The organism is Sulfitobacter brevis, assembly GCF_900112755.1.
GTDB lineage: Bacteria > Pseudomonadota > Alphaproteobacteria > Rhodobacterales > Rhodobacteraceae > Sulfitobacter > Sulfitobacter brevis.
Window position 1 is genome coordinate 173015 of sequence record NZ_FOMW01000007.1, and the last position, 56261, is coordinate 229275.

At 58.7% G+C, this 56261-nt stretch carries 57 protein-coding genes (2 of these 57 running past the window's edge); 28 read left to right on the forward strand and 29 right to left on the reverse strand.

Features of this window, described 5'->3' with window-relative positions; translation table 11 throughout:
* Positions 1 to 1444, reverse strand: the 5' portion of a protein-coding gene (locus tag BM174_RS11320) for a hypothetical protein (RefSeq protein ID WP_177209466.1). The gene continues 17 nt to the left of window position 1, outside the view; the window shows 1444 of its 1461 coding nt (coding positions 1-1444); its start codon is at positions 1442 to 1444; its stop codon lies beyond the left edge, outside the window.
* A gap of 206 nt (positions 1445 to 1650) precedes the next feature.
* Between BM174_RS11320 and BM174_RS11325 the strand changes: the two genes are divergently transcribed.
* Complete coding sequence (locus tag BM174_RS11325; protein WP_093923966.1) at positions 1651 to 2400, forward strand: WecB/TagA/CpsF family glycosyltransferase; 750 nt, start codon at positions 1651 to 1653, stop codon at positions 2398 to 2400.
* Here BM174_RS11325 and BM174_RS11330 read toward each other — a convergent pair whose 3' ends face one another.
* From BM174_RS11330 to BM174_RS11360, 7 genes are all read right to left on the reverse strand, one after another.
* Positions 2401 to 3345: a glycosyltransferase family 2 protein gene (locus BM174_RS11330; protein WP_093923967.1), complete on the reverse strand. Its 945-nt coding sequence runs from the start codon at positions 3343 to 3345 to the stop codon at positions 2401 to 2403.
* Complete coding sequence (locus tag BM174_RS11335) at positions 3342 to 4418, reverse strand: glycosyltransferase family 2 protein (RefSeq protein ID WP_245766341.1); 1077 nt, start codon at positions 4416 to 4418, stop codon at positions 3342 to 3344. The genes BM174_RS11330 and BM174_RS11335 overlap by 4 nt, the downstream gene beginning before the upstream one ends.
* A gap of 152 nt (positions 4419 to 4570) precedes the next feature.
* Positions 4571 to 5599, reverse strand: coding sequence for a diguanylate cyclase domain-containing protein (locus BM174_RS11340; RefSeq protein WP_342742063.1), 1029 nt, complete (start codon positions 5597 to 5599; stop codon positions 4571 to 4573).
* Positions 5600 to 5601: 2 nt separating this feature from the next.
* Entirely contained in the window at positions 5602 to 6189 is a 588-nt protein-coding gene (locus tag BM174_RS11345) for a heme NO-binding domain-containing protein (RefSeq protein WP_093923969.1), read from the reverse strand.
* 155 nt (positions 6190 to 6344) lie between these two features.
* On the reverse strand, positions 6345 to 7904 hold the full coding sequence (locus tag BM174_RS11350) for a trimethylamine methyltransferase family protein (protein ID WP_093923970.1): 1560 nt from the start codon (positions 7902 to 7904) through the stop codon (positions 6345 to 6347).
* A gap of 115 nt (positions 7905 to 8019) precedes the next feature.
* Positions 8020 to 8721 (reverse strand): HAD family hydrolase, encoded by a 702-nt coding sequence (locus tag BM174_RS11355; RefSeq protein ID WP_177209467.1) that lies wholly within the window; start codon positions 8719 to 8721, stop codon positions 8020 to 8022.
* Positions 8718 to 9002, reverse strand: a complete 285-nt coding sequence (locus BM174_RS11360) for a DUF3572 domain-containing protein (RefSeq protein WP_093923972.1) — start codon at positions 9000 to 9002, stop codon at positions 8718 to 8720. The genes BM174_RS11355 and BM174_RS11360 overlap by 4 nt, the downstream gene beginning before the upstream one ends.
* Before the next feature lie 96 nt (positions 9003 to 9098).
* Here BM174_RS11360 and BM174_RS11365 point away from each other — a divergent pair, with 96 nt between their 5' ends.
* Together BM174_RS11365 and BM174_RS11370 are read left to right on the forward strand one after the other, a co-directional pair.
* On the forward strand, positions 9099 to 10502 hold the full coding sequence (locus BM174_RS11365) for a diguanylate cyclase (RefSeq protein WP_093923973.1): 1404 nt from the start codon (positions 9099 to 9101) through the stop codon (positions 10500 to 10502).
* 359 nt (positions 10503 to 10861) lie between these two features.
* Positions 10862 to 11788 (forward strand): DMT family transporter, encoded by a 927-nt coding sequence (locus tag BM174_RS11370; RefSeq protein WP_093923974.1) that lies wholly within the window; start codon positions 10862 to 10864, stop codon positions 11786 to 11788.
* On the opposite strand, the gene BM174_RS11375 is transcribed toward BM174_RS11370, so the two are convergent.
* A complete protein-coding gene (locus BM174_RS11375) occupies positions 11721 to 12413 on the reverse strand; it encodes a thiamine diphosphokinase (protein WP_093923975.1) in 693 nt (230 codons plus the stop codon). The genes BM174_RS11370 and BM174_RS11375 overlap by 68 nt on opposite strands.
* Before the next feature lie 137 nt (positions 12414 to 12550).
* On the opposite strand from BM174_RS11375, the gene BM174_RS11380 reads away from it, so the two are divergent.
* A complete protein-coding gene (locus BM174_RS11380) occupies positions 12551 to 14902 on the forward strand; it encodes a hypothetical protein (protein WP_093923976.1) in 2352 nt (783 codons plus the stop codon).
* Positions 14903 to 15012: 110 nt separating this feature from the next.
* Here BM174_RS11380 and BM174_RS11385 read toward each other — a convergent pair whose 3' ends face one another.
* On the reverse strand, positions 15013 to 15243 hold the full coding sequence (locus BM174_RS11385; RefSeq protein WP_093923977.1) for a DUF2842 domain-containing protein: 231 nt from the start codon (positions 15241 to 15243) through the stop codon (positions 15013 to 15015).
* Positions 15243 to 16535, reverse strand: a complete 1293-nt coding sequence (locus BM174_RS11390) for an adenylosuccinate synthase (protein WP_093923978.1) — start codon at positions 16533 to 16535, stop codon at positions 15243 to 15245. The genes BM174_RS11385 and BM174_RS11390 overlap by 1 nt, the downstream gene beginning before the upstream one ends.
* 187 nt (positions 16536 to 16722) lie before the next feature.
* On the opposite strand from BM174_RS11390, the gene BM174_RS11395 reads away from it, so the two are divergent.
* Positions 16723 to 17118: a DUF6524 family protein gene (locus tag BM174_RS11395; protein WP_093923979.1), complete on the forward strand. Its 396-nt coding sequence runs from the start codon at positions 16723 to 16725 to the stop codon at positions 17116 to 17118.
* Between the two features lie 18 nt (positions 17119 to 17136).
* Here BM174_RS11395 and BM174_RS11400 read toward each other — a convergent pair whose 3' ends face one another.
* The 3 genes from BM174_RS11400 to nthA are packed head-to-tail and all read right to left on the reverse strand — an operon-like array spanning position 17137 to position 18748.
* Entirely contained in the window at positions 17137 to 17460 is a 324-nt protein-coding gene (locus BM174_RS11400) for a nitrile hydratase accessory protein (RefSeq protein ID WP_093923980.1), read from the reverse strand.
* Positions 17457 to 18134: a nitrile hydratase subunit beta gene (nthB, locus tag BM174_RS11405; RefSeq protein ID WP_093923981.1), complete on the reverse strand. Its 678-nt coding sequence runs from the start codon at positions 18132 to 18134 to the stop codon at positions 17457 to 17459. Before nthB ends, BM174_RS11400 begins: the two co-directional genes overlap by 4 nt.
* Positions 18131 to 18748: a nitrile hydratase subunit alpha gene (nthA, locus tag BM174_RS11410; protein WP_093924049.1), complete on the reverse strand. Its 618-nt coding sequence runs from the start codon at positions 18746 to 18748 to the stop codon at positions 18131 to 18133. The genes nthB and nthA overlap by 4 nt, the downstream gene beginning before the upstream one ends.
* Positions 18749 to 19154: 406 nt before the next feature.
* On the opposite strand from nthA, the gene secG reads away from it, so the two are divergent.
* From secG to BM174_RS11485, 15 genes are all read left to right on the forward strand, one after another.
* A complete protein-coding gene (gene secG, locus BM174_RS11415; protein WP_093923982.1) occupies positions 19155 to 19517 on the forward strand; it encodes a preprotein translocase subunit SecG in 363 nt (120 codons plus the stop codon).
* 180 nt (positions 19518 to 19697) lie between these two features.
* Positions 19698 to 21344, forward strand: coding sequence for a CTP synthase (locus tag BM174_RS11420; protein ID WP_093923983.1), 1647 nt, complete (start codon positions 19698 to 19700; stop codon positions 21342 to 21344).
* A gap of 55 nt (positions 21345 to 21399) precedes the next feature.
* A complete protein-coding gene (gene rlmJ, locus BM174_RS11425) occupies positions 21400 to 22176 on the forward strand; it encodes a 23S rRNA (adenine(2030)-N(6))-methyltransferase RlmJ (protein WP_093923984.1) in 777 nt (258 codons plus the stop codon).
* A gap of 17 nt (positions 22177 to 22193) precedes the next feature.
* Positions 22194 to 22487 carry a DUF1330 domain-containing protein gene (locus tag BM174_RS11430; protein WP_093923985.1) on the forward strand — a complete coding sequence of 98 codons (294 nt, stop codon included), beginning with the start codon at positions 22194 to 22196 and terminating at the stop codon, positions 22485 to 22487.
* A gap of 208 nt (positions 22488 to 22695) precedes the next feature.
* Positions 22696 to 23133: a tellurite resistance TerB family protein gene (locus tag BM174_RS11435; protein WP_093923986.1), complete on the forward strand. Its 438-nt coding sequence runs from the start codon at positions 22696 to 22698 to the stop codon at positions 23131 to 23133.
* A gap of 37 nt (positions 23134 to 23170) precedes the next feature.
* A complete protein-coding gene (locus BM174_RS11440) occupies positions 23171 to 23611 on the forward strand; it encodes a tellurite resistance TerB family protein (protein WP_093923987.1) in 441 nt (146 codons plus the stop codon).
* Between the two features lie 107 nt (positions 23612 to 23718).
* On the forward strand, positions 23719 to 24495 hold the full coding sequence (locus tag BM174_RS11445; RefSeq protein ID WP_093923988.1) for an ABC transporter ATP-binding protein: 777 nt from the start codon (positions 23719 to 23721) through the stop codon (positions 24493 to 24495).
* 30 nt (positions 24496 to 24525) lie between these two features.
* Positions 24526 to 25260, forward strand: a complete 735-nt coding sequence (locus BM174_RS11450; RefSeq protein WP_093923989.1) for a transporter substrate-binding domain-containing protein — start codon at positions 24526 to 24528, stop codon at positions 25258 to 25260.
* A gap of 89 nt (positions 25261 to 25349) precedes the next feature.
* Entirely contained in the window at positions 25350 to 26231 is an 882-nt protein-coding gene (locus tag BM174_RS11455) for an ABC transporter permease (protein WP_093923990.1), read from the forward strand.
* Positions 26228 to 27034 carry an ABC transporter permease gene (locus BM174_RS11460; RefSeq protein WP_093923991.1) on the forward strand — a complete coding sequence of 269 codons (807 nt, stop codon included), beginning with the start codon at positions 26228 to 26230 and terminating at the stop codon, positions 27032 to 27034. Before BM174_RS11455 ends, BM174_RS11460 begins: the two co-directional genes overlap by 4 nt.
* Positions 27035 to 27132: 98 nt before the next feature.
* Complete coding sequence (locus BM174_RS11465) at positions 27133 to 28467, forward strand: glutamine synthetase family protein (protein ID WP_093923992.1); 1335 nt, start codon at positions 27133 to 27135, stop codon at positions 28465 to 28467.
* Between the two features lie 13 nt (positions 28468 to 28480).
* Complete coding sequence (locus tag BM174_RS11470) at positions 28481 to 29170, forward strand: type 1 glutamine amidotransferase (RefSeq protein WP_093923993.1); 690 nt, start codon at positions 28481 to 28483, stop codon at positions 29168 to 29170.
* Positions 29170 to 30528, forward strand: coding sequence for a glutamine synthetase family protein (locus BM174_RS11475; protein WP_093923994.1), 1359 nt, complete (start codon positions 29170 to 29172; stop codon positions 30526 to 30528). The genes BM174_RS11470 and BM174_RS11475 overlap by 1 nt, the downstream gene beginning before the upstream one ends.
* 49 nt (positions 30529 to 30577) lie before the next feature.
* Positions 30578 to 31882 (forward strand): NAD(P)/FAD-dependent oxidoreductase, encoded by a 1305-nt coding sequence (locus BM174_RS11480; RefSeq protein WP_093923995.1) that lies wholly within the window; start codon positions 30578 to 30580, stop codon positions 31880 to 31882.
* A 99-nt stretch (positions 31883 to 31981) separates the two neighbouring features.
* Positions 31982 to 33160, forward strand: coding sequence for a DegT/DnrJ/EryC1/StrS family aminotransferase (locus BM174_RS11485; protein ID WP_093923996.1), 1179 nt, complete (start codon positions 31982 to 31984; stop codon positions 33158 to 33160).
* A 115-nt stretch (positions 33161 to 33275) separates the two neighbouring features.
* Here the strand turns inward: BM174_RS11485 and phaR are convergent, their stop codons facing one another.
* The 3 genes from phaR to BM174_RS11500 form a co-directional block, all read right to left on the reverse strand.
* Entirely contained in the window at positions 33276 to 33830 is a 555-nt protein-coding gene (gene phaR / locus BM174_RS11490) for a polyhydroxyalkanoate synthesis repressor PhaR (protein WP_093923997.1), read from the reverse strand.
* Positions 33831 to 34007: 177 nt separating this feature from the next.
* Positions 34008 to 34451, reverse strand: coding sequence for a phasin family protein (locus BM174_RS11495; protein WP_093923998.1), 444 nt, complete (start codon positions 34449 to 34451; stop codon positions 34008 to 34010).
* Positions 34452 to 34594: 143 nt separating this feature from the next.
* Positions 34595 to 36400 (reverse strand): PHA/PHB synthase family protein, encoded by a 1806-nt coding sequence (locus BM174_RS11500; protein ID WP_093923999.1) that lies wholly within the window; start codon positions 36398 to 36400, stop codon positions 34595 to 34597.
* 108 nt (positions 36401 to 36508) lie between these two features.
* Between BM174_RS11500 and phaZ the strand changes: the two genes are divergently transcribed.
* Positions 36509 to 37801 carry a polyhydroxyalkanoate depolymerase gene (gene phaZ / locus BM174_RS11505; protein WP_093924000.1) on the forward strand — a complete coding sequence of 431 codons (1293 nt, stop codon included), beginning with the start codon at positions 36509 to 36511 and terminating at the stop codon, positions 37799 to 37801.
* Between the two features lie 80 nt (positions 37802 to 37881).
* Here the strand turns inward: phaZ and BM174_RS11510 are convergent, their stop codons facing one another.
* The 6 genes from BM174_RS11510 to BM174_RS11535 form a co-directional block, all read right to left on the reverse strand.
* Positions 37882 to 38592: an alpha/beta fold hydrolase gene (locus BM174_RS11510; protein WP_093924001.1), complete on the reverse strand. Its 711-nt coding sequence runs from the start codon at positions 38590 to 38592 to the stop codon at positions 37882 to 37884.
* A gap of 62 nt (positions 38593 to 38654) precedes the next feature.
* Complete coding sequence (locus BM174_RS11515) at positions 38655 to 39296, reverse strand: hypothetical protein (protein WP_093924002.1); 642 nt, start codon at positions 39294 to 39296, stop codon at positions 38655 to 38657.
* Positions 39297 to 39313: 17 nt separating this feature from the next.
* The gene (locus BM174_RS11520) at positions 39314 to 40294 is read right to left on the reverse strand and encodes an alpha/beta hydrolase (protein ID WP_093924003.1); all 981 of its coding nucleotides are present in this window, start codon (positions 40292 to 40294) and stop codon (positions 39314 to 39316) included.
* On the reverse strand, positions 40291 to 41043 hold the full coding sequence (locus tag BM174_RS11525; RefSeq protein ID WP_093924004.1) for an alpha/beta hydrolase: 753 nt from the start codon (positions 41041 to 41043) through the stop codon (positions 40291 to 40293). Before BM174_RS11525 ends, BM174_RS11520 begins: the two co-directional genes overlap by 4 nt.
* 106 nt (positions 41044 to 41149) lie before the next feature.
* Positions 41150 to 41383: a hypothetical protein gene (locus tag BM174_RS11530; protein WP_093924005.1), complete on the reverse strand. Its 234-nt coding sequence runs from the start codon at positions 41381 to 41383 to the stop codon at positions 41150 to 41152.
* Positions 41384 to 41438: 55 nt separating this feature from the next.
* A complete protein-coding gene (locus BM174_RS11535; RefSeq protein WP_093924006.1) occupies positions 41439 to 42719 on the reverse strand; it encodes an MFS transporter in 1281 nt (426 codons plus the stop codon).
* A gap of 162 nt (positions 42720 to 42881) precedes the next feature.
* On the opposite strand from BM174_RS11535, the gene thrS reads away from it, so the two are divergent.
* The 5 genes from thrS (at position 42882) to BM174_RS11560 (ending at position 47553) form a co-directional block, all read left to right on the forward strand.
* Complete coding sequence (gene thrS, locus BM174_RS11540; RefSeq protein ID WP_093924007.1) at positions 42882 to 44828, forward strand: threonine--tRNA ligase; 1947 nt, start codon at positions 42882 to 42884, stop codon at positions 44826 to 44828.
* A gap of 226 nt (positions 44829 to 45054) precedes the next feature.
* Positions 45055 to 45357 (forward strand): BufA1 family periplasmic bufferin-type metallophore, encoded by a 303-nt coding sequence (locus tag BM174_RS11545; protein WP_093924008.1) that lies wholly within the window; start codon positions 45055 to 45057, stop codon positions 45355 to 45357.
* A 59-nt stretch (positions 45358 to 45416) separates the two neighbouring features.
* Positions 45417 to 46265 (forward strand): MNIO family bufferin maturase, encoded by an 849-nt coding sequence (bufB, locus tag BM174_RS11550; protein WP_093924009.1) that lies wholly within the window; start codon positions 45417 to 45419, stop codon positions 46263 to 46265.
* Positions 46262 to 47020 carry an HvfC/BufC N-terminal domain-containing protein gene (locus BM174_RS11555; RefSeq protein ID WP_093924010.1) on the forward strand — a complete coding sequence of 253 codons (759 nt, stop codon included), beginning with the start codon at positions 46262 to 46264 and terminating at the stop codon, positions 47018 to 47020. Before bufB ends, BM174_RS11555 begins: the two co-directional genes overlap by 4 nt.
* Complete coding sequence (locus tag BM174_RS11560; RefSeq protein ID WP_093924011.1) at positions 47017 to 47553, forward strand: DoxX family membrane protein; 537 nt, start codon at positions 47017 to 47019, stop codon at positions 47551 to 47553. The genes BM174_RS11555 and BM174_RS11560 overlap by 4 nt, the downstream gene beginning before the upstream one ends.
* Positions 47554 to 47568: 15 nt before the next feature.
* Here the strand turns inward: BM174_RS11560 and BM174_RS11565 are convergent, their stop codons facing one another.
* Complete coding sequence (locus BM174_RS11565) at positions 47569 to 47892, reverse strand: arsenate reductase family protein (RefSeq protein WP_093924050.1); 324 nt, start codon at positions 47890 to 47892, stop codon at positions 47569 to 47571.
* A 201-nt stretch (positions 47893 to 48093) separates the two neighbouring features.
* Here BM174_RS11565 and BM174_RS11570 point away from each other — a divergent pair, with 201 nt between their 5' ends.
* Positions 48094 to 48300, forward strand: coding sequence for a cold-shock protein (locus BM174_RS11570; RefSeq protein ID WP_093924012.1), 207 nt, complete (start codon positions 48094 to 48096; stop codon positions 48298 to 48300).
* A 58-nt stretch (positions 48301 to 48358) separates the two neighbouring features.
* Here BM174_RS11570 and BM174_RS21080 read toward each other — a convergent pair whose 3' ends face one another.
* The 5 genes from BM174_RS21080 to thyX form a co-directional block, all read right to left on the reverse strand.
* Positions 48359 to 48676 (reverse strand): hypothetical protein, encoded by a 318-nt coding sequence (locus tag BM174_RS21080; protein WP_177209468.1) that lies wholly within the window; start codon positions 48674 to 48676, stop codon positions 48359 to 48361.
* Positions 48677 to 48787: 111 nt separating this feature from the next.
* A complete protein-coding gene (locus BM174_RS11580) occupies positions 48788 to 49972 on the reverse strand; it encodes a cytochrome P450 (RefSeq protein ID WP_093924013.1) in 1185 nt (394 codons plus the stop codon).
* A gap of 130 nt (positions 49973 to 50102) precedes the next feature.
* Positions 50103 to 53510, reverse strand: a complete 3408-nt coding sequence (locus BM174_RS11585; RefSeq protein WP_093924014.1) for an AAA family ATPase — start codon at positions 53508 to 53510, stop codon at positions 50103 to 50105.
* Positions 53507 to 54685 carry a metallophosphoesterase family protein gene (locus tag BM174_RS11590; RefSeq protein WP_093924015.1) on the reverse strand — a complete coding sequence of 393 codons (1179 nt, stop codon included), beginning with the start codon at positions 54683 to 54685 and terminating at the stop codon, positions 53507 to 53509. Before BM174_RS11590 ends, BM174_RS11585 begins: the two co-directional genes overlap by 4 nt.
* Before the next feature lie 81 nt (positions 54686 to 54766).
* Positions 54767 to 55687, reverse strand: a complete 921-nt coding sequence (thyX, locus tag BM174_RS11595; protein WP_093924016.1) for an FAD-dependent thymidylate synthase — start codon at positions 55685 to 55687, stop codon at positions 54767 to 54769.
* A 204-nt stretch (positions 55688 to 55891) separates the two neighbouring features.
* On the opposite strand from thyX, the gene BM174_RS11600 reads away from it, so the two are divergent.
* Positions 55892 to 56261 carry the start of a hypothetical protein gene (locus tag BM174_RS11600; RefSeq protein WP_093924017.1) on the forward strand. 683 nt of this gene lie beyond the right edge of the window, so 370 of the gene's 1053 nt are visible here — the first part of the coding sequence; it begins with the start codon at positions 55892 to 55894; its stop codon lies beyond the right edge, outside the window.

A 56261-nucleotide genomic window follows, 5' to 3' on the forward strand; every position in this document is an offset into this window, starting at 1 on the left:
TCCCGGTAGATTTCGGCCCAGACGTCATCACCGCCGAGGTGCGCAGCGCATGGCGCGGCGCGGTAGACACGCGCGGCATCAGCTTTTCCGCATGGCCCAATATTGCCCCCGCAACGAGCCATGTCAGCGGCGTTAATGTTGCATTCAGCAACATATCGATCATGGTGATGCCCAAGATCAGCACCAACGGCCCGACCATTGGCGACAATGCTGCATCGCTGTGGCGCTGGACGTAGCGCGCCATCAGGAAGATCGGCAGCGCTAAAAGCCCGAATTCGCAGATATACCCCAACCAGCCGAATGTACCGAAAACGATGATCCAGCGCCCGTCAGGAACCGACATGATCTGACCTGTTTCGCTATTTCGGATTAAACTACGGCCCCAGCCTCCCCAGCCAAACCAAGGTTTTTCGGCAGCCCGAACCAACAACTGTTCTTCGTTATTAAAGCGATACGCCAGAGATTCTGCACGTTCCACGCTGATCGCCTCGGCCTGAGCGAGAATGGCATCAAGCGGGACCAATCCTGCATTGCGCAACATCGGATAGCCCACAGCCACCACAGCAAAGACCAGCCCCAACCGGATTTGCCAGCGGGCCGGAACCAGCAAAACGACCGGCGTCAGCACCACCCCGTAGGCTAGCGAAGCAAGGCTTTTGCACAGCACCAGCAAGAGCGCGAGGTAGGCCATCACCACGGCCATCTTCCAACGATCCAAGGGCGCTGCCATGCGGGTCAGCGCCGTTGCCGACAGCAATGCGGTACAGACAAACAACGCCAGCCACAGCCCGTGCGGCAGGAACACAATGGGGCGAAACCCGCCATCGCGCATCATTTGCTCGAAAGAATGTTGGAAAAACCCGTAAACCCAGACGTTTATCTGCGGACTGAACCTGATCTCGATCAGCGACGGCACTGAATAGATCAATCCCCCCACCATGAGAGCCAGCAAAATCTCCCGCAGCCCGTCCTCGGAAGACAGGAACTGCCGTGCGAGCAGGAAGGGCACCAATGTGAGCAATTGCGCAAGCAGAACCGAGCCGACGTCGCGCACCGACTGCCCCGGCAGTTGATCGACAAAAAACAAAATCGGGTCGGCATTCTCCAGTACTTCAAAAATGATCGGATCGCCGTTGGTCATGACGGTCGGGATCGCGGACAGCACCAGACCTGTCACCAATAGCCGAGCACTTCGGGCTTCGGGCCAGAGCTGAACCTTTTGCTTCACTGAGAACATCAGGATTATAAGTACACTGAGGTTCGGAATTGAGACCTTGTCCAAGGCGGGCACCAGCGGCAAGTTAAACTCGGTCAGGGGCGGCAAAAACAGATACCCGCCAAGCAAAGACCAAATCAGCGCCCGCTCCAGCCGGAGCGTGCGAAACAGGACCAATGAGACCATCGGCCAGATCAGCAGCATCAAATAGGCGATCCCGTTGGGCATTACGATCCTGCGTTGAAATGGGGACTTAGGGTCTTTAGCGGCAGGAAATACCATCTGGCGGCGGCGGTGTCATCCCGCTAGGTTCGACTTAGGCAAGGCAATAGCGGATGCGAAATGACTTCTAAAGTCTTATATACTTGGCAGTTTATCTGCTGTGCGGGGAATACCTCAAGCTGCATCTATCGCTTCGGTTCTAGGAACAGCGTGTGAAATTTGGCACGGCGCAGGGCACAATTGCGATCAATACCCCCTCCCGCACCCAATTGTTTCGCACGCTCGCTGAGCGCTTTTCGGCGGGCGACGGTTTTGCATTGGCGACGCTGAACCTTGACCATCTGACCAAACTGCCGCTCGACGCCGAATTTGCCGCCGCATATCAAGCCCATGATTTGATTGTCGCGGATGGTCGCCCGGTGGTCTGGCTTACGCGGTTATCGGGGCAGCAGTCGGTTGAGCTGGTACCCGGCTCCGATCTGATCCTGCCCCTATGCGACTTGGCGGCAAAGCATGGTGTATCCGTGGCTTTGGTGGGCAGTAGCGAGGCAGCCCTGGCAGGCGCTGCCGCCGCTTTGCAAACGCGTGTGCCCGATTTGCGTATCGACTATGTGAAATCTCCGCCGCTGGGCTTTGATCCTTCAGGTGCCGAGGCCGCGTCAATCCTGGCCGAGGTCGCAGCCAGCGGAGCCAGGCTGTGTCTGATCGCTCTCGGGGCACCAAAGCAAGAGTTGTTTGCAGCCCGCGGTCGCACCCTTGCTCCTACTGTCGGATTTGCGAGCATCGGCGCAGGGCTGGATTTTCTCTCAGGCCATCAGACGCGCGCGCCTGCATTCATGCGCAAACTGCCGCTAGAATGGCTATGGCGGATTTTTCAAAGCCCCGCGCGGATGGTGCCGCGCTATGCTAAATGTTTCGCGATATTGCCAGCGCTCACTCTGCAAGCGTGGCGGCAGCGCTAGCTACTTATATTCAATGATCCGGAAGTTGCCGCCGCGCAATCGGCGAAGATGATACTCGATCACGCCCAGCGCTTCGGGGAATTTCCCCAGCACCGTAAAAATTCCCCACGTCCAGCCCATTTTGGTGGCGAGCCGTACAGCCTGCAGCGGATAGATTAATAATACAATCAGCGCCCAAGGTGAAATTACGATTGCTGCCACCATGAGGCTGACCGGCAGAATGCCCCCCCACAAAATCGCGCGCTGCGTTTCACGCACCCAGTGATGTTCGGGCGCGGCACCGTGCAGTGCCGCCCCTTCGGCAAAGGCGTGCCCCGCCCGCCTGCTGCGCCGCCACCACTGCGAAAAGCGGGTAATCTGCGCATCATGCCACGTCATTTCCGCATCCAGCCGCCAGATTTTCCACCCTAGCTGGCGCAGCCGCAAACAAAGCTCCGGCTCCTCTCCGGCGATGAGGTTCTCGCGGTAGCCGCCCGCCTGCCGAAAAGCATCGGCGCGGATTAAAGCATCGCCGCCACACGCCTTTGTTTCACCGATGGCAGTGTCCCATTCACGGTCAACCAACCCGTTATAAACGCTGGCCTCAGGCGCGCGTTCGCGGCGACGCCCGCAGACTACAGCGACCTGCGGATTGTCGGCCAAAAAGCGACGCGCCGAGACAATCCAGCCAGCCCGCAGCGTGCAATCACCATCCAAGAACTGGATCATCTCGACTTCCGCAGGCAACATCGCGGCACCGGCATTGCGCGCCCGTGCGGCGGTGAAAGGCTTATCCATCGGAAGGGAAATTACGTCCGCGCCCGCCGCTTTTGCCACAGAAACCGAACCGTCTGTCGAGCCTGAATCCACATAGATGATCGTAGCAGTCTCGGTTGCCAATGAGGCAAGGCATGCCTCAAGCCGTGCCCCCTCGTTGCGACCTATGACAACCGCAGCGAGGGTCATTTATGCGCCTCGACGAAGGCAGAGTAGGCATCGGACCGCACCAGAAATCCGGCACGATAAAGCAGCTCCACCCTGTTCCAGCGCCGTGCGTCCAATGAGAACAACGACAGATCGGGGTCCTGGGACATCAGCTGCGCCCGCGCTGCATCTTCGCCATGGGCCAAGTCCCCGTTCGCAAGCGTCGCTGCATCCCGCGCGCCACTATCACCGGCAAATTTGTAGTGCTTGATCACACCCGTTACATCAGCGACTTGGACCCCCATCGACAGATGCGGATGCGGCGCGGGCGTGACACCGGGGCCGTTGAACACCAGTGGATGTTTGGTGAGGCAACAGGTCTCGCCAAAGACCTTGCCGCGCACGCCATCAAAGAAAAACTCGACGTTTCGGTTGCTCAGGGAATTGCCCTGCAAGAGAGCCGTGAACGGAATTTCCGGGCTATGGTAGGCCAGCTTTCGCACCGCAGTGATGTCGAAGTACAGAAACTCGAGGAGGGCTTGTTTGTACGGTTTTTGGGCCGCCTCGATCAGGGGGCCTTTGGGGAACATCTCTAACATCTGGGCGACCATCGCCGTGTCGCCGCGACCCTGCAGATAGTTGACCAAGCCTTTGATACCGATAGAGGTGCGCCCCTCAAAATCGAATATTTCGTCCATATCGACGTAAAGACACCAGCGATTCTTGCCGTAAGTCTGTGCGGGGTACTGGCGGATCAGATCTTCGTAGCGTGCCAGTGGCAATTTGCACTGGTCGATGACGGTGCCTTTCTCGCGCTTGATACGTTCTATCGTGCCATCGCTTGAGCCGTTATCGATGAACACAAAGTGCCGAATGCCCATGGCACGATAATGGCGAAAGAACGCATCGAGATAGTAAGTGCCGTCGCGCACCAGCGCAATTAACACTACATCGTCCACCTCAGTATCAAGCGCCTTTGGTCCATGCAGATGCTGTAACGCAGCCGCAAACCGCGCGCCGCGACGCGCCTCTGCGATATGATGCCAAGCGCGGCGGAAAATGTGCAATGGACCCTTCATAGCAGCCTGATACGGCAGCTTCGCTGCGGGGTCCACTCTCGGGATTGCTTCTTAGCGTCCGTAGTTAAAAAGTGAGGGTAAAACTGCGCAAGGTCAGGCTTTTATCGGAGGTAGCTTACTGGCATTTCTAAACCTGATCGCCTAGCGCCACTTAAAATTAGGAACTGACAGTGACCCGCGCCCCTAAACTATACGGGTTGACGCCCCCGATCATTCTTAGCTTCCCCTGTTTCAAAGGTGCGACGCAGATCGGGGGTGTAAAATGTGTGCCGGGCACGACCGGCGTGCTTGGAGGCATATAAGGCGAGGTCAGCGTCGGAAAGCAGATCTTGCGCCGAACGGCTTTGGTCGGCGTGCACGCGTACGGTGCCGATACTTGCGGAGATATGACAGGCATGGCCTTGAAAATAGACCGGCTCCTGCAGCCGCTCGATGATGCGATTGCCGATCCGGCGCAGTGTATCGTCATCGCGCACGCCAGGCAGGATAAGGGTAAACTCGTCCCCCCCTACCCGCGCCACGGTATCCGTTTCGCGGGTTTCTTCGACCATCACGCGTGCGACTGTCTGCAAAACCATATCACCCGCAGCATGGCCTAAGGTGTCGTTGACGGCTTTGAAGTAATCCAGATCAACATGCATAACGGCAAAGGATGCATCCTTACTAATGAGCCGCATCAAAGCCACGTCCATCGCACGACGGTTGCTTAGCCCGGTTAGTGTATCGGTAAACGCTTGCTTTTCTGCAGTAACCTTGGCGTTCTGCAGACGCAGGTTCAGCCGGCGCGATGCCTCCATCGCAGCGGTCTTGGCCTCGATCAGATAAAGCATTTCAATCGCTAGATCAGTGGCCGCGAAATCTGCATTTGTCAGATGGTAATCGCGCACCCCGTCCAGAATCGAGATGCCGAATGACAGATTGAGGATCAGATCATCCTGAGCAGAACCGAGCGGCGTCATGATACCTTTAAGTGCGGTTTTCGGCGGGTCGCGCATTTCCAGATGCAGCTTAACGTTCGTGGCCCGCCTCAGATCAGAGACGCTCATCATCGTGTGCGGGCGGTTGATGGTGAAGACGTCCAAAAATCGCTGCCCCGTGATCGCGCGCGCCCTGCGCAGCTTCTGGATCGTCGGTCCGGCGTGGGTGATCTGCCCGCTCGGACCGATCAGCAAATGCATCGGACATAGAATATCCAGAGCTTCTGGTGTTATCTGCATGTTCATCCCGCCTGCGCCCCGAGGCGGAAATCGCGGCCCTGTGCATAGGAGGCTTCGACAACACGGATCGAGAGCGATTCGATGCCGTGGCCGCAACCGGAGGATTCCAGCATCGCAAGTGTGCCGTAGTCATCCGCCATCACGCGCAGAACCCCCATCACCACATGGGAATAGCCCGCAATTGACGGCTCACAGATCAGGCTAAACTGCCCTTTAGCGTGTTTGCGCAATTCCAGATGGGGCAAAATCAAATCGGAGACCGCCAACCGCGCACGGTCTGGCAGATCGTCCAGCGAATGCAGAAAATCCTCAAAATCGACGCCGCCAAACCGCAGCAAACGGCGTGCAGGTTCAAAATCGGGATGAGACACTAGATAGGTGCCTAAATCCTCCATAATCTCGGAACGCGGGCGTTCCAGAACCTGCGCGATACCGTCGAGAATACGCGGGGTGAGTTCGTCCTCATATGTTAGCATTGCTTCGAAATCAGCGGTTTCCAAACCTGCCGCCCGCGCAGCCGACATCCAAACCTCCGCCCCATAGCAGTCGCATACATAACTTTGAATGCTGCGATTGATTAGCCCGTGCATAGCTGCCACTTTCTCATTTATTGCACGCAACAATGGGGCTGAGCGGGTTAATAAATGCCGAATAAACTCAATTGTAAGGATTTCTGAGCAAAAAAAATGTCGTCTCGCGGGCGCAATCGCGACGGGTTGGCGAATTTAAATTGGATCAATGGGTGTCAAAAATCGGTTGGGGCACCGCCTTCGGATTTGCGGCGCGCCACATAATCAGCCAGCTCGTCACGGATCGCGATATCCATCTCCGGCGACTCGAATGAGCCGACGATTTGTTTGAACATGTGATGCGCGCGCTCTGCGGTCCAGATACCGCCGGCGACCTCCCAACCCTCGTAGTTCTTCCAGTCCGACAGGAAGGGCTGGTAAAATGCGGTAGTATAGCGGTCTTGGGTGTGTTGGATACCAAAGAAATGCCCCGTGCTGCCCACGGATTTAATCGCATCCAAGGCGATCTCGTCGGGGCCTGTCGCGCAAATCTCGGGCTCCATATAGCGTTGGATTTGCTGTAGAACCTCGCAGTCCATAATGAACTTTTCGGGGCTGGCAATCAGCCCACCCTCCAGCCAGCCTGCCGCGTGATAGACCATATTGGTGCCCGACTGCACCGCCGCCCAAAGCGAATTGGAGGTTTCCCACATCGCTTGGCCGTCCGGCACGTTCGCGGCACAGACCCCGGAAGACCGCAGCGGAAGGTTATAGAACCGCGCCAACTGCCCCGTCATCTGCGTGGCGCGCATATACTCGGGCGTGCCAAAGGCGGGTGCGCCGGTTTTCATATCAACGTTCGAGGTAAATGTGCCGATCGCACAGGGACAGCCGGGGCGGATGATCTGCGCCAGCACCACCGCACAGAGTGCTTCGGCCAAAGACTGCGCCACGGCGCCCGACATGGTAACAGGCGCCATCGCACCGGCCAGCGTGAACGGCGTGACCACCAGCCCCTGCCCACGCCGCGCCAGCCGCATCCAGCCATCCATCATCGGGAAGTCATGTTTTAGCGGCGAGGTAGAGTTGATGTTGGTGTACATGCGCGGGCTCGCGTCAAATTCCTCATGGGTGAGCCCCCCCGCGATGCGGACCATCTCCATCACATCTTCGACCCGCTCGCGGCCCAGCGAATAGGCATGCATTACCTTGTCGGTGAGCGTCAGCTTGTCATAAAGCACGTCAAGATGCCGGACGCTGGCATGAATATCGCAAGGCTCGACCGGATAGCCGCCGGCAAAATGGATGCAGTTGAAGTACTGGGTCAGCCGCAGCAGATCCTTGCACATCTCGCGGGTGCCGGGGACCTTCCTACCGATCGCCATATCCCAATAGTTGGGCGGAGAGGAGACATTGCCAAACAGCAGGTTCTTACCGCCAACGGTAATCTTTCGGTCAAGATTGCGCGGGGTCAGGGTGAACTCGGACGGGGCTTTGGCGATCATCTCCATGACAAAATCGCGCCCCATGCGGACGTTCTCACCATCCACAGTACAGCCTGCCTTGCGCAGGATATCCAGCGCCTCGGGGTTCAGGAATTCGATGCCGATCTCTTCAAGTATCCGCATCGCGCCATCATGGATCGCTTCGACGCCTGCCTCGTCCAGCGGCTCGGTCGGGCGATCGATATTGACGGGGGGCTTCCACGGCATTTGCTCGATCACCGAGGTGCCACGGCGATCCTTGGCACCGGCGCGGCCGCCATGGCGGGTTCTGCGAAGGGGGACATCGGTCATGTGACTCTCCTGAAGCTTGGCTCTCAGGAGGCCTCAACTCAGCGAGGCTGGCCTTTCCATTCGCGACGAGATCTGTCGCTTTCCGTGCACCTGACGGTTTTGCCCGCAGCGACGCCTAGCGCCCGAGCGAGTCGAGCCACTGCGGCAGATGGCCAATGTCTGGTAGGACGACATCGGCATGCGGGGCGAGATCATCGTGACCCGCGAGGCCGGTCAGCACAGCAATCGCCGTCATTCCCGCGGCGCGTCCGGCGTGCAAGTCATGGGTGCTGTCCCCGACCATGGCGATGGTTGAGGGCTCAAGCCCCGTCTGTGCGGCAAATGCCAGCATCTGCCCGGGCGAAGGTTTGCCCCCATGTCCAGAATCCGATCCGGCAATGAAATCGAAGAGTTCGGTCACCCCAGCTGCCGCCAGATGGGCGCGTGCAGGGGCCTCTGCATCATTGGTCGCAACCCCGAGCTTGAGCCCGCGATCTCGCAATCCGCTCAAGAGTGCGGTCAGCGGCACCGCTTCGCGTTGTGGTGCGGCGGCGGCTTCGGCGTTCAGCACTGCCATGAGCGCCGGCTTTGAAATATTCGGAAAATGCGGCATCAGTACCGCAGCGATTTGATCAGGTGTGCCCGCAATCACAATGCTGTCGCGCGCAAATTTTCCGGTGGTCAGATTAAATCCGATCAACGCGCCAGTCTGTGTGGCTTTTACGCGGTCGCCGTCAGCAAGGCGCAGTAAGAACGCCTGCGCCCAAGCCTCCCAAGTCGCGGCGAAATCGAAAAGCGTGCCGTCCTTGTCGAAGAGAAGGCCCTTGATTTGGGTCATGTCCAATTCACCTGCTCGCCGCCCGGCAACGCCGTGCGTGCAACCATGATCCGGTCGTAGGGAACCTTGATATCATCGCAAAACGCCATCAGCCATGCGTCATCCATCATCAAAAAATCTAGCACCGCACCGAGAAACACTGGATCCCCGATCCGCGCCCGCAGATCATCTTCGGACGCACCGGTGGCATTCAGGAACACAGGCAGGAGATCATCGTTTCCGGCAAGCCAGCCCAGCGCTTGCAAGGCCAATGTTTCAGCGGATTCTTGCGTAGAGCGCATTTTGGAGGTCCATCACCACAGGCGTCGAAACACTTTGTTAACCAATAGCGACAAAACTACGGCGTAGAAGAAAGTATCCTTTAAAAAGGTGTCGTCGTGCAAGGCAAAATCCTGATCGTAGATGGGATCACCACAAACCGGATTGCGCTCAAGGTCAAACTGGCCTGCGCTTATTATTCGGTCATCCAAGCCACCTCCTTGGCGGAGGCGGTTACTTCTGCGCGCAAATCCCCCCCCGACTTGATCATCACATCGCTTACCTTGCCTGACGGCTCTGCCGCCGATCTATGCCGCCGATTGTCAGCCTCTATTAAAACCGCGAGCCTGCCGGTGCTGGCTATCGGTCCAGACCCCAGTGAGGAGACCAGAATTGCGACGCTCGCCGCCGGCGCGGAAGACGTCATGCACACCCCGATTGACGATTTGCTATTGCTGGGTCGAATACGCAGCCTGATCAGGGCGCATAACACTGCGCTGGAATGGCACATGCGCGATGATACAAGCCGCGCCCTGGGGCTGTCGGAACCTGCCGCCGAGTTTGGTCCGGCGGGCAGTTGTTGTTTGATCGGCCCTGATCTGGGCAAGCTCAAAGCCTGGGCGATCACCTTGCGGCCCTTGATTCATTTGAAACTGACGCAGGCCTTGCCCGAACACGCGGGCAAGCGGAGCGACGCCAGCACGCCACCGGACATCTATGTTTTGGTGGTGCCGGGAGAGCCTGAGAAAGATGCTGCTACCTTGCGGCTGATCTCCGCACTGCGGGCCAGTCCGCACACGCGCCATGCGGGGATACTGGTATTACAGACCAAAACGGACCCCGCATTGGCCGCGAATGCACTGGATCTCGGAGCCGATGATCTGATGACCGACGGTTTTGCCCCGGCTGAGTTGGCACTACGGCTCAAAGCGATGTTGCGGCGCAAGCGCATGGGCGAGCAATTGCGGGCCACGGTTCGGACAGGTTTGAGGGCAGCCATTTCGGATCCACTGACCGGACTGCACAACCGGCGCTATGCGATGCCGCATCTGGCCCGGATTGCTGAGCACGCACAAACCACCGGTCGCCCCTATGCCGTGATGGTTGCGGATCTGGATCACTTTAAACGGATTAATGATGACTACGGGCACGCTGCCGGAGATGCTGTTTTGATAGAGGTAGCAGCGCGGTTGCGCGGCGCGCTGAGGGCGGTCGATATGGTCGCCCGCATTGGCGGCGAGGAATTTATGATTGTAATGCCGGGCACCACGCCTAAAACCGCGCAGACCATCGCGATCAGGCTCTGCAATTCCATCGGTCATGATGCCTTCAAGCTTCCGGGGCGCATCGGAGCCATCAATGTTACGGTAAGCATTGGCATGGCTATTAGCCACCAACTCACGACCGCGCGGCACGCGCATGATCTTTCAGGTGTGACGCTGCTGGCGGAGGCCGATAAAGCGCTTTATTCCGCGAAGGTGCATGGGCGCAATCGGGTAACCTTCGGCCGCCCTGCTGCCTAAGGCGCGGTGCGCGGTTTAAATCGCGGTTTGTGGACCAAAGCCTGTCACCGCGCGATGCTGCGCCGACCATTAACAACCTTCGTTCTTTATATACGTTTTGGAGCTTAACTCCTTAGCTTAACGAGAAACAACCCAAGGTTGACTGCACTAAATCCTTGTGAAACTGTGTGACTACAATTTCTTCGACTGTCTTGCGGACACCGTAGACATTCATCATGGTTAACTATTCGTTCTGCCCACAGAATCCTCCGCGCAGCTTGCCAATGGCAATCGCTTGCTTTGCCTAACCTTGCCGTCCACATCTGATTAAACCCAACCGACATGCCTAAACGAAGCCGTCTCAGAGGACAGTTGTTTCCATGATTTCCGATCGCCCACTCCTAGGTATCACCCTTATGATGGGCTTTTGTATTGTCGCTCCGATGGGGGATGCGGTGGCAAAGATGCTGGGTGCGTCGATCCCTTTGGGCGAAGTGATCTTTGTCCGTTTTGCAGTTCAGGTCCTCATTCTGGCACCGCTGGTCTGGCGTTCAAACCGCGTGTGGAGAATGAGCGGGCGGGTGCTGGCGCTGACATGGTTCCGCACCGTTCTGCATATCATCGGCATCGCGGCAATGTTTACCGCGCTCAAATATCTACCCTTGGCCGACGCGGTGGCGATTGTTTTTGTCATGCCGTTTTTCATGCTGATCCTCGGGCATTACGTCTTGCACGAAGAGGTCGGGTATCGCCGCATGATCGGCTGCCTTGTCGGGTTTATCGGCACGCTTCTGGTCGTCCAGCCGAGCTTTTCCGAGGTCGGCTGGCCCGCGCTCTTGCCCGTGTTGGTCGCGGCGAACTTCTCTGTTTTTATGTTGGTCACCCGCAAGATCGCGCGAGAGACCGATCCGATTGGCCTGCAGGCGGTCAGCGGCGTTATGGCGCTGGCCTTGGTCGTGCCCGCGCTGTGGATCGGCAACGGGCTCGACCTTGCGCCCTTGCAGATTATCCAGCCGAATGCAGCAGAATGGGGGCTCTTGATTGCCATCGGCGCCCTCGGCTCGATCGCACATCTTTTGATGACATGGTCGTTGCGCTATGCGCCCAGTGCCACGCTGGCCCCGATGCAGTACCTCGAAATTCCTATCGCCACATTGATCGGCTTTGTTGTGTTTCAGGACCTGCCCAACGGGCTTGCGGCCCTTGGCATCGTGATCACGATGGGGGCTGGCCTCTATATCATACTGCGCGAGCGGGCCATTGCGCGCGGCCTGACAGTGTCAGCTGCGCAGCAAGCGGCCGAATAAACCGTCGCGAGACGATCAATAGCATTCCAGCCCGCTCCATCCGCAGGGTCACCGGCCCGGTGGCGCGATTTGAGGTGCCCACAAACGTCCCCGCCGCAAAATCCAGCCCGTCGATCGGCCACTCCAAACCTGTGCTGGCGCCTTGCGTCTGCACCAAGGGAAACAGCGAGACCACGTCCCCTACAACGCAGGGGATGGTGATCCGGGGGGGGGCCAGCAGGACAATCTCGTGATCCGCGAGCAAGATGCAGGGCTGCTGCGCCTGCGCCAGTAAACTGTGGAACGCCGCAAGCTGGTGATCCACCCGTCCCCCCGTAAAGCCGACGCCGATCACAAGTGGCGCGTCGATCCGCGTCAGCGCCTTTTCAAAGTCGGTTGTTGCCTGCTCTGCCACCCGATGCTGGCGTTCTGCAGGGATTCGCGCGAGAATGTCCTGCGGAATCGAGTCGAAGTCACCGATTACAGCAACAGGGTCGATCCCCGCTGCCAAAGCCAGTGCCACACCGCCGTCCGCCGCGACACATTGTGGGGCAAACCCTACTATTTCTTGAAGATCGGCAGATGTCGCCTGCCCCCCGCCAACGAGAGTAACTGGATCCGTGCTGTGAACAATCTTATGAGACATCGACAATTACCGTCATTTTGAGAAACAGATCACAATCTCGCCTTGAAATGATACCCTTGCTGGCACAGTTTCGGACCGCTTTGGACTTGGACAACGTGGTAAACGGTTAGGTGCAAACCGCAGAGGACGAGCATCCGATGATGAGTAATAACAAAATCCTGACGGTCTCCTATGGCACGTTCTCGTGTACGCTGGAAGGCTTTGACGATTCCTTCGGGACCATGAAAGCGATTGCGGAGTATTTCCGCGATCTGGCTTCCGATGACCGATATTTTGGCGCAGAGCCGCCGCAACCCGACGCAGAAATGCTGGCAAGGATTGCACAGAAAGAAATTTCGCGGCGCGTCGAGGCGCGCCACCACGATGGAAAAATCCACCTGAGTGCGATGGATGATGGTCCCCGAGCAGCGCAGTCTTCACCTGTTGCACTTGAACAAGGCACGCTCGCGGCACCGACAGCCGCTGCAGTCGCTCCTCAGGTTTCCGAGGATGTGGCGCAAGCGCCCGTTGCCTCCCCCGCCGAAACAGCACCGGCCCCAGTCGCCGAGGTTGCACCAAAGGCCGAAGAGCAAGCCGACGACGCCGCCGTCCTTATGGATGTGCCCGAAGCTGCTGCGACCCCTGACGCCGCATTCGTGGCTGAGGCCCCGGCGCAACCTGTCGAAGCTAAACTCGCCGAAGCCGTAGTTGCAGAAGAGATCGCCGAAGCGCCCGAAGTTGAAGGTGATGCATTCTTTGCAGCCTCCACCGCAGCCGCGACCGTCGATGAAGAAATCGAAGATGACATTGAAGACGATGTGCCTGTCGCTGACGCAGTCTCCGAGGCTGCAATCGACGAACCAGCCCCTGTCGCAGCGCCTAAAGACGACAGCATTGCCGCCAAGCTTCAGCGCATCCGCGCCGTTGTCGCCCAGCATGACGCTGTCGAAGATGACAGCGGTTATGACGAAGATGAGCATGCCCAGGCCGATGACGTACCAGCAGCGGTATCAGATGCAGTCACCGAAGCGCGCGCCGACATCGAAGACGCAATGGAAGCGGATGATGCCGCCGATATGTGGATCGACGATGGTGATGACGCAGAAAATGGCGAAGACGATATTGCCGCGATCCTTGGCCGCCTTGAAGCGGGCAACGATGCTGACGAAAGCGAAGATCTGAATGCTGAAGCGGGCGATTCCGAAGCTGATGTTGCTGAAGTTGACGGGGCCGACGCAGAAGAAAACGATGCCGACGACAGTGCAGATGAACTGGCTGATCTTATCGCCGCGACATCGGACAACATGTTTGAAGATAAAGCCGACGTCAGTGACAGCCCCGAGGTCGCCTCTGCTGATGAGACTGTTTCGAAGGTAGCGACGGCCAGCGACGATCTGCAAATCACGCCGCGTGCCCGCGTTATCAAGGTAAAGCGCGTTGACCTGCAAGCGGCCATCGCAAGTGGCAATCTGGAAGAGTATGACGACACGGCCACTGCAGAAGAAAAGCCCGAGGCACCTGCGCCCCAGTCCTCTGGCCGCAACCGTCCGTCGACGCTGTCTGCGGAGCAGGAAGCTGATCTGGCCCGCGATCTGGCAGCACTCGAAGCCGAGTTAGGCGATTTCGAAGACGAAGCGGAAGATGTGATGATCTCCGGCGAAGATTCGATCTTTGCCGAAAACGAGAATGACGCTGCTCTGTTCGCTTCGGACGAAGAAGAAGCCGAGGTCGAAGATCAGATTGAGATGGAAGATGCAGCCGTTGAGGCGGATGAAGTTGCAGCGCAAAGCGCCGAAGCTTCGGACGACGAGACGCCGGCCCGCAGTATTCTGCCTTCAATCGACGACGAGCAAAGCACAGCGGTAACCCGTTTGATGGCCGAAAGTGACCACCAGATGGACGAGCCTGAAAGTGCAACCCGCCGGAATGCGTTTGCGCATCTGCGTGCCGCTGTTGCCGCGAAGAAGGCCGACGTGGCCATGGGGGCTCCTGCCGAAGATGGCAAAGGCGACGACGACTACCGCAGCGATCTGGCCGATGTGGTGCGTCCGCGCCGCCCTGTCAGCTCCGTCAGCCGTACCGAGCGTCCCGCCGACAAACGCCCTGCCCCGCTCAAGCTGGTTGCGGCACAACGCATCGACGTGGACCACCCGCGCAATGCAGGACCGATCCGCCCGCGCCGTGTAGCCGCTGTGCAAGATGTGGCCCCGACAATCGAGGGCGAAAGCTTTGCGGATTTCGCAGCCGAAATGGGCGCGACAAAGTTGCCCGAGCTTCTTGAAGCCGCCGCCGCCTATATGTCGTTTGTTGAAGGTCGTGAGCAGTTTTCACGCCCGCAGCTGATGTCGAAAGTCCGTCAGGCCGGACCGGATGAAGGTTTTAGCCGTGAAGACGGTCTGCGTTCGTTCGGTCAGCTTTTGCGGGCTGGCAAGATCGAGAAAATCAAAGGCGGTCGGTTCACTGTGTCCGAGGATATCGGATTTCGTCCGGATCACCGCGCTGCGGGCTGATCTCATCCATTTTGGATAGAAACAAAAACGGCGGCACCTGAAAGTGCCGCCGTTTTTATATGTGCCGCGCTGAGAAAGGCGCGCGCCATACGATCGCGCCTTAGTCGGCTTTAGATATCATCGCGCGGCGCGTCAGGATCGGCCTGACCGATACCGCGAAAGATGAATTTGAACGGGACCGCCCAAACAATCCCCAGCACGACAAAAATGCCAAGCTGGAGAAGGAAAGAAGGCCGTTCAAACAGTTCGATCACCGTCACAACAGCAACGATATAGACCGGCAGGCCGACCAGCAGGATGAACAGCGCCCACCGACGGCGGGCCTTGTAGCTAAGCGCCATCAGTCGGCAAAGGGGTCGGTCACCAGAATGGTATCCTCCCGCTCCGGCGAGGTGGACAACAAGGCAACCGGGCAATCGATCAGCTCTTCGACGCGGCGCACATATTTGATCGCCTCGGCAGGAAGATCAGCCCAAGAGCGCGCGCCTTCGGTCGATTGTGACCAGCCTGGCATCTCTTCATAGATCGGCTTGCAACGGGCTTGGCTGTTGGCAGCTGTCGGCAAGTAATCGAGCCGCTTGCCATCCAGTTCGTAGCCTACGCAGATTTTCAGCGTCTCGAAACCGTCCAGCACATCGAGCTTGGTGAAGGCGATACCTTTCACGCCGCTGGTGGCGCAGGTCTGGCGGACCAGAACCGCATCGAACCAGCCGCAACGCCGCTTGCGCCCAGTGACCGTGCCAAACTCATGGCCCCGCTCACCCAGGCGCTGACCATCGGCATCATGAAGCTCGGCCGGAAACGGGCCTTCGCCGACGCGGGTGGTATAGGCTTTGACGATCCCGAGCACGAAGTCGATTGCGTTGGGGCCAACGCCTGTACCGGTCGCGGCCTGACCTGCGATGACGTTGGAGGATGTCACATAAGGATAGGTCCCGAAGTCGATATCGAGCAGCGCGCCTTGGGCGCCCTCGAACAAGATACGCTTGCCCGCGCGGCGCTGTTCGGCCAGCACTTTCCAGACCGGCGCGGCATACTCCAGCACCGATGGTGCAATGGCGCGCAGCGAGGCCAACAGCGCATCACGGTCAATGGGCTCAAGGCCCAAGCCACGGCGCAGGGCGTCATGGTGAACCAGTGCGCGGTCAACCCGCAGCTCCAAGGTGGCGTCATCGGCCAGATCGGCAACCCGCACAGAACGGCGGCCAACCTTGTCTTCGTAGGCCGGACCGATGCCGCGACCTGTGGTGCCGATTTTTGCGACCTCGCTTTGCGCTTCGCGGGCCCGGTCAAGCTCGCCGTGGATCGGCAGGATCAGCGGGGTATTTTCCGCGATCATCAGCGTTTCGGGGGTGATGGTCACGCCCTGACCGCGCAGGCCAGCGATCTCCTTTTGCAGGTGCCACGGGTCAAGGACGACACCGTTTCCGATCACGCTAAGCTTGCCGCCCCGCACGATTCCGCTGGGCAGCAGCGACAATTTGAACACCTCGCCATCAATGACCAGCGTGTGGCCGGCGTTATGCCCGCCCTGAAAGCGCGCGATGACATCAGCGCGTTCGCTGAGCCAATCGACTATCTTGCCTTTTCCTTCGTCGCCCCACTGGGCGCCGACAACGACGACGTTGGCCATGATGATTTCCTATTCCAGACAACCCGCGCCCGTATAGCGAGGCAGGGCCGCAGACGAAACTGCAAAAACCCCCCGCAGGCAGAAATGATGCAATAAACCGCGTGCGGTGTCGCTGTGGGCTAAGGAATATGGACTTTAGGCCTCCGGCGGGGATATTTCCTGTCGAAAAGAGAGAGGAAGATTTGCGATGGGATTCATTTGGCGCTGGGTGTTTGCGTTCTTCCTGTTGGCGGCGACCTTCAATCCGACGGAATTTAACTATGTGACATGGGTGCGCAGCTATGGCGGCAGCAACCTCTCGATTGCTGTGCTGTTGGGGCTGATCCTGTTTATCGGCTACATCATTTACATGCGTGCCAGCCTACGGTCGATCGGTGGCTTCGGGATGTTTCTGGTGCTTGCGGTGGTCGCGGCGGGGCTTTGGGTTTTGTATGATCTGGGCGTGCTGCAACTGGGCAATTCAGACTTTAACGTCTGGTTGGCGCTGATAGCTTTGAGCTTTGTTCTAGGAATCGGGCTGAGCTGGAGCCATGTCCGGCGGGCGCTGTCCGGTCAGGCAGATATGGATGATGTCGACGAATAGAGAAGTGCCGCGCAGCAGTTAGTCAGCGCGGGCGTCAAGCGTCACAGGCGCGCCGTGGGGTGTGTTGAGATACGCCGCCTCCCACGCATGGCGCAGTGTTTCAAGCTGGGCGGGATCGGCAACCGAGGTATCGCCGAGCAATGTTTCAAGCGTTTCAAGCCACGCGGCGAAGTAGTCGCTGCCGCCGTTGAGCCTGGTGTGGTGGCCGTGGCGCTTGAGGGTCGCGCCGAAGCGCTCAGCCCACTGCTGCCAAGTGAAGAGGCCGGTTTCATTGAGATGTACCGTGATGGCGAAAACCTGTGCGTGCCATGGCTCTTCGAACACCGGTTCGGGGCGGGTCATGGGGCTGCGTCCAGATAGCTTTGCCACAGATCAAGCACGACTTCGTCTTTCGGGTGTTCGGGGTGTGCCCAGAGCTCCGATGCGGGGAAGGCAACGGCGTAGAGCGGCTCGGCTGCCTCGCCAAGCCCATGCGCATTGCTGTCCGGCAGGACATGGCTGCCATGGCGGCGCAGAATACGGCCCCGGGCACCTGCGGCATAGGACGGCAGGCGGGTATGACCGCCGTTCACGAGGACACTTTCCGCGATCGGCCGCGTGATCACCGCATCCCCCTCGGCATAAAGCGCTTGAATACCGGACTGCCGGTCGGCAGGGCCGCCTTTGGCCAGCATGGCGGCGACGCGCTCCTTGGGCAATTTCTTATCAGTCAGCGGGCTCAGCGCTGGTGCAGCTTGCCCTGTTAGCTCGGCAGGGGTGACCATGTCTTTGGCAACCAACAGGTCGGCGAGGGCAGCGAGCCATTTCTCATAGTATGAGAACCCTGCATAATCGCGCGGCGCCAGAGCTTCGCGGGCATGGCGCGAGGTGTCGATATTCCATTGGCCCAGAGCGCCTGCAGCCAAAGTCAGGGCCAAAGCGCGCGGATGCCAGTCGGCGTGGAATTTGATGTCTTCAGCTTCGGGCTCAATCGCTCCATCACCAAAACGGCCGCCCATGTCATGTGGTCGGGTCATGGCTGGCGCGCCAGTCCGGTGCCGATCATGCTGTCACGCGTGACCAGATCCATGAGAGCGGCTTCATCCAGCGTCTCGGTATTCGGGGGGCGCTGGGGGATAACCAGATAGCGTACTTCGGCGGTCGAATCCCACACGCGCACGGCGGTCTCAGCAGGCAGTGTTACGCCGAACTCGGCCAGAACCGCGCGGGGTTCGCGGACCACGCGGGCGCGGTAGGCATCGGATTTGTACCAGCCCGGCGGAATGCCGAGCAGCGGCCACGGATAGCAACTGCACAGGGTACAGACGACAATATTATGCACCGCATCGGTGTTTTCGACCGCGACCATGTGTTCGCCTTGCCGCCCATAGAAGCCCATCTGCGTTACCACAGCGGTGGCATCTTCAAACAGCGCCTCGCGAAACGCCGGATCGCTCCATGCCCTTGCGACCACCTGCGCCCCATTGCGCGGGCCGATGCGGTTCTCATAGGTGTCGATAATCTCGTCCAGCGCTGCGGGATCAATCAGCCCCTTTTGCGTCAGCAAGGTTTCCAGCGCCTTGACCCGCAGGGCGGGATCGGAAGGCAACAGGGTGTGCGGGTGTGAGTGGTCGGCATGATCATGGGGCATAAGCGGGATCGTGACGCAGGCTTGAAGCCATGTCCAGCGCTGCAAGCGGCAAACCCTTGCCACAGCGCGAAATATTTTATGACCCAGAAGGCCAAAACTATGCTATGATAGGGGTACGAAGCGAGTCTGATCCACTTCAATTCCAGGATAGCCCTCTTACACGGTGTGGTAGAGTACCGCTTCAAAAAAGATCGTCGCCCCAAGCGGCGATCTTTTTGTGAGCGCCGTTGAATTGCGCGTCTGCCCTGCTGTTGCGAATTTGCGTGATCCGGATTGACCTGAAGGGCGCCGCAGCTAGATTTATTCAGATGTTTCCGCGTCAGGCCGGTTTAGCCGCGATCCTCCCTTGCCCCCATCGGCAAAGACGCCTAGATACCCCCAAGCCAAAATCGAAAGCTCTTCGCGCATGGAAAATGTCGTCCTGATCATTCATCTTATTCTAGCCCTCGGCTTAATCGCTGTTGTGCTGATGCAACGGTCCGAAGGCGGCGGCTTGGGCGTCGGCGGCGGCGGTGGTGCAGTCTCTGGCAGATCAGCCGCGACGGCGCTGGGTAAAATGACCTGGATCCTTGCGATTGGCTTTATCGCTACATCGATTACTTTGACCATCATCGCGGCTGAAAAGTCCGCCGGATCGTCGGTAATTGACCGGTTGAGCGCGACACCACCGGCCCTGAACGAGCAAGGCGCACCAGCCCTGCCCGAGGGCAACGGCCTGTTGCCACCGACCAGCGACAGCTCGGCGCCTTTGGTCCCCGCAGCGGACTAAACAGCCAAACACAACACGTTGAGGCACTGCTATTTTCTGCAACATCATGTTGCGGGCGGCCTTGCCTTAAACCTGCGAATCCTGCTAGGCTTAACTCCCGTGGTGCTGCGGTTTTTCCGTTGCGCGTCAGGTCGGTTATTGCCGCACATGAACGAAAAATACACCGGGGGGCCTCAACCTATGGCACGTTATATTTTTATCACCGGTGGGGTGGTTTCCAGTCTTGGCAAAGGTCTGGCCTCTGCCGCACTTGGCGCGCTTTTGCAGGCGCGAGGGTTTTCGGTGCGGCTACGTAAGCTTGATCCCTACCTGAACGTCGATCCCGGCACGATGTCGCCCTTCGAGCATGGCGAAGTCTTCGTCACCGATGACGGCGCCGAGACCGATCTTGATCTGGGCCATTACGAGCGTTTCACCGGCGTCGCGGCACGGCAAACGGACTCGATCTCCTCAGGTCGGGTCTACTCGACCGTTCTGGAGAAAGAGCGCCGTGGCGATTACCTCGGCAAAACCATTCAGGTGATCCCGCACGTAACCAATGAAATCAAAGACTTCCTTGCCATTGGCGAAGATGAGGTCGACTTCATGCTCTGCGAGATTGGCGGCACCGTGGGTGACATCGAAGGTCTGCCCTTCTTTGAAGCGATCCGCCAGTTCAGCCATGACAAACCGCGCGGCCAGTGCATTTTCATGCACCTGACGCTGCTGCCCTATCTGGCGGCCAGTGGCGAACTCAAAACCAAACCGACCCAACACTCGGTCAAAGAATTGCAGTCCATCGGGATTGCACCCGACATTCTGGTCTGCCGCTCCGAGCATCCGATCCCCGAGAAAGAGCGTGAGAAGATCGCGCTGTTCTGTAACGTCCGCAAGGAAGCCGTTGTTGCGGCCTACGATCTGAAATCAATCTATGAAGCGCCACTGGCCTATCATGCGCAAGGGCTTGATCAGGCAGTGCTTGATGCCTTTGATATCTCGCCCGCGCCGCGCCCCGATCTGTCCGTCTGGCATGACGTATACGACCGTATTCACAACCCCGAAGGCGAAGTGACCGTGGCCATCGTTGGCAAGTACACCCAGCTTGGCGATGCGTATAAATCCATCGCCGAAGCGTTGACGCACGGTGGCATGGCCAACCGCGTCAAGGTGCGGATCGAATGGGTTGATGCCGAAGTTTTCGACAAGGCCAGCGACGTCGGTTCACACCTCGAAGGCTTTCACGCGATTCTGGTGCCGGGCGGCTTTGGCGAGCGCGGTACCGAGGGCAAGATTAAAGCCGCGCAATATGCCCGCGAGCACAAAGTCCCCTATCTGGGCATCTGTCTGGGCATGCAAATGGCAGTGATCGAAGCGGCGCGTAACGTGGCGGGTCTGAAAACCGCCGGATCGGAAGAGTTCGATCACGAGTCCGGTAAGAAACGTTTTGAGCCGGTTGTTTATCACCTGAAGGAATGGGTGCAGGGCAATCACAAGGTCGAGCGCAAGGTCGGTGACGACAAGGGCGGCACCATGCGTCTGGGCGCTTATGATGCGACCCTCAAGCCGGGATCCCGCGTGGCCGAGGCCTACGGCACCACCACCATCGATGAGCGTCACCGTCACCGCTATGAAGTTGATATCGCGTACAAAGAGCAACTTGAAAAAGTCGGCCTGACCTTCTCCGGCATGTCGCCTGATGGCAAGTTGCCCGAGATTGTTGAATGGTCGGATCATCCGTGGTTCATCGGCGTCCAGTTCCACCCCGAGCTTAAATCAAAGCCCTTTGCGCCGCATCCGCTGTTCAAGGACTTTGTTCGCGCCGCCAAAGAAATGTCGCGGCTGGTATGAGCCTTTGGCGGGATAGGCCTTTGCGCTCCTCCCGCCATCCGCTACACCCGACATCATGCTGAGTTACCAACATATTTACCACGCCGGAAACCTGGCTGATGTTCACAAGCACAGCTTGCTGGCGTGGACGCTTGACTATCTGACCCGCAAGGACAAACCGCTGAGCTTCATGGAAACCCATGCGGGCCGTGCGCTGTATGATTTGTCCGATGTCGCCGCGCTCAAGACCGGTGAAGCCAAGCAGGGTATTGAAAGGGTCGCCAAATGGTTCGCGCCAGATCATCCTTTTGCCCGTGTATTGGCGGAAGTGCGCGCCGCCCACGGCGCAAACGCCTATCCCGGATCGCCGCTCATCGCCGCCCATTTGCTGCGCCCGACCGACCAGATCCATCTCGCCGAATTGCACCCCGCCGAACACGCAGCCCTTGATTGGGCGATGTCGCCCTACCCCGTGCGCTGCCACTTGCGCGACGGCTTCGAGATGGCCTTTGCGCAGACCCCGCCAACGCCGCGCCGTGGCATGTTGTTGATCGACCCCAGCTATGAGATCAAAACCGACTATGTCGATATTCCGCGCCACATCACCAAGCTTGCACGGGCATGGAATGTGGGCGTAATTGCACTTTGGTATCCGATCCTCACCAACGCCGCGCATCGCCCGATGATCGACGCGCTCAATGATGCGCATCCGGATGCCTTGAGCCATGAGGTCCGCTTTGCGCCAGCGCGGCCCGGCCATGGTATGGTGGGCTCGGGAATGTTTGTGATAAACCCGCCCTATGGATTGGCCGACGAGGCAAAACGCCTCGGCGGTAAGTTTGCAACGCTTTAAAAACGTAAGGATAAATCATGGCTAAAGGCTATTGGATCGGAAACATGGACGTCAAAGATGCGGCCGTCTATGACACGTATCGCGCGGCAAATGCGCAACCGTTCAAAGAATACGGCGCGAAGTTTCTGGTCCGGGGTGGCAAGCAGGAAACCCGCGAAGGCGCCCTGCACAGCCGTACTGTGGTCATTGAATTTGCCAGCTATGCCGACGCCGTTGCCTGCTATGACAGCGATGCCTATCAGGCCGCCAAGGCCATCCGCTTGCCTGTCGCTGAGGGTAATTTGATGATCGTCGAAGGCTACGACGGATAACAGCTTCAGGGGCACCGCGCTCTGGTGCCCCTCGCTCGCCTAGCGCGCATAAATAGCCTCACCTGACAGGAATAAATGGCGGCAGTTGCGCTGATTTTGGGCGCGTGCGTGACATTGCGGGCATGGTTTGCAAAGTTTTCACGGCGCAGGCCCCAAAAAACCTACTTTGTACTTTGGCAATCCGCGAAAGCTGAGCTAGATGAACTGCATGTTAAATCGTCTGTTCCCGCGCCGCAAACCCGCGCCCAAGCCCTTGCCGCAACCAAATGCCCAGCTTGCCCTTGGGGCGCTGCTGGTCAGGGTGGCTTTTGCCGATCAAAATTACCGTGCTGCCGAAGTTGGCCAGATCGACAGGATCCTTTCCCGGACCTTCGGCCTGAAGCCGCTGGACGCCGCGAAACTACGCGCCACCTGCGAAGCGCTGGAACGCGATGCCCCCGGCACGCCGGAATTCACCCGCATCATGCGAGAAGAGGTCGCCTATGCCGATCGCAAAGCGCTTGGCGATGCGATGTGGTCGGTAGCGTTGGCCGATGGTGCCCGCGACGACCAAGAAGAAATTCAGCTGATGGCGATCGAAATGGCTCTGGGTCTGACCGACGAAGACATGGCCGCCGCCCGCGAGAATGCACTGAAAAGGCTTTGAAATTGGCCTCGGCACCGGACAGGATATTATCACCGCTATGTTTGCAGATTTCATCAAACGGCTGACCCAGCCCGACCCCGCCCCGATGCACGATCTTGATGCCCGCCTCGCGTTGACCGCGCTTTTGGTGCGTATCGCGCGGTCCGACAACGATTATTCCGCCACCGAGGTGCAGCGGATCGACCAGATCATCATGGGCCGCTACGCCATCGATGAAACCGAGGCCCGCAAGCTGCGCCAGGACGCAGAAGCGCTCGAATCGCAGGCGCCAGATACAGTCAAATTCACCCGCGCGATCAAAGATGCCGTTCCGTATGAGGAGCGTTTGGGCGTGATCGAGGCGCTATGGAAGATTGTGTTGGTCGATGGCGAGCGTGCCGCCGAAGAAGATGCGCTTTTGCGACTGGTTGTCGGCTTGCTCGGCATTTCTGACACCGACAGCGCGATGGCGCGACAGCGGGTCGCCAGCGCCGGTTAATCCACCCCAGCGTGTGACTGTAGTATTTGCGGCCAAACTGGGCGTTGCATTCGTGCGCGGATTGCCGCTCTATACCTCATTGAAACGAAAAAAGAGACACCGCCCTCGTGAACGCTGAAACTCCGGTCATTCAGATCAACGACCTGCACAAAGCCTATGGATCGCTCGAAGTCCTCAAGGGCGTCAGCCTTTCTGCGCCGCGCGGTCACGTCACCTCGTTGATCGGTTCGTCCGGCTCTGGCAAGTCAACGCTGTTGCGGTGCTGTAACCTGCTGGAAGACAGCCAGCAGGGCGATGTTATCTTCAAGGGCGAACCGGTTAAGTGGAAGGGCACGGGACACCACCGCCGCCCCGCCGACGCCAAGCAGGTGCTGCGCATTCGCACCAACCTGTCGATGGTATTCCAGCAGTTCAATCTGTGGGCGCATATGTCGATTCTGCAGAATGTGATGGAAGCCCCGCTTACAGTTCTGGGCCGTGATCGCGCCGAGGTTGAAAAGGCCGCGCGCGGATATCTGGAGAAGGTCGGTATTGGCGATAAATGCGATGCCTACCCCGCCCAGCTTTCCGGTGGCCAACAGCAGCGTGCCGCCATTGCACGCGCTTTGTGCATGGAGCCCGAAGCCTTGTTGTTCGACGAACCGACAAGCGCGCTCGACCCCGAGCTGGAGCAGGAAGTTGTGCGCGTCATCAAGGATTTGGCCGGCGAAGGCCGCACGATGATGATCGTTACACATGATATGAAATTGGCCGCTGATGTATCGGATCACGTCGTGTTCCTGCATCAAGGGCTGATCGAAGAACAAGGGCCGCCAGAGACGCTGTTTGGCGCGCCCGAGTCAGAACGTCTGCAAGGGTTTCTTTCCGCTACCCAAGCTGCGTAAATAAAAAAACCAATAAACGGGAGACGACCAATGAAAAAGATTCTACTCGCCACAGCGGCGCTGACATTTTCCGCAGGCTTTGCCATGGCAGACGCCCACGGCAAAACAATCCGCATGGGAACAGAAGGCGCATACCCTCCCTACAACTTCATCAACGACAAAGGCGAAGTTGACGGGTTCGAGCGTGAGTTGGGCGATGAGCTGTGCAAACGCGCTGAACTGACCTGCGAATGGGTCAAGAACGACTGGGACAGCATCATCCCCAACCTCGTTTCCGGCAACTATGACACCATCATGGCAGGCATGAGCATCACTGACGAGCGTGATGAAGTCATCGACTTCACCCAGAACTATTACCCGCCCACTGCCTCGGCCTATGCCGCTGCATCCGACGGCGTTGACCTAAAAGGCGGCGTTGTTGCGGCGCAGACGTCGACCATTCAGGCGGGCTACATCGCTGAAAGCGGCGCAACGCTGGTTGAATTCGCAACACCCGAAGAGACCGTCGCCGCTGTGCGCAATGGCGAAGCCGACGCAGTGTTTGCCGACAAAGATTACCTCGTGCCACTCGTCGAGGAATCAGCGGGCGAGCTGATGTTCGTTGGCGATGATGTGCCACTGGGCGGTGGCATTGGCCTTGGCCTGCGTGAAAGCGACACCGAGCTGAAAGAAAAGTTCGACACCGCGATTACTGCGATGAAAGAAGACGGCTCGCTCAACACGATGCTGAAAAAGTGGTTTGGCGAAGAAACCAAAACCTACTGATCCTATCGGATTGCCTTGGGCGGGGGGGCAGATATGCCTTCCCGTTCAATTCGTGTTAACCTCCCCTACAGCCTGAAAAGAGCCTCGCTATTTTCGAGTTCTGCACAGATCCCTCGACCTTGGACGACTGGCACTGGTTCGCCTGCTACCTGACCACAGGTGTGCATATGTCGTTCTACCTGTCGTTCCTTAAGGTCTTGTTGCTGCTCGCAGTGACAGCGCCCGTCGCGCTGGCCTTCGGCTTTGCAGGAGCGATGGCCGCGCGGGCGCATTTCGCGCCGGTATCGTGGCTCGGCAAAGCCTATATCGCGCTGGTGCGGGGCGTGCCCGACATCGCGTTTTTCCTGTTTTTCGTAATCGCGCTGGATCAGGCGATTGAATATGCGCGCCACAAAGTGCTCTGCCCCGATTGGGACCTGCCGGTGCGGCAAGGCAATGATTTCGTGGTCTGTCAGGCCGCCAAGATGCCTTTGGGAAATTCGGCGCAATGGGTGCACGAATCCTACGGCTTCGCGCTTGCCGTCGTGACATTTGCCATCGTTTTCGGCGCTTTCGGGGCCAATGTACTTTTTGGCGCCATGCGTGCTGTGCCCCGTGCCCAATTGGAAACCGCCGAAGCCTACGGCATGTCGCGCCGTCAGACCTTCTGGCGTGTGATGGTGCCGCAGATGTGGGTCTACGCCCTGCCCGGCCTGTCAAATCTGTGGATGATTTTGATCAAAGCCACACCGCTGCTGTTCTTGCTTGGCGTTGAGGATATCGTCTATTGGGCCCGCGAACTGGGCGGCACGAAAACCCCCCGCTTCACCGATTATCCGCACCCTGACTGGCGCATGTGGTATTTTTTGGCGCTCTTGGTGTTCTACCTTTGCTTCACGCGCGCGTCCGAAGTGGCGCTGGCGCGGCTGATGAACCGTCTGACCCGCGGTCAGGCCACCACCGGCGGCGAAGCGCAAAGGAAAGCGGCATGAGCTGCCTTCAAACCATTCAGGACTACGGCCTGCGCTCGCTCGGCATTGGCGAACGGTTGCTGCCTAAAGACAATTTCACGCTATGCGAACAGTTTACCCTGATCGGCTCCGGCATGATCTGGAACATCTACTTTGGCATTGTCGCCCTGGTGACCGGATTTGCCTTTGCGACAGCGCTCGGGCTTGGCAAGGCCAGCAGCAATATCTGGCTGCGCAAACCCTCGGAATGGTTCATCTTTTTGTTCCGTGGCTCGCCGCTGTTCATTCAGTTCTTCTTTGGCTACTTCTTGTTTCTCAGCCTGAAATCGCAATACGCATTCTTCGCCCCTTTTACGGCGGCATGGTTGGGTGCGCTGATTGTGCTTTTCTTCAACACAGCCGCCTATTCCGCCGAAATATTTTACGGCGCGCTGCAATCCATCCCCAAGGGCGATGTAGAGGCGGCGGATGCCTACGGGCTTTCAGGCTGGCACCGTTTCCGGCGGGTGATCTGGCCCACCTCGCTGCGGCTGGCGTGGCCCGCCTATACCAACGAGGCGATCTTCCTGTTCCACGCCACGACACTAGTGTTTTTCAGCGGTTTCCCCGCATGGCAACAGCGCGGCGATGCGCTCTATTACGCCAGCTATTTTGCTGACAAAACCTTCAACCCCTTTGTGCCCTATCCGATCCTTGCTGGATATTTCATCATCCTGACTGTTATCGTGATTTCGGTCTTCGGAATGATCAATGCGCGGCTCAACCGGCACCTGCCTCAGGAAAATCGTCGCAAAATTCGCTTGCGCATTAATCTGATCCGGTAGTATCCAACATTTGATCAAATTATTTGGCGCGTGGGCGTCAATACACTTTGCCACTCTGGCCAAGCCGATTTCGTGCCCACTGCCCTGTCAGGTGAGTTATGAATAATTGGCTACGCAAACACCCTTCTGTCCGCACCATCCGCGTTGCAGCGGCTGACCTGAACGGTCAGGCCCGTGGCAAACGGATCCCTGTCCGCTTTGCCGACAAGGTGACAACCGAAGGCACGCGCTTTCCGATGTCCGTGCTCAACCTCGACATCTGGGGCGAAGACATCGACGACAGCCCGCTGGTGTTTGATTCCGGCGATGCCGATGGCGTGCTGAAACCGACCGAGCGGGGCTTCATGCCGATGCCCTGGCTTGAGGCGCCCTCCGCCCTGCTGCCGATCTGGATGTTCCATGAGGACGGGCGCCCCTATGGCGGTGATCCGCGCCACGCCCTGCGTGCGGTGCTGGACCGTTTTAAGGCGCGTGGGCTGACACCGGTCTGCGCGGTCGAGCTTGAGTTCTTTCTGATCGACGATTCGGGCCGCAAGTTGCAGGTGCCGATCTCGCCGCGCTCTGGCAAGCGCCGCAAAGCCGCCGAGACTCTGTCGATCCGTGCGCTTGACCAGTTCGATGAATTCTTCACCGATCTTTATGACGCCTGCGAAGAGATGGACATTCCCGCCGATACCGCGATTTCCGAAGCCGGTCTGGGCCAGTTCGAGATTAACCTGATGCATTGCGATGATGCCCTGCGCGCCGCCGATGATGCATGGTTGTTCAAGATGCTGGTCAAGGGTCTGGCGCGGCGGCATGGCTTTGCCGCCTCGTTTATGGCCAAGCCCTACGAGGATTATGCCGGCTCCGGTCTGCACACCCACTTCTCGGTTCTGGACAAGAACGGCGACAACGTCTTTGACAATGGCGGCCCCGAAGGCACCGATGTGATGCGCCACGCGGTTGCAGGCTGCATTGACGCCATGCCCGGCTCGGCGCTGGTGTTCTGCCCGCATGCGAACAGTTTTGACCGCATGGTGCCCGGCGCACACGCGCCCACAGGCATCTCATGGGCCTATGAAAACCGCACCTCCTCGATCCGCATTCCTTCGGGCAGCCACAAGGCCCGCCGGATCGAGCATCGCGTTTCAGGGGGTGACGTGAACCCCTATCTGATGCTGGCCGCCGTTCTGGGCGCCGCCATCAACGGTATCGAGGATGGCAAGGAGCCGCCCGCCCCGATCACCGGCAACGCCTATGCTGCCGATCTTCCGCAGATTCCCACCAACTGGACCGAGGCGATCGACAAGTTTGAAACCTGCGAGCACGTCGCACGGATTTTCGCTCCCGAACTGGTGCGCAACTTCGTACTGACGAAGCGTCAGGAAGTGCATTATATGCAGGAGTTGAACCCGCAAGAGCAGGTCGAAATTTACCTCGATACCGTATAAACAGGTGCACCCCATGAAAATTGGCATCCTCCAGACCGGCCACTCGCCCGATGACTTTCGGGAAAGCCTTGGCGATTATGGCCAGATGTTTACCCGCCTTCTGGACGGCCACGGCTTTGAGTTCGAGATATTCTCGGTCGTGGACAACGAGTTTCCGGATAGCATCACTGCGGCGGACGGCTGGTTGATAACGGGGTCCAAACATGGTGCCTATGAGCTTCACGACTGGATCCCGCCGCTGGAGGAGTTCATTCGCGACACCTATGCAGACGGGCGGCCGATGGTTGGCGTGTGTTTCGGCCACCAGATCATCGCCCAAGCGCTCGGCGGTAAGGTCGAGAAATTTGCAGGCGGCTGGTCTGTCGGGCGCACCGAATACGACATGGGCGATCACAAGGTCGCCCTGAACGCTTGGCATCAGGATCAGGTTGTCGAGCGTCCCGAGGGCGCCGAGGTCATCGCCTCGTCGCATTTCTGCGCAAACGCGGGGCTGATTTATGACAACCGCATCTGGACAATCCAGCCGCACCCGGAATTCGGGCATGATTTTATCGATGGCTTGCTGCGCACCCGTGGCAAGGGCGTGGTCCCCGACCACCAGATCGAAGCCGCAACGGCGACGCTGAACGCGCCGCTCGACAACAACGACATCGCCAAAGAGATGGCGGAATTTTTAAAGAAGAACCGGAAAGAGAGGGCCTGATGGCCGACTGGACAGATAGCTTACCTGCAGCAGCAACGGAGTATTTGCAGGGCCGACGGCTCGACGAAGTGGAATGCATTATCCCCGACCTGCCTGGCATTGCGCGCGGCAAGGCGGTTCCAGCCAGCAAATTCGCCCGGCAGGAGTATTTCCACCTCCCCGACAGCATTTTTTACCAAACTATCACCGGCGAATGGGGCGAGGCCGCAGGCGCGGATGGCTTTATCGAAAAAGACATGATCCTGCGCCCGGATATGAGCACGGCAACCGCCGCGCCATGGACCGCCGACTGGACACTACAGATCATCCACGACGCCTATGATCGCGACGGCGAACCGGTGCCCTACTCGCCGCGCAACGTGCTTAAGCGTGTGGTCGACCTCTACCGCGCCCAAGGGTGGGAGCCTGTTGTTGCGCCGGAGATGGAATTTTTCCTCGTCGCCCGTAACCTTGATCCCGCGCATGAGATCAAGCCGATGATGGGCCGCTCGGGCCGCCCCGCCGCCGCACGTCAGGCCTATTCGATGACTGCGGTCGATGAATTCGGCCCCGTCATCGATGACATTTACGATTTCGCCGAGGCGCAAGGCTTCGAGATTGACGGCATCACCCAAGAGGGCGGTGCCGGCCAGTTGGAGATCAACCTGCTGCACGGTGATCCAGTCAAGCTTGCCGACGAGGTCTTCTACTTCAAACGCCTGATCCGCGAAGCCGCTTTGCGCCACGATTGCTATGCTACCTTTATGGCCAAACCGATCGCCACCGAACCCGGCAGTGCAATGCACATTCATCATTCGGTGCTGGACGTGGAGACTGGCAAGAGCATCTTCTCGGACGCACAAGACGGCGAGACCGATGCCTTCTATCACTTCATCGCCGGTTTGCAGAACCACATGCCGAACGCGCTTGCTGTGATCGCACCCTATGTGAACAGCTACCGCCGCTATGTGAAAGACCACGCCGCGCCGATTAACCTCGAATGGGGCCGCGACAACCGCACCACGGGCATCCGTGTACCTTTGAGCAAGCCTGCCTCGCGTCGTGTCGAAAACCGTATCCCTGGCATGGATTGCAACCCCTACCTCGGGATCGCTGCCAGCCTCGCCTGCGGCTATCTGGGGCTGATGGAAGCCAAGCAGCCCAAGGTCGAGTTCCAAGGCGATGCCTATGACGGTGACGGAGATATTCCGCAGGTGCTGGGCGATGCGCTGGAGATGTTCGAGCAGGCCACCGATCTGCATGATATCTTGGGGCCCGAGTTCGCCCGTGTCTATTCGATCGTCAAGCGCGCCGAATATGAGGAGTTCTTGCAGGTTATTTCCCCTTGGGAGCGCGAACATTTGTTGATGAACGTATAAGCCTGACCTTGGGCCCGACCCTGCACTTTTAGCCCTGAAAGGCAGAGCGATGAACCTGCTTTACGCCAACGACCAGCACGGCAAATATCCCGATAGCTGGTATGCCGCGACAGCCACGCCGCTCGCGCCTTTTCCTGCACTTAAAGGCACCGTAAAGGCCGATGTCTGCGTGGTGGGCGGCGGCTATACGGGGCTTTCGGCCGCGCTGCATCTGGCGCAAGCGGGGCGCGACGTGGTGCTGATTGAGGCACAGCGCGTAGGATTTGGCGCGTCAGGCCGCAATGGCGGGCAATTGGGCAGCGGCCAACGGGTAGACCAACAGGGTCTCGAAAAAATGCTCGGCGACGCGGCGGCGCTGCGCCTGTGGGAGATGGGTGAAGAGGCCAAGTCGTTGGTCAAATCTTTGATCGCCGAGCATAAAATAGATTGCCACCTGAAGCCGGGCGTCGCATGGACCGCCTCCAGCAAATCAGAAGTCGCGCATCTGCACGATTACGCCCACCATCTGCAAAGCCGCTATGGCTATGATCAGATCGAAACGCTGGACCATGCCGCGCTGCAATCGGTCTGCCCCTCGCCCGACTACCACGGCGGGGTGCTGGATATGGGCGCGGCACATCTGCACCCATTGAATTATGCGCTCGGGCTTGCCCGTGCCGCCGCCGCTGCGGGGGTGCGCATCTACGAATCCTCCGCCGCCCATGACATTGAAGAAGGCCTCAAAACAACCGTCCATACCGACGCTGGCAAGATCGAGGCGCGCCATGTGGTGCTGGCCTGCAACGGCTACCTCGGTGCGCTGAACCGCAAGGTCGCTGCGCGTGTCATGCCGATCAACAATTTTATCGCCGCGACCGAACCCTTGGGGGATCGCATCGCCGATGTCCTGCCGCGCGATGTCGCTGTGGCTGACGACCGTTTCGTGGTGAATTACTTCCGCCTCAGCCAGGACGGGCGGTTGCTGTTCGGGGGGGGCGAAAGCTATGGCTACCGCTTCCCCGCCGACATTGCCGCCAAGGTTCGTAAGCCGATGTCGGTGGTGTTTCCGAACCTCAAAGACGTCAAGATCGACTATGCATGGGGCGGCACGCTGGCGATCACGATGAAGCGCCTGCCGTTTTTGGCCCGTCTGGGCCCCAATATCCTGTCGGCCTCGGGTTACTCCGGCCACGGGGTCGGCACCGCCACCCACGCCGGTTACCTCATGGCCCGCGCCATCCAGGGCGATGGCGATGGTTTTGACACAATGGCAGCGATCCCCACCCCTGCCTTCCCCGGCGGTGCCGCATTGCGTAACCCGCTGCTGGTTCTAGCTATGAGCTGGTTTTCCCTGCGCGACCGTCTGGGTTTCTAGCCCTTCACAAAAGCTTCACTTGCGAAACCACCGATCCCCCTTGGCGCCCAACATTATTTGTTTTACCTTTCTGAAAATGACTATTTGGAAAGATGAAATATGATACTTCCAAACCTGCATCAGGCCGAACCCATTCCCGAACGTGCGATGGCGGATCTGGCCGCGCTTTTGCAATCGGCTGACCTTTTCCGCTACACTGCCGCGACCGACGCGCCGGTCTCCCTGCTGGAGGCTGAATTCGCCGAAATGATGGGCAGCAAATATGCTCTAGCCGTCTCCTCTTGCTCGGCGGCACTGTTCTTGTCGCTGCTGGCACTTGATCTGCCCCGCGACGCCCGCGTGCTGATCCCCGGCTTCACTTTCGCTGCCGTCCCTTCCGCTGTGATCCACGCAAATTGTACGCCGGTGCTTTGCGAAGTCGGCGAGAATTACCGCATTGATCTGGATGATTTCGCCGCAAAGCTTGGCGACGTGCAGGGCGTGATCATCAGCCACATGCGCGGCCATACCTCCGACATGGACGCCATCACTACTCTTTGTGAAAACGCTGGCATCCCGATGATCGAGGATGCGGCACATTCGCTTGGCACACTGTGGCAGGGCCGCAAAATAGGCACCATCGGGCGGGTCGGTTGCTTTTCCTTCCAGTCCTACAAGATGATCAATGCGGGCGAAGGCGGGATCATGATCACCGATGATCCTGACCTGATCGCGCGCGCGATCATTATGTCCGGGGCCTACGAGCATAACTGGAAGAAGCACCCGGTGCTGCAAGACAGCTTTGCGCGACACCAGAACAAGCTACCGCTGTATAATCTGCGGATGTCGAACCTTGCCGCTGTGGTAATTCGCCCGCAGCTTGCGGAACTTCCACGCCGCGTTGCAAACGGCTTGCGCAACCACGATTACGTTGCCGCAAAGCTCAGCACCTCACCCCACATCGTGGTGCCAGCGCCGCTTGCCGGAGAGGTCCGCGCCCCGGATTCGATCCAGTTCAACCTCACCGGCCTCTCCGACGCCGAGATCCGCGATTTCGCCTTCGCGAGCGATGCAGCGGGCGTCAAGGTACAGGTCTTTGGCCAAAGCACCGACAATGCCCGCGCGTTCTGGAACTGGCAGTTTATCACTGACCTGCCCGAACTGCCACGCACCCGCGCGATGTTGATGAAGGCCTGCGACGTGCGCCTGCCCGTGCAACTGCAGCAAAACGAGTTGGATCAGGTCTGCGCGACCTTGTTGGGCGCTCTCGCCACCGCGACTAAGGCCCACGCGGCCTGATCTGCTCCTAGCTTCATTTGGCTAAGTAAACTCAGAGCCCCGCCTCAGTCGCATGAAACCGCGACTGAGGCAGGGCCTATCTTGCACTCAGAAACTTAAGAAAACGTCGCCAAAGTTATTTGAGCTTGGATAGTTTATCCTGAAGCTCCGCCAATTGCTTTTTGATCGCATCAAGATCTTCGTTCGGCTCCGCTGCCGCTTCGGCAGTTGCAGGTTTCGGCCCTTTGCCGCTGCCCCAGCCGCCGGTCATCGCCTTCATAAAGGCTTCTTGCTGCGCCTGCATGACGCCCAAGCCCGGCATCTTGGCCATCGGGTTGATCGATGACATGTTCTCCATCACCCGCGCCTGACCGTCGCGCAGCATATCAAACGAGCTTTGCAAGAACTGTGGCACAACCGAAACATCGCCCGACATATAGCTGCGCACCAGATCGTTGAGCACGGCCACAGGCAGCACCGATTCACCACGGCTTTCGTGTTCGGCAATGATCTGCAAAAGATACTGGCGCGTCAGATCATCGCCCGACTTCAGGTCGACAATCTGCACTTCACGGCCATCGCGGATAAACCCCGAAATATCCTCCAGCGTCACATAGTCGCTGGTTTCGGTGTTATAGAGGCGTCTGGACGCATAGCGTTTTATTAACAAAGGTTTTGGAGTGTCGGCCACGGTAATCCTCCCCGAAAACGGCTTGCTGCACTGCAGCCTAGGGCAGCATTTCCCAAAAGGAAACACCGCATGACAATGGGGGGCCGTGACAAAGCGCGCCACATGAAAAAGGGCGGGCCCTATTGGACCCGCCCTACCCTACATCCACCAGGGAGGAAATGATGTAAGGTTAGTGCCTTACTTCGACGCGGCTTTTTTAGTCGCGGCGGAAACGTCGTCGGTTGCTTTCTTGACGGCTTTGCTGGCGTCGTCCTGCATGTTTTTACCGGCAGCCATCATCAGTTCAACGGTATCCATTTGAACTTTTTTGGCGATCTCTGCGAAGGCAGACATGTGCTCGGCAGCAACTTCAGCCGATGCCGACGCGAAGTCGGTCATTGCTTTGGCGTAATCTGCAGGCTCTTGCTTGGCTTTCGACATTTCGGACAGCTTGGTCAGCGTGTCTTTGGTCCATTTGCTGGAGATCTCGGCGGACTTCTCAGCGGCTGTCAGGGCAACGCCCGAAAGCTTTTCATTCAGGCTCGCGGCGTTCTTGAAGGAACCTTCCATTGCGGAAGTATCAACCGGGAAAGAGCCCATAACGTCTTTGAACATAGCGGCCATATCAGGTGTCTTTGTCATCTGTCATATCCTTTGTTGCGTTAGGTGCGGGCCAATCCCGCTGTTTTCGCTTCTGAACAGGATATACATGCTGCAGTGCGGCATTTCAAGGTTTTTTTCTGCGCTGCAGCATAAATTTTTCTAGGGCGCAAGAGCCAATGGAATCAAAGCTTTGCCTTCTTGGCCACATAGGAACCGGGTGCATCGCTCAATACTTCGCGCCCGCCATCGCCGGGGAATCGGGCCTCGATCTGCTTGCCGGAGCGTTTTTTCAGCCACTTTTCCCACCGTGGCCACCATGATCCGTCAGTAAAGCTTGCCCCTGACAGCCAGTCGGTGTGGTCGAGATCAAGGTCGGCATTCACGTAGTGGCCATATTTGCCCTTGCTTGGCGGGTTCACAATGCCTGCGATGTGACCTGACTGGGTCATGATGAAGGTTTTGCTCTGCGAGCCCATCTTTTGCACACCGCGGTAACAATCCTTCCACGGTGCGATGTGATCGGTCTCACAGGCAATGGCGCAGATTGGTACGTCAATGTCGCCAAGCTCCAGATGATGGTCCATCAGATCAAAGCCGCCATCGGCCAGTTCATTTTTTTGGCACAGCCCGCGCAAATATTGCATCGCCATTTTGGCAGGCAGGTTCGCCCCGTCGCCGTTCCAGTACAGCAGATCGAACGCAGGCGGGGTCTCTCCCATCATGTAGCTTTTCACCGCAGGCCCATAGACCAGATCGTTGGACCGCAAAAACGAGAACGTACGTGCCATAATTACCGAAGGTAAAACGCCCTTGTCGGCGGTCTCGGCTTCGATCCCGTCGATAAAGTCATCGGTCAGGAACGGCTGGAACTCTCCCTGATCGGAGAAATCTGTAAGCGCGGTAAAGAAGGTCGCCGATTTAATAGAGGTATCGCCGCGCTGTTTGAGCAGCGATAGCGTCAGCGACAGCGTGGTGCCGGCAATACAATAGCCGACCGCATTAACCTGCTTTTCGCCGGTGATCGCTTTGACCTCATTGATCGCGGCCAGATAGCCTTCTTCGATATAATCTTCCATGCCGGTATCGCGGTAGCTGGGATCAGGGTTCACCCAAGACACCATGAACAGCGTATAGCCTTGATCTACGACGTATTTCACAAAGCTGTTCTGGGCTTTCAGGTCGAGAATATAAAACTTGTTGATCCACGGCGGAAACACCAACAGCGGCGTCGCATGCACCTTGTCAGTGCTGGGCGTGTATTGGATCAGCTCGAACATCCGGTTGCGAAATACCACCTTGCCCGGGCTGGTGGCGATATTGCGGCCAAGCTCAAAGGCGCTTTCATCGGCCAGCTTGACGATCAACTCGCCGTTGTTGGCCTCAAGGTCGGAAATCAGATTCTCCAGCCCCTTGATCAGGCTTTCGCCCTCGGTCGCTACCGCCCGCTCCAATGCATCGGGATTGGTAGCGAGGAAATTGGTCGGGCTCATCATCTCGATGATCTGGTGGCTGAAGTATTTGAGCCGGTTCTTTTCCGCATCGTCCATGTCAGTCACGCCATCAACGGCCTGCCGCAGCGCCTCGGCGTTAATCATGTACTGTTGTTTAACAAAATTAAAATAGGGATGACTCTGCCACAACGGATTGGAAAAGCGCCGGTCGGTGCCGGTTTTATCCTCGGGGGCTTTTAGCTCCCCATGTGAAAGCGCCTGCTGGGCCTCCATAAAATGGGTGACCGTCTTGGACCAATAGCCCATCTGGTGTTCCATTAGCTTGGCGGGGTTCTGCATCGCTTCGGCCCAATAGGACTGGGCCGCCTTGGAGAACAGCTCCTGATTCGGGCCGTCCAATGTCTTTTGATGTGTCTGGCGATTGGTCATCACCTGCGTCAACCGGTCGGTCAGCGCTTCGACTTTCTTGAGATTCTGCGCCATCCGCGAGAGTGACGCATCGGCAGGTGGAGCGTTTTCCGTTGTTTCAGTTGTCATCTTAACCTTTAGCTCCTATCTTTGCACTTGCAGCATAACGTCACCCGACTTCAGGGGGGAGGAGTGGCGAGGTGCCCAGCAGAGGGCCTAGAACAAGGAAACCCTATCATGCGCTTTATGGCAAACTACGATTTGATGGAAACCATCCGGAATACTAACCAGTGGCTCGGCGCTTCAGCGCTTGCCATGGCATCCTACCCCGCTTTTTCTATGTTTCCAAACCCTGCGTTGGAATGGATGGGCGCTTGGGGCGAAGTGACGGAACGTACATTTGGCCGCATGGTGGTCAAACCCGATTGGAACATCCCCGCCGTGGTCGGCCCCGATGGTCAGGACCATGTGGTGAACATCACTTGCGCGCTGAAACGCCCCTTTGGCGACCTCATCCATTTCGAGCCTCAGGGCATGGAACAGCCCAAGCGCAAAGTGCTGCTGTTTGCTCCGATGTCCGGTCACTATGCCACGCTGCTGCGTTCGACCGTGATCAGCCTTCTGCCCGATTGTGACGTCTATATAACCGATTGGCACAACGCGCGGGATATCCCTGTCAGCGCCGGTAAATTCGATGTGGAGGACTATACCCTCTATCTGGTCGAGTTCATGCGCCACCTCGGTCCCGACACCCATGTCATCGCCGTGTGCCAGCCTGCACCCCTGGCACTGGCCGCAACCGCCTATCTCGCCGAAGAGCAGCCTGACGCGCAGCCGCGCTCACTGACGCTGATCGGCGGCCCGATCGATCCGGACGCAACGCCGACGGATGTGACCGATTTCGGCCACCGCGTGACGATGGGCCAGCTAGAGCAATCGATGATCCAGCAGGTCGGCTTCAAGTTTGCCGGCGTGGGCCGCAAGGTCTATCCTGGTTTGTTGCAGCTTGCCTCGTTCATCTCGATGAACAGCGACACCCACCGGGATGCATTTGTCGAACAGATCCAGCGGGTCGCCAGTAAATCTTCGCATGAGCATGACAAGCACAACAAATTTTACGACGAGTATCTGGCCGTCATGGACATGCCGGCGGAGTTCTACCTCTCCACTGTCGAGCGCATTTTCAAAGAGCGCGAGATTGCCCGAAATGTCTTCGAAGTGAAGGGCCGTCCAGTCGATATTGGCAAGATCACAACAGTCTCCGTCATGACCGTCGAGGGTTCAAAAGACGATATCTCCGCCCCCGGCCAGTGTATTGCCGCGCTTGATCTGCTTACCGGTCTGCCAGACGCAAAAAAAGCCAGCCACCTCGAAGACGGTGCCGGACACTACGGTATTTTTGCAGGGGGCAGCTGGCGTAATAACATCCGCCCCTTGGTACTCGATTTCATCGACGCGAGCCAGGACGATGCCACTGCGACACCGCGCAGAGGTGCAAAGAAAGCCGCCAACAAGAACGCAGCGGCCTAAAACCACGCGCCGCCCTTCTCTCGGGAATTTCAGGGGGAAGGGCGGGCGATCTCTGCGGCCGATATCGGCGCGCAATTATCCTAGTGCAGCACAAACGGCTGCTTCATCCAATTGCGCAATGCGGCTGTGACGTCTTCGGGCTGCTCCAGCGTTGGCAGATGGCCCGCCTCCTCCATCACTTCCAGATGCGCGCTGGGAATGAGCTCAGCCATAAAGCTGTGCCGTTTGACCGAAAACAGCGGATCATGCGCCCCGCAGAGCACCAGTGTCGGCACTTTGCATTTGCGCAAGGTCGCCTGCTGGTCTTTGCGACGCTGCAACGCACGGCACTGGCGGATATAGACTTCGGGCCCGAGAGCCTGTGCCATGTCGAGCACCAATTCCATCACGCCGCTTCGATGCCCGCCGGGCGCCAAATGAGCCACGTTGACCTCATCGCGCATCACTTCCATCAGCCGCCCCGACCGCGCGCGCACGATCTGCGGTTCGCGGTTGGCAGCACTGGCGGGGGTTTCGGCCAGCGGCGTGGTCGAGATCAGGGCAAGTCGGCTGACCCGATCCGGCGCTCGGCGCAAAATCTCCATCGCAACGATGCCGCCCAAACCAAAGCCTGCCAGCGCAAATCGTTTCGGCAGCAGGTCGAGCAGGCTTGAGGCGATTTCCTCGATCCGTTCGCCTTGTGTGACGGGCGCGACCATGATCGCCATATCGGCAGACAGCTCCGCAATCTGCGGGCCGAACAGCCGCGCGTCGCACATCAAGCCGGGCAAGAGCACCAAAGGTTCAGCCATCGGGGGTCGCCACCGTCATATTCATCGTTTTCGGCCCCCTGCCGCATGTCGTCGCATCCGCTCTATATCATGCCCTTCTCGTGCCGCAACACGGGGCTGCGCAAGCCGCGAAACGGGGGGAAATCCGCGTATCTCGCTTTGCGGACCTCGGCGGTTTCCTCCGGTGTACCGCCCGCCCGCAACAAGGTGCCCCGTGGCGCGATGTAGCTGGAGATTGTGCGCAATGGTGTGGGCCGCCATGCCAGATTAAGCGCTGCCAGTTTCGGAAAAAACCACATTTCGGAATAGGGCAGATGATCGTGGATCCACCACGCCAGATCGCGCCAGTCACGTCCCTGTGCATAGTGGTCCGCGAACCACGGCACCACGATACTGGCCCCCGCAATCGCTTCCGCGCCCTGCCCGCGATCCCAGATATGACATTCCAGCGGATAATCATTGCGCGCGCAGTTAAGGTTATGGGCATTGCCATAGCTGTTGAGCACCGCCGAGCGATAGCCCGAGCGCACCGCCAGCCGCCCGAAGGTCTCCTCCAGCGGGTCGAGTAGCTGGCGGCACAGGGCTTTTCCGTGGGCAATTACCAAATCGGGGTCATCGGGAATGTTCTGCACCCCGTGGAACGCGGTAATCTCTGAGTGGAGAAAATCACGCAGATAGAAATGCGGCGACAGCCGGACCCGCCCCAGCTCCTCCAACCCCCGCATGCTGCCCGGTTTGCGTCTCACAGCCTTTCGGCCCATTCAACGATCATCGCCACGGTTGGCGCTGTCAGGTTTGGCGACAGGATATCGCCCGCAATAACATGGGCGCTGGGATCGTCCTGCGGTCCGGTGATCACAGCGTTGATCTGCGCAGGCCCGCCCCAAGCCGCAGCTACCTCGCGCGTGATGTCAGGGCGCACCACGGCGTCGGCATCCGAGAAGATGAACAGCGCGGGCACCGTGGCTTTAGCAAAATTCAAACCCACGACCTTCTTGACCAGCGCCGCCATCGGTAGCGCGGCAACGCTGGGATATGTCGTCGTCCAGTATTTGCCCTGCGCAGCATTGGCGGGGCTGAAGCTGCGGGTTTCTCCCGCCAGCAAAGGCAGCCAATACCGCGCCGCAGGCCATGTCAGCAAAGGCGCCAGCGGGTTGTTGACGCCAAAATTGGGCGAGACCATCACGATACCCGCGACGTCCTCCATCAACGCCTCATCCAGCGCTGCCGCCGCCGCCAGCGTACCACCTGTCGATGTGGACAGGATCAAGACCTTCGATCCAACCTTGCGCGCCACCGCCAGCGCCTCGGCGACATCATGCATCCATGCCGCGACGGTCGCCTCGGCCATCACCGCACCGGCCCGCCCGTGGCCCTTGAGCCGGGTCAGCACCAGATTGGCCCCCAGCGCTTGCGCGACCGCATCCGGTACCGGACGGATTTCTTGGGCCGTGGCAGAAAACCCGTGCAGATAGACCACCGACCACGGCGCCGCCGACTTGTCCGCCTTGACCCAAACCACCTGCTTCTCGACGCCTGCGGTGATGTCATCAAAACGCGCCTCTTGCGTCGCGAGATAGGTGTCTACGCCTCCCTCCAAGACCGTCTCATCAAATCGCGTTGACAGATCGGCATCTTCATAGGGACCAAAAACCCACAACGCCGCGACCAGCACGGCAAAGATCAGCATCATAAAACCGAGGAGCTTGAGAGAGTGCCTCATCGGCTTGCGTTTAAGACGTCGTTTACCGCTGCCAGGATCAGATCAAGGCAGACCCCGTCGGAAAAACGATGGTCGGCGTCTTTGACCAAATTCAGGCGCATATCGGGTCCGCTGGCATGTTCGAGCAACCGGACAGCCGTGCTCACGCTCACAGCAGTATCGGCAGTGCCTTGCAGAAAGCGCACCGGAAACGGCAGATCAAGCGGGGTGCGCAGCACCAGATTGTTGCGGCCGTCCTCGATCATCCGCTGGGTAATGATGTAGGGCTCCATATAGTCCGACGGCAGCTCAACTTGTCCGGTCTGCGCCAGCGTGGCCTTTTGCGCTTCGGTGAAACTGGCCCAGTAGCCGTCTTCGGTGAAATCGGGGGCCGCGGCGATGGTGACAAGGCCCGCAATGCGTTGGGGTTGGGCGCGGGCCAACAGCAAGGCCTGCCATCCGCCCATGGAAGAGCCAACGGGCATGATCGGCCCTTGGGTCAGCTCTGCGACTGCGGCGGCGGTGTCTTCGGCCCAATCACCAATGCAGCCCTCGGTAAAGCTGCCCGAGGACTCGCCGTGCCCCGAGTAATCAAAGCGCAAAAACGCCCGCCCCTCAGCCCGCGCCCATTCCTCCAGAAACACCGCCTTGGTGCCCATCATATCGGACTTGAGCCCGCCCAGAAACACGATGCAGGGGCCAGCCCCCTCACTCAGGTGATAGGCGAGCCGCCGCCCCTTGGGTGTTTCCAGAAACTTGCTTTGGCTCATCAGAGGCCCCCTGTTTTATCCGATCATCGGAATTTCACGCCGTAAGGGCAACGCCGGAATGACATGACGGAACCTGCGTCCCGCCCTGCGACAAGAAGCGCGCAGCTTAGCCGCTGACGTAAGGTGACTTAACGGGGCGGTAAAAAATCTTTTGATTGTGCAACCGCCCCAGCAGATCATCAATCTGGCGCAGCGGGTCGGAGGCGGCTTTGGCAGGCAACATTGCCGATGTGCCCTCCATCCGCTCCAGCGACAACTCGCGCTTGGTCACGTGCAGAGCAGCCTCGATCAGGTCGATATCGCTGATCGTCAGATCAAAACTCTTGTTATGCTTTGGCATGGGTCTTCTCCTGAAAAGGATGTGTCATGATAGATGCGCGGTCTTTTGGATCATATCAACCGGCATGCTCTACTTCGGGCAAATAATACGCGACGCCACTGGCCGCCAGTGCCATGAGCATAAAGACCACCAAAGTCGCTTGTGGCGAGATTAACGCAGCCCCGCCGCCAATCGCGCCGGCCACCAGCAGCAGCACCCCGATGACGGTATTGGCCACTGCCGCATAGGCGGCGCGTTGGTCCGGTGGGGCCATATCAACCAGATATGTAGAGCGCCCCTGCCGCACCCCGTGATAGGCCACCACCAACACAAAGAGCACCAGCGGCATTGCCCAAAGCGTCGTCGCCAACCCCAACGCCCACAGCGCCAATGCCCCCGCCAGCGCCGCCGCGCCAACCAGCCCCGTCAGGATCAGAACACGTCGGCTGGAGCGGTCCGACAGCCGCCCCCAGACATAAGAGCTGACCAGCGATGAGAGCGACGAGGCCAGCACCAAGGCACCAAGCCGCCCCAAGGTGCCCTCGCCCCCCTGTCCGGCCAGCACTACCAGATAGGGCGGCGCCAGCGCGGTGGAGACCAAAAGCCCGCGGGTCACAATAAACCTCTGCAAAGGTCCGTTGCCTTTCAGGATCGCAAAGCTGGCAGGGCTGCGGCTCTCCGCGCGGCTCGGCTCCTCTTCCAATGTGGAGAAGAGCAGCGCCGCGCCACCCCAAAGGCAGGCGGCCAGAAGCAACGCGATCACAACCACGCCACGGCTTTGCATCATGCCTGACATCAGGATTACCGCAAAGATCAGCACGCCGACCGACCCGACCGAACCCGCCAAGCCGGTAACGGAGCCGCGTCGCGCCTTACCGACGGTCTTGCCCAAGATATCCTTGTAGGACACCGAACAGGCAGCCCGGCACAGGGCCAACAACGCCAGCGCAGCGCAGATGGCAACGCCCGCGGCAACCCCCTCCAGCGTCAGCGCGGAGACCGCGATCAGTGCCGCCGCCACGCCCTGCCCGGCGCTGCCCCAAACCCACGCCCATTTGCGATGCCGCATTGCCTGCACCGCGCCCGCCAGCGGCATCTGCGGCAGCAGTGCGCCCGCCTCGCGGATCGGCACCAAAGCTCCCGCAAACACCGCAGGCGCGCCAAGCGCTGTCAACAGCCACGCCAGCACCAGCTTGGGGTCGATCAGCCCATCGGCGACCTTAGTCATGCTCAGCGACACAATATGGCGCATACCATTTCGGGCCTCGGCCGTCGCGGCACCGGCGCTCAGATCATCTGGCGTATCCGTCCGGCCCGAAATCTTATCAAAAAGTGCTGCGGCGCGGGCGTCATTCATCTGTGGTTAATCCTTCAAAGCTAGCTATAGCTAGAACGGCACCGGCATTGCGCAACTGCCCGAGGCCCGCAGCCGATTGACAACTGTGCCAAGCGCGGCCACATATCGCGCCATAACCCGCAACCGGGCGTTCAGTGGGCGCCAAACCGACGAGGAGCCGATATGGCCCAGATCTCCCTCACCCTTCCCGATGGCAACGCACGGTCCTACGAGGCCGGTATCACCGCTGGTGAGGTCGCCGCCGACATCTCTACCTCGCTCGCCAAAAAGGCGATCAGCGCGACCGTCAACGGCACGCACCACGATCTGGCTTGGCCGATTGAGAACGACGCCGATATCGCAATTCATACCATGGCTGACGAAGCACAGGCTAACGAGCTGGTGCGCCATGATCTGGCACATATCATGGCCCGCGCCGTGCAGGACATCTGGCCCGATACGCGCGTCACCATCGGTCCCGTGATCAAAGACGGCTGGTACTATGATTTCGACCGCAAGGAGCCTTTCACTCCCGAAGACCTCGGATTGATCGAAAAGAAGATGAAAGAGATCATCAACAAGCGCGATCCCGTCCGCACCGAGGTTTGGGACCGTGCCCGCGCGATCAAGCATTACGAAGATTTGGGCGAGCCTTATAAGGTCGAGTTGATCGACAGCATTCCCGGCGACGAGCCGCTGCGCATGTACTGGCATGGCGACTGGCAAGACCTCTGCCGTGGTCCGCACCTGCAACACACCGGCCAAGTGCCCGGCGATGCCTTCAAGCTGATGTCGATCGCCGGTGCCTATTGGCGCGGCGACAGTAGCCGCGCGATGTTGCAACGCATCTATGGTGTGGCCTTCACCGGCAAGGAAAAGCTGCGCGCGCATCTCAACATGCTCGAAGAAGCTGCCAAACGCGACCACCGCAAGCTGGGTCGCGAGATGGACCTCTACCACATGCAGGAAGAGGCCCCCGGTCAGGTGTTCTGGCATCCAAACGGCTGGCTGATTTACACCCAGTTGCAGGATTACATGCGCCGCCAACAGCGCAAAGGCGGCTATGTCGAGGTGAACACCCCGCAGGTCGTCGACCGCAAGCTCTGGGTCGCCTCCGGGCACTGGGAAAAATACCAAGACCACATGTTCATCGTTGAAGTCGACGAAGAGCATGCCCGTGAAAAGGCCGTTAACGCGCTCAAGCCGATGAATTGCCCCTGCCATGTGCAGATTTTCAATCAAGGGCTGAAGTCATATCGCGATCTGCCGCTGCGGATGGCCGAATTCGGCTCATGCAACCGCTATGAGCCCTCCGGCGCGCTGCACGGCATCATGCGCGTGCGCGGATTTACCCAAGACGATGGCCATATCTTCTGCGCCGAAGACCAGATCGAAGTCGAAACCGCCAAGTTCATCGAGTTCTTGAGCGAGGTTTACCGCGACCTTGGCTTTGAAAACTTCAAAGTGAAGTTTTCCGACCGCCCTGAAAAGCGTTCCGGCTCGGATGAGGTTTGGGACAAGGCCGAAGCTGCCTTGCTCTCGGCCACCCGCGCCGCCGGGATCGAGTCCGAATTGAACCCCGGTGAAGGTGCGTTCTATGGCCCCAAGCTGGAATTCGTGCTGACCGATGCCATCGGCCGCGACTGGCAGTGTGGCACCCATCAAGTTGATTTCGTCCTGCCCGAGCGGCTCGATGCGACCTATATCGGCGCGGACGGTGGCAAGCACCGCCCCGTAATGCTGCACCGCGCGACCTTGGGCAGCTTTGAGCGTTTCATTGGCATTCTGATCGAAGAACACGCAGGCAAGTTGCCGTTCTGGCTCGCGCCGCGGCAGGTTGTGGTGGCCTCAATTACATCCGAGGCGGATGAGTATGTCTATGAGGTTGTCGAGACCTTGAAGGCCGCTGGCGTGCGGGCCGAGGCAGACGTGCGCAACGAGAAAATCAATTACAAGGTCCGCGAACATTCGGTCGGCAAGGTGCCAGTCATTCTGGCGGTCGGTGCGCGCGAAGTTGAGGAAAAGACCGTATCAGTGCGACGCTTGGGCGAGAAACAAACTTCGGTACAAGCTCTTGTGGACGTGACCGCTGCCTTAGGCGCCGAGGCAACGCCGCCTGATCTGCGCTGATAACTCTGTAACAATCGCCATCGCACAGCGCCCACGGCAGTGCGATGGCCGCTGAAATGTAACAAAACAACACTGATTTCCGCAGAAATCCGATGTTATGTTGCGAAAAGAGCCGCGTTTCCTGACAGGATCGTGACACACCTGCTCGTGTATGGTGCTACACTCAACACCAGTGCATGATCTTATTAACCGCTCGATTAAATGATCTTTCAAAGGGGAGAAGATAATGTCTAACACAATGAAAGCCGTTGCCATTGCCAGCGCGGTCGCCGCCGCGCTCAGCGCCCAGACCAACGTGGCGCATGCCGCATCCAAAGAGAAATGCTTTGGCGTTTCTTTGGCTGGCGCCAACGATTGCGCTGCCGGTCCCGGGACAACTTGCGCAGGCACGTCCGTCACCGATTACCAGGGCAACGCTTGGACGCTGGTTGACGCTGGTACCTGCGCCGAAATCGATCTGCCCAAGATGGCGGACGGGACCGACCGCCAAGGTGCACTTGAAGCACTCGACCGCGACCTGCCAGCATAACTGCTAAACGCTGCGGCTCACCGCCAAAGCGTTAGCTAAAATAGACCGGAGGGCATGAGATGGACGGATCACACCGCGCATTTGATCGTCTGCCCCATGCCCCCGGCATCGGATACAAACCTCAGCATTTTAACGCGTTACGCGCCGACCCTCATCCGGTTGAATGGATCGAGGTCCACGCCGAGAATTACATGGGCGATGGCGGCAGGCCGCTCGCGCAGCTCTCAGCGCTCTCCGAACAATTTCCGCTGTCTATCCATGGTGTCGGGCTGTCAATCGGCGGCGAAGGCCCCTTGGACACCGACCACCTCGCACGGCTGAAAAAGCTCTGCGATTGGGCAAAGCCTGCAAGCTTTTCAGAACACCTGGCATGGTCGACCCATGGATCAGAGTTTTTGAATGACCTTTTACCCCTGCCGTATACCGAAGCCACTTTGGCAAGGGTTGCGGCCCAAATCGACCAGTTACAATCCACACTGAACCGCCGCATCTTGCTGGAAAACCCGTCAAGCTACCTCGCATTTGAAGAATCAGACTTATCCGAAACCGACTTTTTGACGGAACTTGCCCACCGCACCTCCTGTGGTTTCTTGCTGGATGTGAACAATGTCTTCGTTTCCTCCACAAATCTTGGCTATGAGCCGCTGGCTTATCTGCGCGCCTTCCCGACAGAGCATGTGGGTGAGATACACGTCGGTGGCCACGACGCCGATCATGATGATCAAGGCGCCCCGCTCCTCATCGACAGTCATGGCACACCCGTGGACAACCAAGTTTGGCAGCTGCTCGGCGAAACACTCGCGCTCACGGGTCCGAAGCCCGTTCTGGTAGAATGGGACAATGACGTGCCGGATTGGGCAGTCTTGCGCGCCGAAGCTGCGCGCGTTGCTGCTTTGTTACCCGCATGACCAGCCAGCGCGCGTTCAGAGAAGCGCTTCTGAACCCGGCCACGCCAGTGCCTGACGGGCTTTGCGATGGCAAAGGGCAATCCGCTGGGCGCCGCTATGCCGTCTACCGCAACAATGTCACTGTCTCGCTGAAGGAGGCGATGGTCACTGCCTTCCCGCTCGTGCGCAAGCTTATCGGTAGGCAACTGTTTGACCAGCTCGCCACCGAATTCGTTCGTGCGCACCCCCCTCGCACACCACTGATGATGGCCTATGGCGCTGAGCTTCCGCGATTTGTGGAAAATGCACCGACCTTTAAGCACATCGGTTACCTCGGTGACGCTGCCCGATTAGATCTGGCGATGCGCGCGTCCTACCATGCTGCCGATGCCGATCCGTTGACCGCCGCTGCCTTGTCGGAGATGGAGCCCGAGGATTTGTGGCAAAGCCACTTTAAGCTAGCTCCCGCGACCAGGATACTTCGCTCGCCTTGGCCCCTGTTTGATATCTGGCAGTACAACATGGTTCCTGACGCCCCCAAACCACAGCCTGTGCAGCAAGACGTTTTGATCACTCGGATCGATTTTGATCCCGCCCCCCTAGCCTTGCCAGCGGGAGGGGCTGACTGGCTGGCCGCACTGGATGCGGGCACTCCCTTCGGCGCAGCAAATGACCTGATATTCGGGTGCGTTCCCGAGTTTGACCTCGCGGCCTGCCTGACCTTAGCCCTGACCGCACAGGCCCTTATTTCGCCGTCTTCAAAGGAACCAAAATGAACGCTATTTTAACCGGTTACAGGACATCTGTCCGCCTGATCGAAGCGACTGACTGGCTTTTGCCGACCCTAGCGCGGCTTGCCTTCGCAAGCGTTCTATTGATCTATTTCTGGAATTCCGGACTGACCAAACTTGGCGACGGTATTTCTGGCCTCTGGACTCCATCCGCAGGCGCCTACGCCCAGATATTCCCTCGCGCGTTCGAGGCAGTCGGCTATGATACCGACGCCTTTGGTTTTTATCACCATGCGGTTGTGGTGGCCGGAACTTGGGCGGAGTTTGTTTTGCCTGCGCTGATCCTCGTCGGACTGATGACCCGCATCGCGGCATTCGCGATGATCGGGTTTATTGTGGTGCAATCGCTCACGGACATTTATGGCCATGCCGCTGCTGCGGGCGCATGGTTTGATCGGTTTGCCGATGCCCCCGTGCTTGATCAACGGGCCCTTTGGATATTGCTGCTTATCGTGCTGGTAATTAAAGGTGCAGGGCCGTTTTCCTTTGATCGTGCGTTAAAATCTATTAACGCCTGATTTTAAGAGCATTTCTCAGGCACCTATCGCCGCGAGTTCGGCCTGCACCGCAGGGGACCAACCGAGAAACAGTTGTGCGTCGACAGCGATCAACGGTCTCTTCATCAAAGCGGGATGTTGCTGCAATAGCGCCAGCGGCGCTGCGCCGCGTTGCTCGACACCCAGCTCACGCCAAGTCGTGGAGCGGGTGTTGACCAGCGCGTCTCCAAACGTAGCCAATGCACTTGCCAGCACTCCCTCCGGCACCCCTTCGGCGCGGACATCGACCAAGCGAGCATCAGGCAGCGCCTTCATCGCCTTGCGACAGGAATCGCAGTTCTTCAGACCATAGATCAAAATACTGTTTTTGTTCATAAATCCCGCCTCATCCGCAATAATTGCACGCTATCTATGTCATAGATTAATTGCGCGCGCCGATTTTCTTGATTTTTCAACGAACAGCACAATCTTTTCAAGTGCAGGGCGTGTTCGGCATTCACGCAGCGCTTTGCCCCGACGCGCGGCACGGGTGTTTTAAACGTAAGAGGAGGCACGGACATTATGCCAACAGGCACCGTGAAGTGGTTTAATACCACAAAAGGCTATGGATTTATTGCACCTGATAACGACGGCAACGACATTTTCGTCCATATTTCTGCTGTCGAACAATCGGGCCTGACAGGGCTAGCCGATGACCAGAAAGTGGCGTTTGAGTTGTCCGAAGGGCGCGATGGCCGCCAACTGGCGAGCGAACTGAAAGCTTTATGAGATCATATAAATCCGGCGCGCTCCCTGCGCCGGACACTTTCGGGCTAACTATCCGATATCAGTCGTAGGTGCAGCCTTTGGTGCCGACTGGGCAACTGGCACGCTCAACGACTCTGGCATGTTTTATGTGCTTCACGCGCTTCACCACTTTGCGCGGCTTGGCTACCGGATGGGCCAGCGCTTGCTGATAGCTCATGTTTTGATTGGGTTTCCCACAGCAGATTACGCCGCTGATCGTAATCGGCTGAAAGCCTGCAGGGCAGAAATTTGCGCCTGCTGAATAGGGGTAAATCTTGGCCTCGGCCGCAACGGCGGCGGGCATCAGCGTTGCCATCATCAGGCCTGCGCCGGCCATCGCTCCTGTCAAAAGTCGCATAAATCCCTCGTGCATTTAATTTCACCGCATTTTATAGATATCAGCTTTGACCAGACCAGCCCGTCAAGTCCAGCTTTTTCTTACGATGTGGCAAGGGGTTGAGACGCCGACTTAACCCAGATGGGCGGGCAATCGGGCATAGCCATGAAACCTGATGCGTCCGCCGCCCTGCCTTTGCGAGCCAAGCGAATACTTGGGAAAACGGGCTAGAAATCTTTGTAGGGCTATTCGGCCTTCCATGCGCGCCAAGGTCAGACCGACGCAAACATGCGGTCCGCCCGCAAAAGCCAGATGGCGGTTTGGATGGCGGGCGATATCAAATTTTTCAGCCGTCTCAAAAACGTCCGGATCGCGGTTGGCCGCGCCGATGCACAAATGCAAGTTGGTGCCTGCGGCGATCTCTACCCCGCCGATTGTAACCGGCGCCGTGGTCTCGCGATTGCCAAACTGGTTTGGAGAGCGAAACCGCAGAACCTCCTCCACTGCCTTGGGCAACAGCGCCGGATCGGCCAGTAGTTTTTGTTTCTGCTCGTCATGGTCGTGCATCAGAGCGAGGCTGCTGCCGATCAGGTTCGTAGTGGTTTCATGCCCCGCGTTAAGGATGAATATACAGTTCTGTATCAACTCGATTTCGGAGAGTTTGCCGCCGTCGTCTCCGTCGATTAGCCGGGTCAGAACATCCGTTTCCGGATCGCCGCGTTTCACCCTCCGGCGGGCTATAAGATCTTGCAAATAGGCTTTAAACTCCGACACAGCTTTATGCCCGAGCGCCAATTCTTCAGCACCGAGAGTTGGCTCCAGCGCGCCCAATATGGCCAGTGACCAATCGCGCAGCGGCCCGCGTTCCTCCATCGGTACGTCCAGCAGATTGCCGATAATCTGGATCGGGATCAGACTGGCAAAATCCTCGATCAGGTCAGGATTTTCGGGAATCTGATCCAGCAGATGATCAACCGTGTTAATCAATCCCGGCTCCATCCGCGCCAGCGCTTTTGGCGTCAGGGCCGAGGTCATGATCCGCCTAACCCGCGTGTGCAAGGGCGGGTCGTTAAACACCAACGAGGTCGTGTGATGCTCAAAAAGCGGCGAGCCTTCACCGAACTTCGGCGCGAATGCCTTCTTCTTGTCGGAAATGTAAAGCGTCGTATCACGGTAAATCGCGTTGAGGTCAGCATGTTTGCAGATCAATACCGACCCGTCCGGCTGTCTTAAAACTGGCGACACCGCCAGCAGGTCATCATAGTGCGGGAAAGGATTTTCTACAAAACCGTCTGGAGGATTTGACAGATCGAACATGTGGCTTTTTCCATCAGATTACAAAAGATTGTCCCTACGTTCTGGGCGCCATCTACATCGGGGTGAATGTTTCATAACTCGCCAGCTTTGTATACTTATCCCCTCTTTTCGGTGGGACATCAGGCACATGTCAGGCTGGAATATTAACGATATTCACGCCGTCTATGCAGTCGCGTGCCAGATCGACCAGATGTGCGTGATGGGTAAAGAGAATGGCCTGCCCCGTCTCGCCGATACCTGCGCAAAGCTTGAGTGCGGCGCGGGCGCGGGTGTCGTCGAAGGTCTCCATAATGTCATCTAGGATCATTGGCAGCGGCCCTAAATCGCGGGCGAAACTGCGGTATCCTGCAAGCCGGAGCGCAAAATACAGCTGCCCCATGGTCCCCGTCGACATCTGCTCAACAGGAACAGTGGTGCCACCTGGCTGCACGCCGACCAGTTTTTCGCCCTCGGTTCGGCTCCAGACATCGACGCCGGACCAAGCGGGCGTGGTCATGCTGACAAAAGCCGCTTCGACATCTTGCAACATGCTGCTGCGCCGCTCCGTCGCCAAACTGCGCAGGGCACCACGGGCAGCTAAAACACCCAGCCGCGCCACCATCGCTTGACGCGCGCCATCGCGTAATTCCTCGCGGATCGTTGCCTGTTCTGTCGCCAAATCGCTCCGGTCAGCGGCGTTGAATGCATCGTCATAGAGCCGCTGTGCATCGCGCAGCGCACCGAGGGCGGTATCGCGAATGTTCTGGGCATCGGTGACGTTCTGCTCCAATTCGGTGGCGCGGGCAGCGTCTGGTAGCAGGGCAAGTTCAGCCTCGAACAGCCCCTCGTCAACGCCTTCACGGGCCTTTATCCTCTCGCGGTCGGCGGCGTCTTTGGCAGCTCGCAAGCGATCCCGAGCAAGCAATTGAAGAACCCTATCGGCAGGCCCGAGATCTGAAGCATCCTGCCCGTCAAAACGCGCCGAAAGCTCTTTTTCTGCGGCGTCCAAATCCGCTTTGGCGCGGGTTCGCAGCCTCGTTGCCTCTGCTTTGCGAGCGATAGCCTGAGCGCGCAATTCGTCAGCCCGCAATGCGGCCGAGAGCTGTAGCCGCGCGTTTGCAACTGTATCGACCGGCGTGGCCCTCGCCTCTTCCTCCGAGGCTCCGGTGAGCCGCGCCAAGCGCTCCGCCCCCTCCACAAGCGCCGCAACTGCTTGATCCAGCGCTTCAATCCGCGCCGAGAGTTTCTGCTCATCGGACCAAAGCTCGCGCAGGTGGCGCAGGTGCGGCAGGGCCTCTTGGACCCCATCGAGGGTCCGATCGGCCAACGGCAGGCCAGCGGTCAGGCTTGCAAGTTGCTGCAATGCAGCTTCGCTCTGGGTCCGGCACTCTTGCGCTTCTTCCGATAATGCGGCGCGCGCCTTTTCATCGTCTTGCCACTTGCCCCACGCCTTCCGCTCGGTATCCTCCAACGTCAGCATTCGCTGCACCTGCGCAGACAGATCACCCAGAGCTGGATCAAGGCCGACAGAGGCTGCGATAGCCGCCAACTTCTCGCGCGCTGTCTGCTCTTTTTCAATCTGTCGGTTCAAATCCTCTTGCGCGTTTGTCACGTCTGCGTCTGCATTAGCGGCATCAAGCAGCGACTGAAGGCGCGGCGCGAAAGCCGAGGGCAGCGACCCCTCTAGCAATCCGAGCGTATGGGCATGCCCCGCGCAGGCCTTCTTCTCCTGTTCACGCTGCGCCGACTGGTCGCTTTGACGCTGGCGCGCTGTCTCATATCGGGCCTTGCCGATATTCATTTGGGTTTGGGCAGTTGCCAACCGCTGCCGGGCTTCGGTACCTGTCAGATAGTGGGCGCGGGCGCCATCATCAGCATCCAGGGCGGTCTCAAAGTCTTTGGCGGTAACCCCAGTCATGTCACCAATGTGGCGTTGCCACGCCATGTCGCGAGCGCGGCGCGTGCGTTCTGTCTCCGCCACATCCACAGCGTCCGGCGCGGCCTCCTGCGCCGCAAAGCTCGCTGTGAATTCGGCAAGCTCTGAGGCGCGGAGATCAAGCTCTTTATCAGCCGCAGCGCAGTCCGCTTGAGCGGCCGACCAATTCCGCGCAGCCTCCTCCAGCGTTTCACGCGCTGGCAAGCCCGGCTCTGTCAAGCTGCGCCAAGTGTCTGACAACACGGCAGTAACCTTGGTCAAACGTGCGGCAGCTTGTTCACACGCCGATTGGACTGGCGACAGATTTGACACCGCCTGCCATTGGTCAAACGCCGCACGCAACGCTGTAAGGTCTTGCGGTGCCTTAGGGGGGGCGCCGCGCTGCTGCTCCCCCCGTTCGACAGCCTCACGTGCGGCCTTGGCTGCAAGCTCTGCTGTCAGGCAATCTTGAGCGGCACGCGCAAGGCTTTCAAGACTATGCGCGTCAAGCACGAGCAATGAGGCCCGTACATCCGGCACCGACAGGTCTGCCAGTACTTCGTTAATTTCCCGTGTAAGCCTTTCATGATCTTCGCTCCGACGCAGAAGATCGGCCTGCGCTGTGGTGGCTCTGCCCATCAGCGGCGCACCATCAATCAAAAGATCATCAAGCCTTTCTAGCTCCGCCGCCAAAGCAGGCATTGACGGGTCCGCCGGTTGCTCTGCGATGACCGCTTCTTGATCTTCGATTTCCTGCGCCTTCTCAGCAATACGCGTCTGAAGCGCGGCAATTTTTTCAATCAGCGCCGAGACCCGTTCTGCTGTCCCTTGGGGTAAAACCGGTCCCTCGGGAAGGTCCTGCAAGGCGTTGCATAGACCATCGATTTCGTCGGTGCGCTCATACCAGATTTGCGCCGCCTTCTGCGCTATCAGCCGCCGATGCGACTCGCTCCATGCAGCGTTTGCGGCTTTGAACTCTGCCTGTGCCGATTCCCGCGCTTTGCGCAGAGCAGCCTCCCGCTCGGTGGTTAAACGGTCCGCTCGCAGAGCATGGTTGATCTCTTTCAACCGATCGGCACCGATCTTTAGCACTGTCGTGCGGCCATGTTTCTTATGAAATTTGTCTGCCCGCGCTGACAGCAGATCAAGTGTTTTGGACATGCCTGTCAGGCCCGAAATGCCCGCATGGAGCAATTGCCCCAAATCACCTTGCGCGCCAGCAATTCGCTCGCCGCCCTCACGCAGCCCTTTATCATTAAGCGAAAACCGCTCCTCATAGGCGTCGCGCGTCACGCCGTGTAACGCCCCAGCCAGCATCGCCTCGTCCAAGGGGCGGTCTTGTGCATCGACCAGTGACTGGCTGCGCTTGCCATTTCGGCGCAGCACCACAGCACCCCGCCCGGGCAGATCCAGCTCGCCGCCGACCAACAGATCGCTACGCTCGAACCGGAAGGCATAGGGATGCGCGCCCGCTTTCATCCCGTAAAGCAGCTCGAGAAATCCGTGGAACGCCGTGGACTTGCCCGCCTCGTTCGGACCAAAGACGACTGTCACATCTGCAGCGCCTCCAGTCGGGCGGGGAAATGCGATTTCAGCGTCCTTAAAGCGGCCATAGCGCAAAAGATCGAGCCTGTTCAGCCTCATTGGGCACCCGCGCTATGCATCACCATCTGGACCTCGGCGATGGCCTCTTCGAGCAGTTCATCCAGAGCATCGTCATCAAGGGTATCGGCAATGTCGGCGGGCATGGACGTTCGCAGATCGGACATCAACTCCAAGGCGGACTGCCGAAAGCCTTCCTCGCCAAGCTCGGCCCGCATCAGCCGCAGCAGATCATCGGTTTCTTCAGTAGTGTCTTGCGGTGGAGGGGAAAGTTTAATTTTGTCGAGAAACACACCGTCAATCTCTTCGAGGACCTCTGTCGCAAGGGCGGACAGCATTTCGGTATCAAGGCGGTCCGAAATCACGCGCAGGCGTACGGCGGTATCCTGCTCCGGCACACGGGCGGCCAGAAATGCGCTGCGCAGGTGCTGTAGAACCTGTTGCTGGTCTTCACTCGCGACCAGATCCAGTTTCGTCTCGATAAACCGCAACCGCCCGATCGCGCGGCGCTCAATCTCCGCCGCACCTTCGCCCAGCGTCGCCAGAACAACGGTACCGCCCCTGCTTTCCCCAAAATGCCGGGGTTGCGGAATGCCGGGCATTACCGCGACCACTGGCCCGTCGACCCGCTCGAACGGCATATGGATATGACCCAGACACCACAGATCAAAGCCATGCGCCATCAGGTCACGCTCGGCGCAAGGGGCATAGACATCATGCCCTTCCGACCCGTCGAGCGAGGTATGCATCAAGCCGATGTTGCGTTTTCCCGCCACGGGTTGCGGATAATCGGGCAGAAAGCTTTTCGGCGCATGGGCCTTGTCGAAGGAAAGCCCATGAAACGCGGCGCCGGCGATCTCGACGGTCGGCGTGCCCTTGTGTAGCAGGTGGATATCGGGGCCCAGCGCCCCGTGGGCCGCATGGTCCAGCAGCGCATCATGGTTGCCGCGGATCAGCACGGTCGGCACGCCCGCCTCTGCCGCCCGCGTCAATTGCGCGATCAAAAAGGCGCGGGACCGCAGATCGGGGTGATCGATATCAAAGATGTCGCCCGCCAGAACCAAAGCATCGACCCGCTCGGAAATTGCGAGGTCAACGATGGCCGCAAAGGTATCGCGGCTGGCCTGTTTCAGCTTGTCGCCGAGATCAGGATTGCGCAAGGCGACTGACCGGATAGGTGAGCCGAGGTGAATGTCTGCCGTGATCAGTAAACGCATCTCGCCCTCCGTTTCCTATCGCCGCGCGGTTGAGGGCGGCCGTATTCTTCCGGCCGCCTGACCTGTCTTCATGGTTGCGATTTACGCCAGCACGCCCTGAAACTCGCGCCATTCGCCTTTGCTCATGCCGCTGTTTTCCTGCGTGACCTCTTCGCCTTTCAGCATCCGGCGCACGCAATCCAGCGCTTTGCCCGAAAGCGTGGCACCGCCAAGGCGGTAGTCTTCGAATGCGGCATAGGCGGCTGGCACCCAATCGGCCACGACCTTGCAGATCGCATCGGCATAGACGCGGATTTCGTATTGCGCATGGGCATCGGCGCGCAAGCGCAGGAAGTGAAACAGGTTGTGCAGATCGACCTTCCAGTACCACTGCGTATAGATGTTCGAGGGCAGGTTCATCCGCGCCAACTCGCGGGCCAACCCGTCTTGGGCCTCGCCGTCGGGGCCGGTTTCGCCGATCATCGCCTCGTAGTTGTCATAGGCGCGGTTAGAATCCGACTTGAGGATTTCCAGCACGCGGGCGGCCTCGGCGCCTTCCAGCACGCCGCCCCTGCCCTGATTGTTCACGACCGATTGCGCGTTCACATGTTCGGGCGCGGGAATGTAGAACTCCCGGTCGAGGATCGAATAGCGTGCCGAGTATTCGTTGACGTTGGCGGTCCGGTGACGGATCCACTGGCGCGCGACAAACACCGGCAGTTTGACGTGCAGCTTGATTTCGCACATCTCGAATGGCGTGGAGTGCCAGTGCCGCATCAGATAGCGGATCAGCCCCTCGTCGTTCTGCACCGATTTGGTACCCTTGCCGTAAGAGACCCGTGCCGCCTGACAGATCGCCGCATCATCGCCCATATAATCGATAACCCGCACGAAGCCGTGGTCCAGCACGTCGATCGCTTTGTAAAGATGGCCTTCCATCCCTTCGGAAACCGCACGCAAGGTCTGGGACGGCTGGCTGCGCAGTGCATCGATTTCGGATTGTTGATCAGCAGAAAGGGGCATGGCGGCGGTCCTTGGATAAGCGTTCTTCAGCATGGATTCGCCGCCGACTATATCTGCGCCTCTGCCCTGCTGAAACCGCGATATGCGGTATTGTTTTTGAACAACGTCGAGAAACTTATTTCCTGAAGCATCGGCAAAGAGTTGACAATGCGACCTCATTTTCGAAACTGTCAGTTAAAATATAAAGCGCATAGGCAGGCAAGCATGAAACTTAATTTGGTGGGGCTATTGCTCTGTACCGTTCTCGCAGGTTGTGGAGGCACCGCCCCGTTTGGCGAAAAAGAAGAGTCCACGGATACCGGCACGACCGATCCGGATGCGAACGGTGGCACGATCGAAAGCGACCGCACCGTTCCCCCGGGAACCGCTTCGCCGCAGCCTTCATCTACGATTTTCCGCAAGGAACCCGAGAGCCCAACCGGCAATGGCTTTGCCCAGAACATTCGCTACGATTCAGTTAATGACACCTTTGCCGTGGACAACCTGCCTTTTGATGGCGGCGCGGACACACCATACCAGCGCGGGGACGCCGTCAGCAGTTTTGGCACCTACGCAGTTTACGAAGCATTGAGAC

What these genes read in the sequence shown, in the direction of transcription:
- BM174_RS11330 (WP_093923967.1), bottom strand. Translation starts at nt 3,345, where the DNA reads ATGACCCTCGCTGCGGTTGTCATAGGTCGCAACGAGGGGGCACGGCTT.
- BM174_RS11340 (WP_342742063.1), bottom strand. Translation starts at nt 5,599, where the DNA reads ATGCAGATAACACCAGAAGCTCTGGATATTCTATGTCCGATGCATTTG.
- BM174_RS11345 (WP_093923969.1), bottom strand. Translation starts at nt 6,189, where the DNA reads ATGCACGGGCTAATCAATCGCAGCATTCAAAGTTATGTATGCGACTGC.
- BM174_RS11350 (WP_093923970.1), bottom strand. Translation starts at nt 7,904, where the DNA reads ATGACCGATGTCCCCCTTCGCAGAACCCGCCATGGCGGCCGCGCCGGT.
- BM174_RS11355 (WP_177209467.1), bottom strand. Translation starts at nt 8,721, where the DNA reads ATGACCCAAATCAAGGGCCTTCTCTTCGACAAGGACGGCACGCTTTTC.
- BM174_RS11360 (WP_093923972.1), bottom strand. Translation starts at nt 9,002, where the DNA reads ATGCGCTCTACGCAAGAATCCGCTGAAACATTGGCCTTGCAAGCGCTG.
- BM174_RS11370 (WP_093923974.1), top strand. Translation starts at nt 10,862, where the DNA reads ATGATTTCCGATCGCCCACTCCTAGGTATCACCCTTATGATGGGCTTT.
- BM174_RS11375 (WP_093923975.1), bottom strand. Translation starts at nt 12,413, where the DNA reads ATGTCTCATAAGATTGTTCACAGCACGGATCCAGTTACTCTCGTTGGC.
- BM174_RS11380 (WP_093923976.1), top strand. Translation starts at nt 12,551, where the DNA reads ATGATGAGTAATAACAAAATCCTGACGGTCTCCTATGGCACGTTCTCG.
- BM174_RS11385 (WP_093923977.1), bottom strand. Translation starts at nt 15,243, where the DNA reads ATGGCGCTTAGCTACAAGGCCCGCCGTCGGTGGGCGCTGTTCATCCTG.
- BM174_RS11390 (WP_093923978.1), bottom strand. Translation starts at nt 16,535, where the DNA reads ATGGCCAACGTCGTCGTTGTCGGCGCCCAGTGGGGCGACGAAGGAAAA.
- BM174_RS11395 (WP_093923979.1), top strand. Translation starts at nt 16,723, where the DNA reads ATGGGATTCATTTGGCGCTGGGTGTTTGCGTTCTTCCTGTTGGCGGCG.
- BM174_RS11400 (WP_093923980.1), bottom strand. Translation starts at nt 17,460, where the DNA reads ATGACCCGCCCCGAACCGGTGTTCGAAGAGCCATGGCACGCACAGGTT.
- nthB (WP_093923981.1), bottom strand. Translation starts at nt 18,134, where the DNA reads ATGACCCGACCACATGACATGGGCGGCCGTTTTGGTGATGGAGCGATT.
- nthA (WP_093924049.1), bottom strand. Translation starts at nt 18,748, where the DNA reads ATGCCCCATGATCATGCCGACCACTCACACCCGCACACCCTGTTGCCT.
- secG (WP_093923982.1), top strand. Translation starts at nt 19,155, where the DNA reads ATGGAAAATGTCGTCCTGATCATTCATCTTATTCTAGCCCTCGGCTTA.
- BM174_RS11420 (WP_093923983.1), top strand. Translation starts at nt 19,698, where the DNA reads ATGGCACGTTATATTTTTATCACCGGTGGGGTGGTTTCCAGTCTTGGC.
- rlmJ (WP_093923984.1), top strand. Translation starts at nt 21,400, where the DNA reads ATGCTGAGTTACCAACATATTTACCACGCCGGAAACCTGGCTGATGTT.
- BM174_RS11430 (WP_093923985.1), top strand. Translation starts at nt 22,194, where the DNA reads ATGGCTAAAGGCTATTGGATCGGAAACATGGACGTCAAAGATGCGGCC.
- BM174_RS11435 (WP_093923986.1), top strand. Translation starts at nt 22,696, where the DNA reads ATGTTAAATCGTCTGTTCCCGCGCCGCAAACCCGCGCCCAAGCCCTTG.
- BM174_RS11440 (WP_093923987.1), top strand. Translation starts at nt 23,171, where the DNA reads ATGTTTGCAGATTTCATCAAACGGCTGACCCAGCCCGACCCCGCCCCG.
- BM174_RS11450 (WP_093923989.1), top strand. Translation starts at nt 24,526, where the DNA reads ATGAAAAAGATTCTACTCGCCACAGCGGCGCTGACATTTTCCGCAGGC.
- BM174_RS11460 (WP_093923991.1), top strand. Translation starts at nt 26,228, where the DNA reads ATGAGCTGCCTTCAAACCATTCAGGACTACGGCCTGCGCTCGCTCGGC.
- BM174_RS11465 (WP_093923992.1), top strand. Translation starts at nt 27,133, where the DNA reads ATGAATAATTGGCTACGCAAACACCCTTCTGTCCGCACCATCCGCGTT.
- BM174_RS11470 (WP_093923993.1), top strand. Translation starts at nt 28,481, where the DNA reads ATGAAAATTGGCATCCTCCAGACCGGCCACTCGCCCGATGACTTTCGG.
- BM174_RS11475 (WP_093923994.1), top strand. Translation starts at nt 29,170, where the DNA reads ATGGCCGACTGGACAGATAGCTTACCTGCAGCAGCAACGGAGTATTTG.
- BM174_RS11480 (WP_093923995.1), top strand. Translation starts at nt 30,578, where the DNA reads ATGAACCTGCTTTACGCCAACGACCAGCACGGCAAATATCCCGATAGC.
- BM174_RS11485 (WP_093923996.1), top strand. Translation starts at nt 31,982, where the DNA reads ATGATACTTCCAAACCTGCATCAGGCCGAACCCATTCCCGAACGTGCG.
- BM174_RS11495 (WP_093923998.1), bottom strand. Translation starts at nt 34,451, where the DNA reads ATGACAAAGACACCTGATATGGCCGCTATGTTCAAAGACGTTATGGGC.
- BM174_RS11500 (WP_093923999.1), bottom strand. Translation starts at nt 36,400, where the DNA reads ATGACAACTGAAACAACGGAAAACGCTCCACCTGCCGATGCGTCACTC.
- phaZ (WP_093924000.1), top strand. Translation starts at nt 36,509, where the DNA reads ATGCGCTTTATGGCAAACTACGATTTGATGGAAACCATCCGGAATACT.
- BM174_RS11510 (WP_093924001.1), bottom strand. Translation starts at nt 38,592, where the DNA reads ATGGCTGAACCTTTGGTGCTCTTGCCCGGCTTGATGTGCGACGCGCGG.
- BM174_RS11515 (WP_093924002.1), bottom strand. Translation starts at nt 39,296, where the DNA reads ATGCGGGGGTTGGAGGAGCTGGGGCGGGTCCGGCTGTCGCCGCATTTC.
- BM174_RS11520 (WP_093924003.1), bottom strand. Translation starts at nt 40,294, where the DNA reads ATGAGGCACTCTCTCAAGCTCCTCGGTTTTATGATGCTGATCTTTGCC.
- BM174_RS11525 (WP_093924004.1), bottom strand. Translation starts at nt 41,043, where the DNA reads ATGAGCCAAAGCAAGTTTCTGGAAACACCCAAGGGGCGGCGGCTCGCC.
- BM174_RS11530 (WP_093924005.1), bottom strand. Translation starts at nt 41,383, where the DNA reads ATGCCAAAGCATAACAAGAGTTTTGATCTGACGATCAGCGATATCGAC.
- BM174_RS11535 (WP_093924006.1), bottom strand. Translation starts at nt 42,719, where the DNA reads ATGAATGACGCCCGCGCCGCAGCACTTTTTGATAAGATTTCGGGCCGG.
- thrS (WP_093924007.1), top strand. Translation starts at nt 42,882, where the DNA reads ATGGCCCAGATCTCCCTCACCCTTCCCGATGGCAACGCACGGTCCTAC.
- BM174_RS11545 (WP_093924008.1), top strand. Translation starts at nt 45,055, where the DNA reads ATGTCTAACACAATGAAAGCCGTTGCCATTGCCAGCGCGGTCGCCGCC.
- bufB (WP_093924009.1), top strand. Translation starts at nt 45,417, where the DNA reads ATGGACGGATCACACCGCGCATTTGATCGTCTGCCCCATGCCCCCGGC.
- BM174_RS11555 (WP_093924010.1), top strand. Translation starts at nt 46,262, where the DNA reads ATGACCAGCCAGCGCGCGTTCAGAGAAGCGCTTCTGAACCCGGCCACG.
- BM174_RS11560 (WP_093924011.1), top strand. Translation starts at nt 47,017, where the DNA reads ATGAACGCTATTTTAACCGGTTACAGGACATCTGTCCGCCTGATCGAA.
- BM174_RS11570 (WP_093924012.1), top strand. Translation starts at nt 48,094, where the DNA reads ATGCCAACAGGCACCGTGAAGTGGTTTAATACCACAAAAGGCTATGGA.
- BM174_RS21080 (WP_177209468.1), bottom strand. Translation starts at nt 48,676, where the DNA reads ATGCGACTTTTGACAGGAGCGATGGCCGGCGCAGGCCTGATGATGGCA.
- BM174_RS11580 (WP_093924013.1), bottom strand. Translation starts at nt 49,972, where the DNA reads ATGTTCGATCTGTCAAATCCTCCAGACGGTTTTGTAGAAAATCCTTTC.
- BM174_RS11585 (WP_093924014.1), bottom strand. Translation starts at nt 53,510, where the DNA reads ATGAGGCTGAACAGGCTCGATCTTTTGCGCTATGGCCGCTTTAAGGAC.
- BM174_RS11590 (WP_093924015.1), bottom strand. Translation starts at nt 54,685, where the DNA reads ATGCGTTTACTGATCACGGCAGACATTCACCTCGGCTCACCTATCCGG.
- thyX (WP_093924016.1), bottom strand. Translation starts at nt 55,687, where the DNA reads ATGCCCCTTTCTGCTGATCAACAATCCGAAATCGATGCACTGCGCAGC.